General features: G+C 73.5%; 52 protein-coding genes and 2 pseudogenes. 28 read left to right on the top strand and 26 right to left on the bottom strand.

Translation table 11 applies throughout. The features are described from left to right. Positions 1–207 precede the first annotated feature (207 nt). The 4 genes from FF36_RS38585 to FF36_RS20830 all read right to left on the bottom strand — a co-directional run. Positions 208–1,544 (bottom strand): beta-ketoacyl synthase N-terminal-like domain-containing protein (locus FF36_RS38585; protein WP_277912958.1); only part of this gene is annotated, 1,337 nt, incomplete at its 3' end. A gap of 117 nt (positions 1,545–1,661) precedes the next feature. Continuing rightward, complete coding sequence (locus FF36_RS20840) at positions 1,662–3,263, bottom strand: PfaD family polyunsaturated fatty acid/polyketide biosynthesis protein (protein ID WP_044886813.1); 1,602 nt, start codon at positions 3,261–3,263, stop codon at positions 1,662–1,664. Between the two features lie 119 nt (positions 3,264–3,382). Next, positions 3,383–4,726 (bottom strand): SDR family oxidoreductase, encoded by a 1,344-nt coding sequence (locus tag FF36_RS20835; protein WP_236705663.1) that lies wholly within the window; start codon positions 4,724–4,726, stop codon positions 3,383–3,385. Between the two features lie 503 nt (positions 4,727–5,229). Beyond that, positions 5,230–5,652, bottom strand: a complete 423-nt coding sequence (locus FF36_RS20830) for a TOBE domain-containing protein (RefSeq protein ID WP_044886812.1) — start codon at positions 5,650–5,652, stop codon at positions 5,230–5,232. A 563-nt stretch (positions 5,653–6,215) separates the two neighbouring features. On the opposite strand from FF36_RS20830, the gene FF36_RS20825 reads away from it, so the two are divergent. Next, positions 6,216–7,532, top strand: a complete 1,317-nt coding sequence (locus FF36_RS20825) for an acyl-CoA dehydrogenase family protein (protein ID WP_044886811.1) — start codon at positions 6,216–6,218, stop codon at positions 7,530–7,532. A 315-nt stretch (positions 7,533–7,847) separates the two neighbouring features. On the opposite strand, the gene FF36_RS20820 is transcribed toward FF36_RS20825, so the two are convergent. Both FF36_RS20820 and FF36_RS20815 read right to left on the bottom strand, forming a co-directional pair. Continuing rightward, positions 7,848–8,327 (bottom strand): winged helix-turn-helix transcriptional regulator, encoded by a 480-nt coding sequence (locus FF36_RS20820; RefSeq protein ID WP_044886810.1) that lies wholly within the window; start codon positions 8,325–8,327, stop codon positions 7,848–7,850. Positions 8,328–8,389: 62 nt separating this feature from the next. After that, positions 8,390–9,594: pseudogene (locus FF36_RS20815) on the bottom strand (RNA-guided endonuclease InsQ/TnpB family protein). A gap of 141 nt (positions 9,595–9,735) precedes the next feature. On the opposite strand from FF36_RS20815, the gene FF36_RS20810 reads away from it, so the two are divergent. The 5 genes and pseudogenes from FF36_RS20810 to FF36_RS41520 all read left to right on the top strand — a co-directional run bounded on the left by FF36_RS20810 (position 9,736) and on the right by FF36_RS41520 (position 13,809). Further along, positions 9,736–10,269 carry a nuclear transport factor 2 family protein gene (locus FF36_RS20810; RefSeq protein ID WP_044886809.1) on the top strand — a complete coding sequence of 178 codons (534 nt, stop codon included), beginning with the start codon at positions 9,736–9,738 and terminating at the stop codon, positions 10,267–10,269. Positions 10,270–10,343: 74 nt separating this feature from the next. Then, positions 10,344–11,795 carry a cytochrome P450 gene (locus tag FF36_RS20805; protein ID WP_044886808.1) on the top strand — a complete coding sequence of 484 codons (1,452 nt, stop codon included), beginning with the start codon at positions 10,344–10,346 and terminating at the stop codon, positions 11,793–11,795. A gap of 65 nt (positions 11,796–11,860) precedes the next feature. Then, a pseudogene (locus FF36_RS20800) lies at positions 11,861–12,461 on the top strand (HAD-IIA family hydrolase); the annotation flags it as partial. A gap of 1 nt (position 12,462) precedes the next feature. After that, on the top strand, positions 12,463–12,646 hold a 184-nt coding region (locus FF36_RS38580; protein WP_242422677.1), incomplete at its 5' end, for an HAD hydrolase-like protein. A gap of 296 nt (positions 12,647–12,942) precedes the next feature. Then, positions 12,943–13,809 (top strand): arsenate reductase ArsC, encoded by an 867-nt coding sequence (locus tag FF36_RS41520; RefSeq protein WP_313954298.1) that lies wholly within the window; start codon positions 12,943–12,945, stop codon positions 13,807–13,809. Here FF36_RS41520 and FF36_RS20785 read toward each other — a convergent pair. The 3 genes from FF36_RS20785 to FF36_RS20775 form a co-directional block, all read right to left on the bottom strand. Continuing rightward, positions 13,727–14,209 carry an SRPBCC family protein gene (locus FF36_RS20785; protein ID WP_044886805.1) on the bottom strand — a complete coding sequence of 161 codons (483 nt, stop codon included), beginning with the start codon at positions 14,207–14,209 and terminating at the stop codon, positions 13,727–13,729. The two genes, FF36_RS41520 and FF36_RS20785, sit on opposite strands and share 83 nt — an antisense overlap. 159 nt (positions 14,210–14,368) lie before the next feature. After that, a complete protein-coding gene (locus FF36_RS20780) occupies positions 14,369–14,716 on the bottom strand; it encodes a hypothetical protein (protein WP_044886804.1) in 348 nt (115 codons plus the stop codon). A 228-nt stretch (positions 14,717–14,944) separates the two neighbouring features. Further along, positions 14,945–15,424: an MOSC domain-containing protein gene (locus FF36_RS20775; protein ID WP_044886803.1), complete on the bottom strand. Its 480-nt coding sequence runs from the start codon at positions 15,422–15,424 to the stop codon at positions 14,945–14,947. Positions 15,425–15,548: 124 nt separating this feature from the next. Here FF36_RS20775 and FF36_RS20770 point away from each other — a divergent pair, with 124 nt between their 5' ends. Beyond that, positions 15,549–16,328: an enoyl-CoA hydratase gene (locus FF36_RS20770; RefSeq protein WP_044886802.1), complete on the top strand. Its 780-nt coding sequence runs from the start codon at positions 15,549–15,551 to the stop codon at positions 16,326–16,328. 10 nt (positions 16,329–16,338) lie between these two features. On the opposite strand, the gene FF36_RS20765 is transcribed toward FF36_RS20770, so the two are convergent. The 8 genes from FF36_RS20765 to FF36_RS20735 form a co-directional block, all read right to left on the bottom strand. After that, entirely contained in the window at positions 16,339–17,886 is a 1,548-nt protein-coding gene (locus FF36_RS20765) for an acyl-CoA synthetase (protein ID WP_082122097.1), read from the bottom strand. A gap of 105 nt (positions 17,887–17,991) precedes the next feature. Continuing rightward, positions 17,992–20,205 carry a putative bifunctional diguanylate cyclase/phosphodiesterase gene (locus tag FF36_RS20760; protein ID WP_242422675.1) on the bottom strand — a complete coding sequence of 738 codons (2,214 nt, stop codon included), beginning with the start codon at positions 20,203–20,205 and terminating at the stop codon, positions 17,992–17,994. Positions 20,206–20,261: 56 nt separating this feature from the next. Further along, positions 20,262–21,083 carry an SAM-dependent methyltransferase gene (locus FF36_RS20755; RefSeq protein ID WP_236705660.1) on the bottom strand — a complete coding sequence of 274 codons (822 nt, stop codon included), beginning with the start codon at positions 21,081–21,083 and terminating at the stop codon, positions 20,262–20,264. Between the two features lie 723 nt (positions 21,084–21,806). Further along, positions 21,807–21,932 (bottom strand): hypothetical protein, encoded by a 126-nt coding sequence (locus FF36_RS40075; protein ID WP_255355687.1) that lies wholly within the window; start codon positions 21,930–21,932, stop codon positions 21,807–21,809. A gap of 995 nt (positions 21,933–22,927) precedes the next feature. Next, a complete protein-coding gene (locus FF36_RS20750) occupies positions 22,928–23,974 on the bottom strand; it encodes an NAD(P)-dependent alcohol dehydrogenase (protein WP_044886799.1) in 1,047 nt (348 codons plus the stop codon). A gap of 170 nt (positions 23,975–24,144) precedes the next feature. Continuing rightward, positions 24,145–24,945 carry a DUF1918 domain-containing protein gene (locus tag FF36_RS40070; RefSeq protein ID WP_044886798.1) on the bottom strand — a complete coding sequence of 267 codons (801 nt, stop codon included), beginning with the start codon at positions 24,943–24,945 and terminating at the stop codon, positions 24,145–24,147. A gap of 84 nt (positions 24,946–25,029) precedes the next feature. Next, positions 25,030–25,746 (bottom strand): TetR/AcrR family transcriptional regulator, encoded by a 717-nt coding sequence (locus tag FF36_RS20740; RefSeq protein WP_044886797.1) that lies wholly within the window; start codon positions 25,744–25,746, stop codon positions 25,030–25,032. 9 nt (positions 25,747–25,755) lie between these two features. Next, positions 25,756–27,270: a glycosyltransferase 87 family protein gene (locus FF36_RS20735; protein WP_044886796.1), complete on the bottom strand. Its 1,515-nt coding sequence runs from the start codon at positions 27,268–27,270 to the stop codon at positions 25,756–25,758. Between the two features lie 147 nt (positions 27,271–27,417). Here FF36_RS20735 and FF36_RS20730 point away from each other — a divergent pair, with 147 nt between their 5' ends. Both FF36_RS20730 and FF36_RS33085 read left to right on the top strand, forming a co-directional pair. Beyond that, a complete protein-coding gene (locus FF36_RS20730; protein ID WP_199865454.1) occupies positions 27,418–28,626 on the top strand; it encodes a molybdopterin-dependent oxidoreductase in 1,209 nt (402 codons plus the stop codon). Further along, on the top strand, positions 28,623–29,189 hold the full coding sequence (locus FF36_RS33085; protein ID WP_095211974.1) for a hypothetical protein: 567 nt from the start codon (positions 28,623–28,625) through the stop codon (positions 29,187–29,189). The genes FF36_RS20730 and FF36_RS33085 overlap by 4 nt, the downstream gene beginning before the upstream one ends. Before the next feature lie 684 nt (positions 29,190–29,873). Here FF36_RS33085 and FF36_RS20720 read toward each other — a convergent pair. Further along, positions 29,874–30,563, bottom strand: a complete 690-nt coding sequence (locus FF36_RS20720) for a TIGR04282 family arsenosugar biosynthesis glycosyltransferase (protein ID WP_044886825.1) — start codon at positions 30,561–30,563, stop codon at positions 29,874–29,876. 11 nt (positions 30,564–30,574) lie between these two features. Beyond that, on the bottom strand, positions 30,575–31,276 hold the full coding sequence (locus tag FF36_RS20715; RefSeq protein WP_044886795.1) for a glycosyltransferase family 2 protein: 702 nt from the start codon (positions 31,274–31,276) through the stop codon (positions 30,575–30,577). A 244-nt stretch (positions 31,277–31,520) separates the two neighbouring features. On the opposite strand from FF36_RS20715, the gene FF36_RS20710 reads away from it, so the two are divergent. From FF36_RS20710 to FF36_RS20700, 3 genes are all read left to right on the top strand, one after another. Then, complete coding sequence (locus FF36_RS20710) at positions 31,521–32,282, top strand: response regulator transcription factor (protein ID WP_044886794.1); 762 nt, start codon at positions 31,521–31,523, stop codon at positions 32,280–32,282. Between the two features lie 31 nt (positions 32,283–32,313). Continuing rightward, entirely contained in the window at positions 32,314–33,453 is a 1,140-nt protein-coding gene (locus FF36_RS20705) for a sensor histidine kinase (RefSeq protein ID WP_044886793.1), read from the top strand. Between the two features lie 75 nt (positions 33,454–33,528). Then, positions 33,529–34,572, top strand: a complete 1,044-nt coding sequence (locus tag FF36_RS20700; protein ID WP_044886792.1) for an NAD-dependent epimerase/dehydratase family protein — start codon at positions 33,529–33,531, stop codon at positions 34,570–34,572. Here the strand turns inward: FF36_RS20700 and FF36_RS20695 are convergent. Both FF36_RS20695 and FF36_RS20690 read right to left on the bottom strand, forming a co-directional pair. Further along, positions 34,477–35,643 (bottom strand): sulfite exporter TauE/SafE family protein, encoded by a 1,167-nt coding sequence (locus FF36_RS20695; RefSeq protein ID WP_044886791.1) that lies wholly within the window; start codon positions 35,641–35,643, stop codon positions 34,477–34,479. The two genes, FF36_RS20700 and FF36_RS20695, sit on opposite strands and share 96 nt — an antisense overlap. A 149-nt stretch (positions 35,644–35,792) precedes the next feature. Beyond that, the gene (locus tag FF36_RS20690) at positions 35,793–36,458 is read right to left on the bottom strand and encodes a pentapeptide repeat-containing protein (protein ID WP_242422674.1); all 666 of its coding nucleotides are present in this window, start codon (positions 36,456–36,458) and stop codon (positions 35,793–35,795) included. Positions 36,459–36,672: 214 nt separating this feature from the next. On the opposite strand from FF36_RS20690, the gene FF36_RS20685 reads away from it, so the two are divergent. Then, on the top strand, positions 36,673–38,151 hold the full coding sequence (locus tag FF36_RS20685) for an NAD(P)/FAD-dependent oxidoreductase (protein ID WP_044886789.1): 1,479 nt from the start codon (positions 36,673–36,675) through the stop codon (positions 38,149–38,151). A gap of 158 nt (positions 38,152–38,309) precedes the next feature. Here FF36_RS20685 and FF36_RS20680 read toward each other — a convergent pair whose 3' ends face one another. Continuing rightward, positions 38,310–38,771 (bottom strand): MarR family winged helix-turn-helix transcriptional regulator, encoded by a 462-nt coding sequence (locus FF36_RS20680; protein WP_063870330.1) that lies wholly within the window; start codon positions 38,769–38,771, stop codon positions 38,310–38,312. A 97-nt stretch (positions 38,772–38,868) separates the two neighbouring features. Between FF36_RS20680 and FF36_RS33080 the strand changes: the two genes are divergently transcribed. Both FF36_RS33080 and FF36_RS20670 read left to right on the top strand, forming a co-directional pair. Beyond that, a complete protein-coding gene (locus tag FF36_RS33080; protein WP_082122095.1) occupies positions 38,869–39,672 on the top strand; it encodes a protein-tyrosine phosphatase family protein in 804 nt (267 codons plus the stop codon). 444 nt (positions 39,673–40,116) lie between these two features. Then, positions 40,117–40,506, top strand: a complete 390-nt coding sequence (locus FF36_RS20670; RefSeq protein WP_044886787.1) for a PPOX class F420-dependent oxidoreductase — start codon at positions 40,117–40,119, stop codon at positions 40,504–40,506. Positions 40,507–40,568: 62 nt separating this feature from the next. Here the strand turns inward: FF36_RS20670 and FF36_RS20665 are convergent, their stop codons facing one another. Continuing rightward, positions 40,569–41,639, bottom strand: a complete 1,071-nt coding sequence (locus tag FF36_RS20665) for an aldo/keto reductase (protein WP_044886786.1) — start codon at positions 41,637–41,639, stop codon at positions 40,569–40,571. Between the two features lie 169 nt (positions 41,640–41,808). On the opposite strand from FF36_RS20665, the gene FF36_RS20660 reads away from it, so the two are divergent. The 5 genes from FF36_RS20660 (at position 41,809) to FF36_RS20640 (ending at position 46,661) form a co-directional block, all read left to right on the top strand. Continuing rightward, positions 41,809–42,729, top strand: coding sequence for a helix-turn-helix domain-containing protein (locus FF36_RS20660; RefSeq protein WP_199865647.1), 921 nt, complete (start codon positions 41,809–41,811; stop codon positions 42,727–42,729). A 163-nt stretch (positions 42,730–42,892) separates the two neighbouring features. Beyond that, positions 42,893–43,405, top strand: coding sequence for a hypothetical protein (locus FF36_RS20655; protein ID WP_044886784.1), 513 nt, complete (start codon positions 42,893–42,895; stop codon positions 43,403–43,405). A 969-nt stretch (positions 43,406–44,374) separates the two neighbouring features. Beyond that, positions 44,375–45,214, top strand: coding sequence for a class I SAM-dependent methyltransferase (locus tag FF36_RS20650; RefSeq protein ID WP_044886783.1), 840 nt, complete (start codon positions 44,375–44,377; stop codon positions 45,212–45,214). Beyond that, complete coding sequence (locus FF36_RS35525; protein WP_157866926.1) at positions 45,181–46,272, top strand: phosphotransferase family protein; 1,092 nt, start codon at positions 45,181–45,183, stop codon at positions 46,270–46,272. The genes FF36_RS20650 and FF36_RS35525 overlap by 34 nt, the downstream gene beginning before the upstream one ends. 68 nt (positions 46,273–46,340) lie before the next feature. Beyond that, positions 46,341–46,661, top strand: a complete 321-nt coding sequence (locus FF36_RS20640) for a TFIIB-type zinc ribbon-containing protein (RefSeq protein ID WP_199865451.1) — start codon at positions 46,341–46,343, stop codon at positions 46,659–46,661. Positions 46,662–46,708: 47 nt separating this feature from the next. On the opposite strand, the gene FF36_RS20635 is transcribed toward FF36_RS20640, so the two are convergent. Continuing rightward, positions 46,709–47,779, bottom strand: coding sequence for a winged helix DNA-binding domain-containing protein (locus tag FF36_RS20635; protein ID WP_044886781.1), 1,071 nt, complete (start codon positions 47,777–47,779; stop codon positions 46,709–46,711). A gap of 66 nt (positions 47,780–47,845) precedes the next feature. On the opposite strand from FF36_RS20635, the gene FF36_RS20630 reads away from it, so the two are divergent. After that, complete coding sequence (locus FF36_RS20630; RefSeq protein WP_044886780.1) at positions 47,846–48,286, top strand: nitroreductase family deazaflavin-dependent oxidoreductase; 441 nt, start codon at positions 47,846–47,848, stop codon at positions 48,284–48,286. Positions 48,287–48,313: 27 nt separating this feature from the next. Here the strand turns inward: FF36_RS20630 and FF36_RS20625 are convergent, their stop codons facing one another. Both FF36_RS20625 and FF36_RS20620 read right to left on the bottom strand, forming a co-directional pair. Beyond that, positions 48,314–49,159: an ABC transporter permease gene (locus FF36_RS20625; protein WP_044886779.1), complete on the bottom strand. Its 846-nt coding sequence runs from the start codon at positions 49,157–49,159 to the stop codon at positions 48,314–48,316. A 95-nt stretch (positions 49,160–49,254) separates the two neighbouring features. Beyond that, on the bottom strand, positions 49,255–50,190 hold the full coding sequence (locus FF36_RS20620; RefSeq protein ID WP_044886778.1) for an LLM class F420-dependent oxidoreductase: 936 nt from the start codon (positions 50,188–50,190) through the stop codon (positions 49,255–49,257). 58 nt (positions 50,191–50,248) lie between these two features. On the opposite strand from FF36_RS20620, the gene FF36_RS32060 reads away from it, so the two are divergent. The 7 genes from FF36_RS32060 to FF36_RS20585 form a co-directional block, all read left to right on the top strand. Beyond that, the gene (locus FF36_RS32060; RefSeq protein WP_063925320.1) at positions 50,249–51,004 is read left to right on the top strand and encodes an ArsR/SmtB family transcription factor; all 756 of its coding nucleotides are present in this window, start codon (positions 50,249–50,251) and stop codon (positions 51,002–51,004) included. Between the two features lie 311 nt (positions 51,005–51,315). Then, on the top strand, positions 51,316–51,693 hold the full coding sequence (locus FF36_RS20610; RefSeq protein WP_052681264.1) for a hypothetical protein: 378 nt from the start codon (positions 51,316–51,318) through the stop codon (positions 51,691–51,693). Between the two features lie 10 nt (positions 51,694–51,703). Then, entirely contained in the window at positions 51,704–52,180 is a 477-nt protein-coding gene (locus FF36_RS20605) for a hypothetical protein (protein ID WP_044886777.1), read from the top strand. 56 nt (positions 52,181–52,236) lie between these two features. Beyond that, a complete protein-coding gene (gene pepN / locus FF36_RS20600; protein WP_044886776.1) occupies positions 52,237–54,885 on the top strand; it encodes an aminopeptidase N in 2,649 nt (882 codons plus the stop codon). 130 nt (positions 54,886–55,015) lie between these two features. Further along, positions 55,016–55,588, top strand: coding sequence for a DUF6529 family protein (locus FF36_RS20595; RefSeq protein ID WP_044886775.1), 573 nt, complete (start codon positions 55,016–55,018; stop codon positions 55,586–55,588). 36 nt (positions 55,589–55,624) lie between these two features. After that, positions 55,625–56,182: a Rieske (2Fe-2S) protein gene (locus FF36_RS20590; protein ID WP_052681262.1), complete on the top strand. Its 558-nt coding sequence runs from the start codon at positions 55,625–55,627 to the stop codon at positions 56,180–56,182. Between the two features lie 147 nt (positions 56,183–56,329). Then, positions 56,330–56,633: FHA domain-containing protein (locus tag FF36_RS20585; RefSeq protein WP_044886774.1), on the top strand; the 304-nt coding region annotated here is incomplete at its 3' end.

Below are 56,633 nucleotides of genomic sequence, written 5' to 3'. Positions count from 1 at the left end.
AACTCGCGCCGGCTCGCCCGCGCGATCCCCGCGGTGGGTCGGGAGGTGTCGATCGCCCGCAGCGCGGCGACGATCTGCTCGGGCGTGTCGGCGCCGAACAGGACCAGCTCGCTGCCGGCGGCCCGCGGCAGGCGATGCCGCCGGACGAGGCCGTCGCCGGACTCGCCGGACTCGCCGGCCGCTCGGGACCCGCCGGCGGGGGCGGGNGCCTCCTCCAACGCGATGTGGAAGTTGATGCCACCGAAGCCGAAGCTGGACACCGAGGCCCGCCGCGGGTGGTCCGCCGGGCGCACCCAGGGGCGGCAGACGGTGTTGAGGTAGAAGGGGCTGGAATCGAGCGAGAGATCGGCGTTCGGCTCCGTCACCTTGATCGTCGGTGGCAGGGTGTGGTGGTGCAGGGCGAGCACGGCCTTGAGTAGCCCGGCCGCGCCGGCCGCCGACTTCGTGTGCCCGATCTGCGACTTGACCGAACCCAGCGCGCACCAGCGGTCGCCGGTGCGCTCGGCGTCGCCGAACACCTCGGTCAGCGCGGTGACCTCGGTGCGGTCCCCGACGACGGTGCCGGTGCCGTGCGCCTCGACGAGCCCGACCGTCTCCGGGCCGTAGCCGGCGTCGGCGTAGGCGGCCCGCACCGCCCTGACCTGCCCGCCCGGCGCCGGGGCGTAGATCGCCGCGCCCCGGCCGTCCGACGACGAGCCGATCCCGCGGATCACGGCGTAGATCTTGTTGCCGTCCCGGCGGGCGTCGTCGAGGCGCTTGAGCGCGACCATCGCGACGCCCTCGCCGAGCAGCGTGCCGTCGGCCTGCGCGGAGAAGGGCCGGCAGTCCTCTGTCGGCGACAGCGCCGGCGTCTTGCAGAAACTCACGAACGTGCACGGGTTGTTCAGGGCGTCGACACCACCACTGATGATCATGTCGGCGCGGCCGAGGACGAGTTCGTTCACGCCGGCCGACACCGCCGCCAGGGAGCTCGCGCAGGCGGCGTCCACGGTGTAGTTCACCGCGTGCAGGTTGAGCCGGTTCGCGACCCGGCCGGCGACGATGTTGCCCAGGCCGCCGGGCAGCGTGGCCTCCTGCCACTGCGGATAGTCCTTGAGGACGTGGTCGCAGGTCCGCCGGGCATCGGCGTCGGAGTAGCCGAGTTCACGCAGCGCCTTCAACCACATCGGACGACCCAGGCGCAGGTCGATCTCGCTGAGCAGCTCCAGGTTGCCGCTGCCGAGGATGCAGCCGATGCCGCCGCGGTCGGCGGTGTCGTACTCGTCGCCCAGGGCGTCGCGCAGCGTCTGGTCGGCGACCTGCAGCGCGAACAACTGCGCGGTGTCGGTGGCCGGGACGGTGCTCGGCGGGATGCCGAACTCGGCCGGGTCGAAGTCGATCGTCGGCAGGAACGAGCCGCGCCGCACGTAGGTCTTGTCGATCGCGGCCGGGTCCGGGTCGTAGTAGTCCTCGACCAGCCAGTGGGAACGCGGCACCTCGGTGATCAGATCCTCGCCGCGGACGATGGAGTTCCAGAACCCGGCGGCATCGATCGAGCCCGGCATGATGGCGCCCACTCCGACGACCGCGATCGGCGGTTGGGGCGGGGAGTCGGTTCGTCGCATTGTGTCCGTGTCTCCTTCCGGACCGGCCGGCCCTTTCGAGACCGACCGGCCGCGAGGTCAGCCGTCGGCGCCGAGCACCAGCCGGCGCGGCGGGAACTGAGCGACACCCACCGGCACCCCGAAGCTGCGCACCTGATGAGCGCGGGTGACCACCGCCGCTCCTTCGAGGAGGTTCAGGGCGATCTGGACGACGCTGCGCTCCGCCGCCTGTGCGAGGAAGCTGCCGCTGATCCACCGGTTGAACGCGCCCATCGCCGGACCGCACCAGATCTGGTAGTCGGTGCGCCGGCTCTGCTCGCCGGCGAGCGCCCACCGGCCGGAGTTCCCCAGATACCACCGGAACACCAGCGCCATCCGGTGCTTGGCATCGTGCAACGCCCGCTCCACCTGGCCGGGGTCGCGTTCGACCCAGTACGCGGCGGTGCGGGTCCACACGTCGTCCAGGGACATGCCGAACAGGTCGCGCTCCAGCTTCGCGCGCAGTTCGGGGGCGAGCTGTTCCAGGCTGTCGTGCCGGCGGTACGCCTCGAACAGCAGCCCGGCACGCGGCGCGAACATCGATCCGCGGCGCAGCACCTGCACCTTGGCGCCGAGTTCGAACATGTCCGCGGCCGGCGCCAGCGCCACGTCGGCCAGGTCGGCACCGGCGAGCATCGCCTTGGCGTCCTCGGACTGGCCGGACTCGACGCTGACCTGGTTCACCGAACCGGTGAGCACGTAGGCCGCGCCGAGCGCGAAGGCCGCCGCGACCGCCTGCGGCGTGCCCAGGCCGCCGGCGGCGCCCACCCGCACTGGCCGCGGGTAGTCGAAGCGGGCGACGACCCGGTCCCGCACGGCCTGCACGGCCGGGACCACGATGGCCATCGGCCGCCCGTCGGTATGCCCGGCGCTGTCGGCCTCGACCGTGATGTCCTCGGCGATCGGCAGGCCCGCCGCGAGCTCCGCCTCCGCCGCGGTGATCTGCCCGGCGTCGACCAGGGCACGCAGGATCTCCCCCGGCGGCGGCGACATGAACTGCTCGGCGACCTCGGGCCGGGAGATCTTCGCGAACACCCGGGTTCGGCGCTCCACCCGGCCGTCGGGCGTGCGGCGCAACCCCGCCGCCGCGCAGCGGACCACCGCCGGCGTGATCGACATGAACGCCGACGCCGAGACGCACGGAACCCCGTGGCGCAGCAGCAGGGCGGCGGTGGTGTTCTCCAGCGCCGGGTCGCCCGGCGAGTGCAGCAGGTTGACCCCCCAGTTCGGCTGGCCGGCGAGCGCGTCGGCCAGGGTGACGACGGCCTTCTCGATCCGGTCGAGTCCCAGCCCGCCCGAGCCGAAGAAGCCGAGCATCCGGGCGCGGGCCATCGCGGTCACCATCGCGGTCGTCGCGATGCCGGTCGCCATCTCCCCGGCGATGTAGGGGAAACGCACCCCGTGCGCCGCCGCGAACGAGCGGTCGCCAAGCCACTCCGGGTACAGGGCGGGCAGGATGCCCACCACCACCGGGGCGGCGGGGTCCCCGGCGCCGACGTCGCCGCCGAGACCGAGGCCGACGCCCCGGCCGGGCACGGCCAGCAGGTGCACCGGCTCCCGCACCGCGCGCACGCAGGCGGCAAGCTCCGGTCCGGTGAAGGCCGCCGGGTGCGGGCCCGGCCGCCAGGTCGGTGCCGTCACCGGCCGGCTGTCGGATCCATCCGGGTGGGGCCGACGCGCAGGCGGCCGGCGCAGCGCCGGCGCAGGACGGCTCCGGCGCTCCGGCGGGCCCGCGATGCGGGGCGGTCGAGGGGTGACGGTCATCGGCTGCTCCCACCCGGGGCGGATTTGATCTGGGCGGATTCGACCCGCGGCGCCGGGTCTGTCCGTGCGGCCGGGTAGGTCCGCGCGGCGGGGTCGAGAGGCGCGGCGGGATCGGCTCGTGCGGCGGGATCGGCCCTGGTCGTCGGGTCGTAGGCGGACAGGGCGCGGGCCAGCAGGTCGGAGGCGAGCAGGTCGCCCGGAGCCAGGTCCATCTCCGCGACGCCCAGGCCGGAGAGCAGGTAGTCCCGGTCCACCAGCGTCTCGGCGAGCCGCTCGCCCAGCGCCGTGCGGGTGCGGGTGTCGTCGAAGACGTGGCGATGGCGCAGGTACATGAGGAACCCGGGCACCATGCCGATGATCCGTTCCAGCGGCGTCGGGTCGGTCGGGGGCTGCTCGACGAGCTCCACGCGGACCGGCAGGAGGCTCTCCAGCAGGTCGATGGGCAGCGACACGGGCAGGTCGCGGCTGCTGACGATGTGATAGGTGGTCGTCGCGCCGGCCGGTGGGCGCCCGGCGAGGCGCACCATGTCCCGCACGGCGTCATCGACGGCCATCATGTTCCAGCGTGCCTGCGGGTCGCCGACGACCCGCACGGTCTGCACGGCCGGCTCCTCGGCGTCGACCAGGCCGCCTTCCACCGCCATCGAGGCGATCGTGAGCATGAAGCGGGCGACCGCCTCCAGGGTGTCCGACGGCAGGTCCGGATGCGGCGGGCGGTGGCTGACCAGGACGCTCGGCCGGAACACCACGACCGGCCGGCCGCTGTCGGCCGACCAGTCCCGGACCACGACCTCCGCCTCGTACTTCGATTGCTCGTACGGGCTGGCAAATCCCCACGAGGCGTCGAGCTGGTCCTCGTAGACGACCGGGTCGGGCCGCAGGCCGGCCACGAACGCCGTGCTCACGTGGTAGAAACGCGGCCGTCGCCCGCCCGCCGCCGCCAGCGCCAGCATGTTCCGGGTGCCGCCGACGTTGACGTGCTGCAGCTCGGTGAGGTCGCCGGCGAGCTTCGTCTGGGCGGCGCTGTGCCAGATGGCGTCGACGCCGTCCGCCACCCGCCGAAAATCGGCACGAGCGAGGCCGAGGAACGGCTCGGCCACGTCCACGTCGACCACCGAGACCCGGTGCGGGAGCTCGTCGACCAGCCGCGGGCTGGCCCCGGTGACCTGCAGGAACCTGGCGAGCCGGGCCGCGGCGTCCCCGGAGCCCGCATGGGCCAGAACCGTCAGCGACGCATTCCGCTCGAGAAGTTCCCGCACCAGATGCACACCCAGAAATCCGGTTGCCCCGGTGATTGCGATCTCCACGAGAATTCCCGCCTCCTGGTCGACGGCGGCCATCCGGCTTGTCCGCGGAAGCACTGCGGCCGAGCCGGGAAACCGCGCATTCTCCGCATACGTCGGGCCACTGATGGAATATGGGATGCGAAAGCGGTCACCCGGATTCGGTGACAGTACGTCGACGTCAGGGACGCGTATCGCGACCGCCGGGGGGGCATGCCGGTGCGATCCCCCGCACAGCGGGTGGTCAGGCCCTGCGTTACGGGGTACCCACCCTGGGTCGCAATAACAGTGCGTCCTTTTCCGAACCGCACCCGGACACCCGGATCGGGTGACTTCGCCAGGCGGCCAGGCGGCCAGGCGGCCAGGCGCGGGCCGCGGGCGGGCACCGCAGCCGAGCTGGCGGCAAGCGGCGGCGCGAGGGCAAGGGCTGCGGCGGCAGGCGGCAGGCGGCAGGCGGCAGGCGGCAGGCGGCAGGCGGCAGGCGGCAGGCGGACGCTACGGGCTGCCGAGGAGGCGCCGCGCGCCGACCGGCGGATGCGCCGGTCGGCGCGGAGGGCGCGTCAGACTGCGGAGAAGGAGACCTCGGTGGACTTGATCAGTGCGGTGACCGGCGTACCGGGCTCGAGCTTGAGCTCCTCGGCCGCCGCCCGGGTGATCGCCGCCGTGAGCTCCACATCCTTGCCGACCTTGATCCTCGCGACTGACATCGCACCGCCGGAGTCGAGTCCGACGAGCGTGCCCGCCAGCTTGTTCCGGATACTCAGTCCGGACACCTCGGTGGTCGCCACCGCGATGTCGGTCGACTTGATGAGCGCCTCCACGGCGGTGCCGATGCCGATACCGAGATCCTTGATCGCGTCCATCGTGACCGTGGCCGCGAGTGACTGGCCGCCGGGAATCTCCATGGTGACGGTTCCCATGACCGAGCCGCTAACTATCTCGGTAATAATTCCGGTGAATCGGTTACGAATACTAAGGATCATGAATCGACCTTATCTAGCTCATGTATCGGACGAGTTGCATGACGACGGTGTTACCCGAGTCACGCGGCCGTCTTCCGGCCGTTCGAGCAACGCTGCGACCGGCGAATACCCCCGGGCAGTCGGGTCACACTGGGGCCTATCGGACCGTCCGACCCGGCCAACTGGACCGCACCCACGGACCCTTCTTCCTACATCAGACCGCATCTGCGTTTAAATTGCTAGGATCTAACCGTAGATGCGGCTGAACGCCGGGCCGCAAGGTGGCCGCAACCCGCGGTCGCCTGCCCCGATGAGGAAGGGGCGGCGGATGTCCGCGCAGCTCAGCGCCACTACGACCGCGGCGCACCGCCTCGTCGCGCGTCCCGCTCCGGTGGGCGGCCCCTGGCATCCACCACCTACGGGCCACCCGGCGCCGGCGCGTATCGAGCTGTCAACAACAATGGCAACCGGCCGCCCGTCCCCGCAAAGAGCCGGAAACCTGCCGGTCAAGAGCCTACCGGCACTTCCGTTCCGGCCTTTGCCTGCAGACCCGACGCGAATTCCGAGCAGAGTAGGTATCTGACGTGTCCTGGAGCGGCTCCGCACACTCCCACGAAGAGACGACCGAGTGGCTCTCGCGAGTCGAGAAGGTCACTCCCGTCCTGGTCCGCCATCGCGAGCAGGCCGAACGGGAAAGGGTGACGCCGCCCGCCGTCATCGCCGCGCTGCGGGATCAGAATATTCACCGCATGTGGGTGTCCCCGTCCTTCGGTGGCGGCGGAGTCAGCGTCCGGACCGGTTCCGCCGTCCTGCAGGCCCTCGCCCGCGTCGACGCCTCGGTCGCCTGGCAGATGGGGGTGCAGGGAGTTATCTCCCGGATGTCGGACTACCTGCCGGAGCAGGTCGCCTGCCAGCTCTTCCAGGACAGCGACGGGCTCGTGGTCGGTGGGATCAACCCGTCTGGTCAGGCCGAGCCGGTGCCCGGCGGCTACCGACTACGGGGCCGCTGGTCGTTCGCGAGCGGATCCACGCACGCCGACTGGCTCGTCTGTGCCTCCCTGGTCACGGAGGTCGACCCCGCCGCGGAGGAAGGCCTCGTCCTGGCGCCCGACAGTGCGGGAGGCGGCCCCGCGGGAGGCGGCCCCTCGGGAGGCAGCCCCTCGGGAGGCAGCCCCGCAGCGGGCGGCCCCCCGGGCGGCGATCCCGCGGGTGGCGATCCCGCGACGGCGGCGACCGCGCGGACCCGGATGCTGTTCGTCCCCGCCGACGCGGTCCGCTTCGACGACGACTGGTTCACGACGGGCCTGCGGGGGACGGGAAGTGTCAGCTTCACCGTCGACGACCAGTTCGTGCCCGAGGAGTTCACCGTCGACGGCGGCCTGCTGCGCCGCCCACCGGCCGCCCGTCCCTCCCGCGGCTATCCCATCGCCTACTACGACTTCGGGCCGTTCACCACGGCGTCGACGATCCTCGGCATCGCCCAGGATGCGTTGAGCGCCTTCCCGGGCATCGCCGTGGGCACGGTCCCCGCCCGGGGGACGCAGACCCTGGGCTCCAGCCACACCGTCCAGGCCGGCCTCGCCCGCGCCGCCGCGCTGGTCCGCTCCGCCGAGCTGCTGCTGGAAGACGCCGCCAACCATGCCAGCCTGCGCTGCCTGATCGGCGGCGAGGAGCTGTCCGCGCTGATCAGGCTGGCCGCCGCCACCGTCGGCGAGAACACGGTCAAGGCCGTGGACAGCCTGCACAGCATGGCCGGCACCCGCGCGCTGGGCTCGGGCGGGCGGCTCGACCGCTGCCTGCGCGACGTCCACAGCGCGGCCGCGCACATCACCCTGTCGCCGATGAACTTCGAGATGGTCGGCGCCTACCTGCTGGGCGGCTCGCTGCTGATGCGGCGTTGACCGCGAGCCCGCCGGCCGGCGCGGCCTCCGGGTCGGGACGCGGCCGGCACCGGTTCCCGTGGCCGCCGTCCGTCCCGGGGCGCTCCGCCGGCCGGAACCGGCGAGCCGCGCCGAGGCGGCGCCGGCCGTACCCCCGGCGTCCGTCCACTGCGCCGCGGCCACCGTCCCGGCCGGGAGCCTCGCCGCGCCGGCCGGCCCGCGCCCGCGTGGCGCGGGCGGCTCAACCCGGCAGGAGCCTGGCCGGCACGTCGACAAGCCGCGAGCGGACGTCCTCGCCGGGCCCCTTCGCCTGCGGGTCCGACCGGGTCAGCCGGGTCAGTCGGGACGATCGGCGAGGAGGTCGGGGAGCACCATCGTCCCCGGCGCGCGCCGGCCGCCGAGGCCGGGCCGGGGGCGCACAGCGTCGGCGGTGACGGGCTCGCCGCAGGCGGAGCAGTGCACCGTGGGGATGAACTCCCGGCCGCAGCGGTCGTGCTCGAACCGGATCGGCGGGCCGCCTTCGGGCGTCGCCCAGCGATCCCCCCAGGCGGTCATCCCGAGGAGCACCGGGACGAGGTCGCGACCGGCGTCGGTCAGTTCGTACTCGAACCGCGGTGGACGATCGGCATACCGGACCCGCCGGACCACTCCGCCGGCGACCAGGTCGGCCAGCCTGGAGGTCAGCAGGTTGCGGGAGATCCCCAGGTCCGTGACCAGCTCGTCGAAGCGGCGGATGCCCAGGTAGAGGTCGCGCAGCACCAGTGGCGACCACCAGTCGCCCACCACCTCCAGAGTCCGGGCGAGGGAGCAGTGCATAGCCGCGAAGCTCGTCTGGCGCTTGGCATCCTCCCTCGCGTGAACACGGGGGATTCCAACTTCTACACATCCACCGGAGGGGGCGCGCAGTGTTGAGGTTCGCGGTTCACAGGCCGCCCATTGGCGTCGCCTCCCCGCGCAGTCACCCACGTGGTTGCCCACTGATGCCCCAGGGCGATGTTCCGTGCCGCGTTCACGTCGGCGTTCGCCTGACATCCGCAGGCCCGACAGCGGAAGACGGCTTGGTTCTCACGCGCCTCCCGATCCCGGGTCCCGCAGGTGTTACAGGTCTGCGACGTGTACGCAGGATTGATTTTCTCGACCCGGCCGGGGGCTTTCTGTTCCAACCGCCGGACCAGCAGCCCCCAGCCGTGGGCGAGAATGCTCCGGTTCAGCCCGGCTTTCTGCCGCACGTTCCGCCCCGGCGCGGCGACGGTGCCCCGCGCCGAGCGGGTCATGGTCCCGACCGGCAGAGCCTCGACCCGGATCAGGTCGTACCGGCGGGCAAGACCGGTGCTGGTCTTCTCGACCCAGTCCTTGCGCCGGTCGACCTCCCGGGCCTTCACCCGGGCGATCCGCGCGCGGAGCCGGGCCCGCCGGTTCGATCCACGTTTCGCTTTCACGAGCCGGCGTTGCAGGCGGACCAGCCGAGCCTGTTCCCCGGGCCGCAACCCGGGACAGTGCAGCGACTCCCCGCTGCTCAGCGCGGCCGACACGGTCACGCCCCGGTCCGCCCCGACAATCGTGCCGGTACCCGGCGCCGGGATCGGATCGGGCACGACCGCGAACGCGACATGCCAGCGGCCCGCCCGGTCCCGCGTCACCCGGTAGGAACGTGCATCCGGGACCGTCCGGGACCGGCGGAACCGCACCCAGCCCACCTTCGGGATCCGGACCTCGGACCAGCGGCGGTTCAGGGTACGCACATCCGCGGGTTTCACCGCGACAATCCGGAAACCCTCCGACCGGCCACGTTTCCGCCACGACGGCCTACGATGCGAACCCCGGAAAAATTCGCCATGGCCGTGGCGAAATCCCGCAACGCCTACTGCTGGACAATATGCGAACCAGCCGCCAGCCACGGATTCTCCCGACGCGCCTCGGTCAACTGGCGCGACTGCTCATTGTAGCCGGGGGCCGGGCCGCGGCGCAGATTCCACGACGACTGTTGCTCCGCGGCGAGGTTCCACACGTACCGCGCATGCCCGCAATGGTCCTCCAGCACAGCCGCCTGTTCGACAGTCGGACAAAGTCGGTAGCGGGACATGCCTCCATTCTACGACAAGGATATCGACCAATGACCCGAGCCTAGCGGGTTGCACTATTGAACTTACTGCCGCTAGCGTGGATCTCGCCGCGGCCGGCGCCACCGCCGGGACCCGCAGGTCCAGCGAAAGCAGGAGGGCCGATGTACCACCGCATCGTGGCGGGCAGGGTGCGCGCCGCCTTCGCCGCCATCAGCGCCGGCGACTGGGAGTCGATGATCGCCGGAATGGCGCCGACGTTCACCTACCGCTTCTACGGGGAACACGCGCTGTCCGGCGAGCGCCACACCGCGGCCGCGCTACGGCTGTGGTGGCAACGCACCGAGCGGCTGCTGCCCGGCACGACCTTCCAGGTCGACGACGTGCTCGTCGCCGGATGGCCCTGGTCGACCCGCATCGCCACCCGCGTCACGGTCGACGCCGGCCTGCCGGACGGCTCCCGCTACGACAACGTCGTTATGCAGTTCATGCGGATGCGCTGGGGGAAGATCACCGAGGTCAGGACCCTGGAGGACACCGCGGTCCTGGCCCGGACCCTCGACCGGCTCGCCGCCGCCGGCATCGCCGAGGCACATGCGGCCCCGATCACCGACGCGGCAATCACCGACGCGGCCGCCGCCACCCCGGCGGTGGCGACGCCGGCTGTGGCCACGCCGGCCCGCCCCCGGCCGAGGTGACGTCCCGCTCACATCTGCCTCGCATCCCGGCGGGCCACCCTGACGAGGGTCGGGACGTCCGAGGAGGTAGCGAAGTGACCGTGTCAACTGAGCATCCGGCTGTGCGGGTGGCACCACGCCCGGCGGCGGAGGTGCCCGGGCCGGCCGGCAATGGGCTGGCGGCCCTGCGCCGGATGCGGTCCGATCCCCTCACCCGGTTCCTCGACCTGCGCCGCGCCTACGGCCCGGTGGTGCATCTCGCCGCCTGGCCCGTGTCGGCCTACCTGGTCAGCGACCCGGAGGCGATCGCCGACGCCCTGGTCGGCGGCCACCGTGCCTACGCCAAGGGGGCGGCGCGGCGCGGTCGCGGCGGGCGCCTGACGGTCGTCCAACCGCTGTCGCTCCTGCTTGGCCGGGGGCTGTTGACCAGCTCCGGGCAGACCCACCGCACGAACCGGCGGCTCATGCAGCCGCTGTTCCACCGCCAGCGGATCGCCGGCTACGGCGCGGCGTTCGCCGCGATCGCCGACTCCACCGCCCGCCGTTGGCGCGACGGCCAGCGCCTCGACGTCCACGCCGAGATGTCCGAGATGACGCTGGAGATCGTCGCGCGCACCCTGTTCGACGTGCCGCTCGACGACGCCCTGATCGAGGTCGTCCGCACCGCGCTGCACGAGAACATGCCGGCGGCGGGTCGCCGCGTCCTGCCCGGCTTCACCGCCGCCGAGCGGCTGCCGCTGCCCGCCTCCCGCCGCCGGCGGGCCTCCCGCGACGCCCTCGACCGCATGGTCTACGGCCTGATCGCCCGGCGGCGGGCGGCCGGCGCCACCGGCGACGACCTGCTCTCCCTGCTGCTGTTCACCCAGGACGCCGAGACCGGTGCGCGGATGGACGACACCCAGGTCCGCGACGAGGCGTTGACGCTGCTGCTCGCTGGGCACGAGACCACGGCAAACGCGCTGTCCTGGACGTTCCATCTCCTCGGCGCCGACCCACAGGCCGAGCGGGCGTTGCAGGCCGAGCTCGACACGGTGCTGGGCGGGCGGCCCCCGACGATCGACGATCTGCCCCGGTTGGAGTACACCCAGGCGGTGCTGCAGGAAGCCATGCGGCTCTACCCGCCGGTCTGGGCGATGGGCCGGCACCTCACCGAGGACCGCGAGGTCGGCGGGCACCTGCTGCCGGCCGGTTCCACGCTGCTGTTCAGCCAGTGGGTGGTGCACCGCGACGAGCGCTGGTGGCCGGACCCGGACCGGTTCGATCCGACCCGCTGGCTGCGCCCCTGCGCGGCGACAACCGACACCGACACCGACACCGAGGCGGTGCCCGAGCGTCCACGGTTCGCCTACTTCCCGTTCGGTGGCGGTCCCCGCCAGTGCATCGGCAACACGTTCGCGCTGGCCGAGGGGGCGCTGGCGCTCGCCGCGATCGCCCGGCACCGGTCGCTGCGGCCCGTGCCCGGCCTCGATGTCGTCCCCCATCCGCTGGTCACGCTGCGCCCGCGGGACGGGCTGCCGATGACCGCACATTCCCGGCGGCCGAGCTGACCGGACCGGTGCGCGCCGCCCCCGCCGGCCGGCGGGGGCGGCGGACTCGGTAGCGTCTCGGCGGCATGGAGCGCATCCGGACCGTGCTCATCGACATCGACGGCGTGCTGACGGTGTCCTGGCAGGCGCTGCCCGGCGCGCCCCAGGCGCTGGACCGGCTGCGGGCGGTGGGGCTCGGCGTCGCGTTCGTCACGAACACCACCTCCCGCGACCGGGCGTCGATCGCGGCGACGCTCGCGGCCGCGGGCTTCACGGTCGACCCCGGCGAGGTGTTCACCGCGCCCGCCATGGCCGCGTCCTACCTGCGCCAGCACCACCCGGCCGCCCGCTGCCACGTGCTCACCAGCGGGGACATCCGCGCCGATCTCGAGGGGGTGGCGCTCAGCGTGCCCGGCGAACGGCCGGATGTCATCGTGCTGGGCGGTGCCGGGCCGGAGTTCAGCTACGAGGCGATCAACCAGGTCTTCGCCTGGGCGACGGACGGCGTGCCCCTTGTCGCGCTGCACCGCAACCTGTTCTGGCGCACCAGCGGCGGCCTCCAGCTTGACACCGGCGCCTACCTGCACGGTCTGGAGCAGGCGCTCGGCCGGCCGGCGGTCGTCGTCGGCAAGCCGGCGGCGGAGTTCTTCGCCACCGCGCTGCGCGCGCTCGGTTCGCGGCCCGCGGNGGCGGTCATGATCGGCGATGACGTCGAGCACGACGTGCTCGCGGCCGCCCGCCATGGACTGACCGGGGTGCTGGTCCGCACCGGCAAGTTCCGGTCCGACACCCTCGCGGCGGCCTCCGGGCGTCCCGACCACGTCATCGACTCGTTCGCCGATCTCCCCGCGCTGCTCGACGGTCTCGGCTGAGACCGGCCGGCGCGGTCGTCGGCCGGTCTCCGCCGCTGCTGCGGGTTTCACCCATGACAGCCCGGCACGTCCCTGTAAGATGGGATGAATGCCTGAAATTCATGCGTGGACACCACGGACCGGCGACAGCGCGCGGACGCCTTCGGGCAGCGCGGGTCAGCACCGGGCGAGACACCCGTCCATGCGGCCGGCGGCAGGGGCGCCGTCACCGTCGGGTCAGCCTGCGGGGGGTTCCGCTGGTCCGATCGGCGGCGCCGTTCCTGGCGCGCCCCGCATCTTCTGACGCCGTGGCCCCGATGACCGGGCGCTCGCCGTCCGACTCGATGTCCATCAATTCGACGTCCATCAATTCGACGCCCGTCGACTCGTTGTCCGTCGACTCGTTGTCCGTCGACTCGTTGTCCGTCGACACCGCCCCGCTGCGACCCGCCCAGCCCATGGTGCCCATGCAGCGCCCGCCCGAGGTGCTGTTCGTGTGCGTGCACAACGCGGGACGCTCACAGATGGGTGCCGCGCTGCTCGACCAGCACGGCCGCGGCCGGGTTCAGGCCCGCTCCGCCGGCCCCGCGCCCGCGGCGACCCTGCATCTGCCGGTGGTCGCGGCCATGGCCGAGGTCGGCATCGACCTGTCCGGAGCCTGCCCGACCCGGCTCACCGACGACGCCGTGCGCGCCGCGTCGGTCGTCATCACCATGGGCTGTGGCGACACCGTCCCGATCTACCCGCACACCCGGTACCTCACCTGGGAGCTCGACGACCCGGCGGAGAAGCCCCTCGAGGACGTCCGGCCGATCCGGGACGAGATCGACTCCCGGGTGCGCTCCCTGCTGTACAGCCTCGGGGTCGCCGCCCGGGTCGGCCTGCTGCGCGACCGGCCCGACCTTGACCAGCCGGGCAGTGATCGGCTCGACCTTGACCAGCCGGGCCGCGACCAGCCGGGTCGGGGTGCGTACCAGCCGTCCGGCGGCCCGACCGGCCCACGCCGCCTGCCCGCCGCCCCGCCCCGGCCGCGCCCGCACCGGACCGCCTCGACCACCGGTCAGCCGACATCGCCCGGTCCTGACCGCGCGGCGCCGGGGGTCAGCCGGCCGACGCCGCGACGACGCGGGCCAGGTTCTCCAGCGACTTCTCCAGGGACGCCACCGGGACGACCGGCCAGGTGATCCGGGCCTTCCACCGCTCGGGCGACCCACTCCAGTCGCAGTAGGACGTCACGTCGGTGGTGGTCGCGTCGACGGGGTCGAGCAGGTAGCCGTAGACGTGACCGACGTTCGGCATGCCGACCCCCGCGACGCCCCATTCGAGCTGCGCGTCCCGGCTGAACCTGGTGACCGTGTTGATCACCTTGTAGCGGCCGAGGGGGACGTCGCCGAGCGGCTCGCGGTCCATGTCCATCTCGAAGGTGTCGCCGACCTGCTCGAGGCGCTTAGCGTCGACCGGGGCGACGAGCATCCCGGAGCCGTCGATGCGCACATGGCCGTGCGGATCCGTGATGAGCGCGAAGATCTCGCTCGCGGCGGCCGGCACCCGCCGCTGGACGGACACACGCTCGGAGTCGGACATCGGCATCCTCCACGGATCACCCGGGCCAGCGACTGCTCGCTGCTGGTGACGCTGGTCCAGCGCCGATCCCTGTGTATGCCGCCTTGGTACCCGGGGACAAGCGATTGCCGGCGCCCCGGCTCGGCCCTTCGGCCCGCGCCACCGCGGCCCGTCCGGCCGCTATTCGGCGGCGATCCGCCCGACGTGGGCGACGGTGCAGGTCAGCTTGGTGTCGCTGGGGACGTCCGCGCCCACCGGCCGGACCGTGAACGTCTTGCGGGCGCCGGAGTCCACCTTGAACAGCGACGCCAACCCGCTTTCGATCTTGCTGTCGTTGGCCTTGACGTCGACCTGGATGACGTAGTTCGACCGCTTGGACGAGCCGTTGTTCACCTCGCCCGTCACCACCGCCCGGTGGTTGTCGGGGTCGCGCTCGCAGCCGGTGATCCGGACGTCCGCCGCCGCGCCGGACCCGTCGGAGGAGCACCCCGCCGCAACCGCCCCGAACCCGACGGCACACCCGAGCACAAGGCCACCCGCGAGGAGCCGCCCGGGCCGCCCGGCGGGCCGCGCACGGCCGGACGGCGGGACGGCCCGCGATCTCAAAGCGCCGGAAGCACGCGAAGACGACACCGCCTCAGCCTACGGTCTCGCTCCGCGACGAACACGACGCTGTAGGTTTCGGTCCTGTCGCCTCCCCGACTGCCCGGCACCGACTTCCCGGCGTCCCCGGCATCGACGACTGATCCGGGCTGTTCAGCCGGTGAACAGCGGGACGATGGCGGCGCCGAGCTCGACCGTGCCTCCGCGCATGACGTCCGCCCGCAGGCCGCCCCGCTCGGCGAGGGCCCGCCACAGGCCCGGGCGGTCGAGCAGGCGTTCGAGATAGCCGCACGGCGGGCACGGCCGCGCGCCGTACAGCACCACATCCCCGACGCGGAACGCCCTGCCGATCAGATCCGGCAGGTCGATCCCCTCGGTCACCAGGTTGCGCCGCGTCTCGTGTTCGGCGAGCGTGACCCGACCGTCGTCGACCACGGCACGGATCGCCTCCCGGGCGATCAGCGTCACCGCCCGCCCGGAACCGCCCCACGCGGAGTAGGTCCCGGTGCCCGCCGCGTAGCGGTCACCGTCCAGGCCCTGGCCCTCGATCACCCGCACCCGGGAGCGGGCCCGCATCGCCGCGCCGCGGCCGGCCGCGGTGTAGATGCCGACCAGGCGACCGCCACGGTCCATGCGGGCGACGCTACCCTCCCACGGACACCCGCGCGGTCGCCTGTCGCGGCGGCCACCGCCGCCACCGGCAGCACCGCAGGTGGGAAGGGTCGCGGCTGCGACACCGCTGGGAAATACTCCTCGAATGAGTGAGATCCTGATCGCCGAGACGCTCGGCACCACGCGCCTGATCACCCTGAACCGGCCCCAGGCCCGCAACGCGCTCGGCGGCGGGCTCGTCACCGCGCTGTATTCGGCGTTAGTCGCCGCGGACGAGGACCCGGACGTGCACGTGGTCGTCCTGACCGGCGCGGACCCGGCGTTCTGCGCCGGCGTCGACCTCAAGGAGGCCGCGCGGGATGGCAAGAAGTACTTCGACCAGTTCGAGGGCACCAACTGCGTCGGCCAGGTCGCGCGGATGCGGACCCCGGTCATCGGCGCCGTCAACGGGCCGGCGTTCACCGGCGGCCTGGAGATCGCGCTGGGCTGCGACTTCCTCATCGCCTCCGAGCGCGCCGTGTTCGCCGACACGCACGTGCGCGTCGGGGTGCTGCCCGGCGGCGGGCTGACCGCGCACCTGCCGTTGTTCGTCGGCGTCGGCAACGCCCGGCGGATGTCGATGACCGGCGCGCTCGTCGACGCCGCCGAAGCGCTGCGCATGGGGCTGGTCACCGAGGTCGTGCCGCACGGGGAGCTGCGCGATCGGGCGCTGGCGGTGGCCGCGTCCGTGGGCGAGGTCGACCCGCGGATGATGCGCGGGCTGAAGAAGGTCTACGCCGACGGCATCGCCACCTACACCGGCCCGGCGAGCGCCGCCGAGGCGCGCGGCACGATCGAGACCCCGCCGGCGTTCGGCGAGATCGAGCAGCGCCGGGTCGAGGTGATGGCCGGCAACCGGGCGCGCCTGGGCGCCGACCACGGCTGAGGGGCGCCCCTCAGCCGGCGTAGCGCTCGCGCAGCCGGATGCGCTGCAGCTTGCCGGTGGGCAGCCGCGGCAGCTCCTCGACGAACTCGACCGTGCGCGGCACCTTGAAGCCGGCGAGCCGCTCGCGGCCGAACGCCTGCAGCTCGGCCGCGAGCTCCGCCCCGACGACCGCCTCGGCGGTCGGTTGGACCACGGCGAGCAGCCGCTGCCCCATCTCCGCGTCCGGCACGCCGATCACCGCGACGTCGGCGACGGCGGGGTGCAGGATCAGCACGTTCTCGATCTCCTGCGGATAGAGGTTGACCCCACCGGAGATGACCAGGTCGGTTCGGCGATCGGCCAGGTAGAGGTAGCCGTCGGCGTCGAGGTGGCCGAGGTCGCCGAGGGTGAGCCAGCCACGGTCGTTGTAGGCGGCGGCGGTCTTCTCCGGGTCGTTGTGGTACTCCATCCGGGTCGGGCTGTCGAAGTAGACCCGGCCGATCTCGCCCACGGGCAGCTCCGCGCCGTCCTCGCCGACGATGTGCACGACCCCGATGACGGGCCGCCCCACCGAGCCGCGGTGGGTGAGCCACTCCTGCGAGGTCAGCGCGCACATGCCGCCGCCCTCGCTACCGGCGTAGTACTCGAAGACGATCGGCCCGAGCCAGTCGATCACCTGCTGCTTGACCTCCGGCGGGCAGGGCGCGGCGGCGTGCACGACCAGGCGCAGGCTGGACAGGTCGAAGGCGGTGCGCTGCGCGGCGGGCAGCTTGAGCAGGCGGACGAACATCGTCGGCACGACCTGGACGTGGGTGACCCGGTAGCGCTCGATCGCCCGCAACGCCTCGACCGGATCGAAGCGCTCCATGAGGACGACCGTGCCGCCGAGGCGCTGGGTCGCGGTGCTCCAGCCCGTCGGCGCCGCATGGTAGAGCGGCGCCGGGCACAGGTAGACGCTGTCGGGGCCGAATCCGAACGAGCCGACCATCGCGCGGTCGATGGCCAGGCCGGTGCCGAACGGGTCGAGCGGCAACGCCGGCTCGATGCCCTTGGGGCGGCCCGTCGTGCCCGACGAGTAGAACATGTAGATGCCCTCGACCTGGCCGGCGGGCTCGCCATCCGGCTGGCCGGCGAGGGCGGTGCGGTGGTCGAGGATGCCCTCGGCGAGCTCGGCCGGCCCGGCATCGATCATGACGATGTGCTCCAGCCGGGCGGCGGACTCCCGGACCCGCTTGACGATCGGGGCCAGCTCGGCGGAGGTGAACAGCACCCGTGCCCCGCAGTCGTCGACGATGTGGGCGGTCTCCTCGGCGGTGAGGTGCCAGTTGACCGGCGTCCAGTACAGGCCGCTGCGCTGCGCGCCCCAGGAGACCTCGAAGTACTCGGGCCGGTTCGGCAGCAGGATCGCCACGTGGTCGCCGGGGCGCAGACCGTAGCCCGCGAGCAGGTGCGCGACCTGCCGGCTGCGACGTTCCAGCTCACCGAAGGTGAGCTGCGCGCTGCCGTCAGCCATCACGACGGCCAGCCGGTCCGCCGGATGCTGGGACGGCTCGCCGAGCATCGCCGCGACCTGGGGCATATGACCCTCCCTGTCGGGCCGCACCCGCCGGCATCGGCCCCGCAATGCGCCGTTTACGTAGTAAACGATGTTAGGGCGGCCACATGCCACGTCAAGAGCATGTGCTCACGAGACAAAACGGGAGGTGGGGGCCCCGATCGCCCGAGGCGTGGGCAGCATCGAGACGGTCGAGGACCCGGCACGCAGCCGGCGGGTGATCTCATCGGGCGGTAGCGGCGGCGCGAACAGGTAGCCCTGGGCGCTGTCGCACTCGACCTGACACAACCGCTCCGCCTGGGCGGCGGTCTCGACACCCTCGGCCGTCACCGTCAGGCGCAGCGAATGGGCGAGCTCGACGAGCATCCGCACGATCTTCTCGCCATCCGGATCGTGCTGGCGAGCGGAGCCGAAGCCGTCGACGAACGGCCCGGCGAGCTTGAGGGTGTGCACCGGCAGCCGGCGCAGGTAGGCGAGGTTGGAGAAACCGGTGCCGAAGTCGTCGATGGCGATCCGCACACCCATCGCGGCGAGGCTGTCCAGGGCCCGCATCGGCTCGCCGGCCGTGCCCATCATCGCACTCTCCGTGAGTTCGAGCTGAAGCAGCTCCGCCGGCAGTCCGGTCTCGTCGAGGATCCGCGCGACCTGGTCGACCAGGTCGGCCTCGCGGGTCTGGCGGGCGGCGAGGTTCACGCTGACGTACGGCGCGCCCGGGCCGTCCGAGCGCAGCTCGCGCCAGCGGGCCGCCTGCCGGCAGGCCAGCTCGAGCACCCGGCGACCCAGCGGAACGATCTGGCCCGTCTCCTCGGCCAGGCCGATGAACGCCTCCGGGCTGAGCAGCCCGAACCGGGGATGCCGCCAGCGGACCAGCGCCTCCACCCCGATCATCAACCCATCAGCCCCATCAGCCCCGTCAGACCCATCAGCCCCGGACTGCTCGCCGAGGGTGACGATCGGCTGATAGACGACGATGAACTGATCCCGCTCGACGGCGCCGGGCAGCATGGTCGACAGGGTGTGCCGGGTCACCTGGCGGGCGTTGCGCTCCGCGTCGAAGACGGCCCACCGCCCCCTTCCGGCGTCCTTGGCCTGATAGAGGGTGATGTCGGCGGCGCGCAGCAGGTCGGCGAGGTCGCCGTCGGCCACGGGTCGCTCGACCAGACCCATGCTGGCGCCGATCGACAACGCCTGGTCGCCGACCCGGACGGGCTCCGCCAGCGCCGCGAGCACGGCCCGGGCGGTGGCGGTGACGTCGTCGATGCCGGACGTGTCGGCGAGGAGGATGACGAACTCATCCCCGCCCATCCGGACCAGGAGTTGACCCGCGGGCAGCGCGCCGGTGATCCGCCCGGCGACCGCGACGAGCAGCCGGTCACCGGCGTCGTGCCCGAGGCTGTCGTTGACCGCCTTGAATCCGTCGAGGTCGATGAAGCACAGCCCGAGGCGCCGGTCCGGCTCCGCGGCCATCAGCTCGGTGACTCGTTCGACGAGCACCGTCCGGTTGGGCAGCCCGGTCAGCGGGTCGTGGCGGGCCTGCTGGCGCAACTGGCTCTGTAACCGGTGGCGCTCGGTGACATTCACGATCATCGAGAGCTGGACCTCGCCGCGCCCGTCGGCCCGGCGCAGGCAGGACGTGGTCAGCTCCGCCCGCACCGGGTCGCCGGCAGACCCGGCGAAGCGCAGCTCCGTGCGCAGGTGCGCCGGTCCGGTGAGGCGCTGAGCGGCGTGGGCGTCGCGCAGGCCGGCGGCGTCCTCGGGATGGGCGAACTCGTGCAGCCCCCGGCCGCGCACGCGGTGCGGGGCGACGTCGAGCATCCGCAGGAAGGCATCGTTGGCATCGACGATCCGTCCGGCGGCGTCGGCGAGCACGATCCCGATCGCCGCCCCGTTGAAGATCATCTGGAACCGGGCATCGGTGGCCTGGTGGGCGGCGCGGTGGATCGAGTCCTGACCGGCGAGGATCCGCTCGCGCAGGGCGCGGGTGTATCCGTGGGCCAGGGCTCCCTGCAGGGCGGCGACGCGGCCGGTGAGCTCGTCGTCCGCGTCGAGGCCCAGCTCGGCGAGCAGCTGGGCGCCGCAGACACGGATCGTGGCGGCCAGTGCGTCCGCGGCGCCGTAGGTGTAGTCCGCGACGGCGGCCCCGACCGCGGCCGGTTCCCCGGCGAGCGGCTCCACGCCGAAGGGCTCGTCAGCCAACGGCTCGTCAGCCAACGGCTCGTCGAGCAGGGCGTCGACGAGCCGTTCGGTCAGGCCGAGCAGCCGCTCCTCGACGGCGAGCAGACCGGTGGCCGGGTAGCTCGCACCGACGATGGCACGCGCCCAGACCTGCGCGAAACGCGCCACCCCGCGCCTGCGGGCAGCCGGGGACAGGTACCTGTTCTCCACGCCTGTCGGATGGACTATCGACGGCCGACGGCGGCCAGCGCCACGGCCCGGCTCGGGTCGGCCGCCAGCGGGTCGAGCCCGCCGTGCGCCTCGTCCGGCCGCCAGGACGGCAGGTAGACCAGCCCCGGCTCGACCAGGTCGTAGCCGGCGAGCAGGCCGGCGATCGTGGCCCGGGATCGCGGGGTGACCCCGGTCGGCGTCGACTCGTACACCTTGCCCGCGCCGTGCACCTGCTCGGCCCGCTCGTCGGCGGTCACGTGGGACACCGCCAGGTAGCTGCCGGGCACCGTCGCCGCCCGGAAGGCCCCGATGATCCCGGCCGGGTCGTCCCCGTCGGCGACGAAGTGCAGCACGGTGACCATCAGCACCGCGACCGGCCGAGAGAGGTCGAGCAACCTCGTGACCTCGCTCGATCCGAGGATGGAGGCCGGCTCACGGATGTCCGCCTGCAGCACCGCGGCCAGCGGGTTGTCGGCGAGCAGCATCCGTGAGTGGACGACGGCCACCGGGTCGATGTCCACGTAGACGACCCGCGCCTGCGGGTTGACCCCCTGGGCGACCTCGTGCACGTTGCCGACGGTCGGCACGCCCGAGCCGAGGTCGAGGAACTGGGTGATCCCCGCCTCGGCGGCGAGGAAGCGGACCGCCCGGTGCAGGAACAGCCGGTTCGACCGCGCCACCAGCGGCCCGTCCGGGAACGCCGCGATCACCGCCTGGGTGGCCTCGCGGTCCGCGGCGAAGTTGTGCGAGCCACCGAGCGCGTAGTCGTACATCCGCGCGGCGCTCGGCCGATCGACGTCGACACCCGCGGCCCACCCGGGCATTTCATCCATCATCCACTCATCCCCTGCGCGGTCCGATCGACGACCTACCGTGAGTGGATTGTCCACCCCCGCAACCTTCGTCACCGCACGGGGTACCCATGACTACGCAGAACGGACGCCCCGCGTCCGGATCGCCCGGCCCGTCACCCCACCCACAGGTGCACTCACCTGCGCCGGACCGAGCGGGAGCCCGTCAGGGCCTGTCTTTACTTGTGAAGCGTCAGGGGTTGGTGTGTGGGCGCTCCGTGGTGGCCCGTTCCTGTCGCGCAGGACGGTGATCGCGGTGAGGCCACCGCGGCCGCATTGCGGTGCGTTCTGCACGGCCTGGGCCCGCAGACCGTACATTCCGTACAGCACTGCGCCCCGTCTCCGACCTGGATGATCTTCGCGCCTGTGGAACCCTGCCCCACGGCACGACCTGCCACCGCGAGAGCCTGGCCCGGTCCCGACGGTTCCGCGGAACCGCGCCAGCGCCGTCGGTGGCCAGCCCGACGTCACCGACGACCCTGACGCCCACGATGTGCGCACTCGTTCCGAGCATCGAGGGTTCGGCTTCGGTCAGCCGGACGTCGCGGAAGCCGGCGAGGTCGAGCTCCACGCGCAGCTCGTCGGGACGGTGGAAGTACGCCCAGAATCCGCCATCGAACCTGCGGGCCGGGTCCTGGCTGAGGCCGGTGCTGAGGTGGCGGTCGAAGTCGGACCAGGCTTCACCACTTCCCAGCAGGCGCTCAATGGTCATTTCTCAAGGAGTTCGATACGCCAGGCGACGACGCGTTCGCGTAGATCAGCGACGTAGGTGGGGGTCACCCCGTAGGGGGCGAAGTCGTCGGCATCGTCGAGCCGGGCGATCTGCCCGAGCATGGCGGCGAAATGGCCGCGGTCGAAGCCCGGATCCGCCAGTTGGCGACCAGTTCCACCCGGTGGACCTCGTCAGGCTTGCTCGGGTCGGTCACGTGGAGCCGCGCGATCAGCTCGGTCCGGAGTTCGGTCGCGACCTCGAGACCGTCTGCCCGCTAGGCCACGATGACCGCGTCGACGGCGGCTGGGAAGTCCGCGCGTCGGTCCCAGCCAGCGGGACAGATCCGCAGTCCTGGACGCCTCCCGGAGCACCGTCTCGTACATCCGTGCGAGACGGCCGGGGTTCGTCAGGTCGTACCGAGCTGAGCCCGACCAGTCCAGCCACCGGTCCAGAACCACCACTCCCGATGTCGGACCCTCCAGTTCGTCCAAAGAGTTCGCGACCGCGTAGGGACGCACGTCGTCGTACCGCGAGCCCGGGGGCGGCCCGCCGGATGGCATACCACTCATCCTCGACACCAACCTCCCAGACAGGTCCTCGCGTCGAAGAGTGCTCTTCCCCTCTCCACAGTAGACCAGGCCCAGGCTTACCCTCATCGGCGCCGCCGGGTAGATCACCGCGTGGTACGAGAGGGGCCCTTCGCATCCCATCCAGGCGCGCGATGAGGTTGTTGCCCCCACGGACTCGGAGGAGGCTCGAGCGGCCTGCCAGGGTCGACCTCGCTCCGCTGGTTGACCGACGTGAGGGAACGCCTGGTCAGGCTTGATAGGTCAACTGGGATTGACGTCGACCAGAAGAACGTCATAACCCTGCTCGGCAAGGTGCGCGGCGTGCGTTCCCGGCCCGCCGCCGACATCGACGAGATTGCCGCGCCCAGGCAGGAACCGGGCGAAGATGTCCCAGGTCCGAAGCCGGACGAGGTCACCGATGCCCGGCTTCCACAGCCGCGGTCCTCGTCGGCCACCTCGTACCGGGCCACCACGCGACCATCAATCTGCACCCGGCAGAGTTTAGGAAGACCCGCGCTGTCCTTCGATTCCTTTTGTCGTCGCCCGCATCAGGTCGTGGGGACCATGACGACGCGGCCGGAGATCTCGCCCGCGCGCAGGCGGTCATAGGCGGCCGGCATGTCGGCCAGCGGGACGGTCTCGACGTGGGCCCGGATCAGACCGGCGCGGGCGAGGTCGAGGACCTCGAACAGTTCGCCGCGGGTGCCCCAGTACGGCAGCGAGACGTCAACGTCGAACGGCACCGTCCCGAACCGGAACGGCAGAGCCCCGCCGGCCAGGCCCACGACGGTGACCCGTCCCTCGGCCCCGACGGCAGCCGCGGCGGTGGCCATCGTCGCGTCACTGCCGACCATGTCGAACACGGCCTGCGCGCCCAGGCCGCCGGCGGTCTGCGCCCGGATCGCGGCGGCCGCGTCCTCGCCCGCCGGCACCGCCGCGTGCGCGCCGAGCTCCAGCGCCTGGACGAGCTTGCCCGGGGCGACGTCGACGGCCACGACGCGGGCCGGGGTGATCGCCCGAAGGATCTGGATGCCAAGGTGGCCGAGGCCGCCGGCCCCGATCACCACCGCGGTCGAGCCCGGCCCGAGCAGCGGCAGGGCCTTGCGGATCGCGTGATACGGGGTGAGCCCGGCGTCGGTGAGCGGCGCGGCGGCCACCGGGTCGAGGTCGCCGAGCGGGACGAGGTGGCGCACGTCGTCGACGAGCAGGTACTCGGCCATACCGCCGTCCCCACCGAGGCCCGGGCCACCCATCCCGTGGGTGACCTCGCAGTACTGTTCGGCGCCGCGGGCACACGCTCGGCAGTGCCCGCAGCCCCAGGGCCCGTAGACGGCGCAGGCGTCACCCACCCGTACCGCGCTGACCCCGGGGCCCACGGCGTCGACCCAGCCGGCGGACTCGTGGCCGAGGGTGAACGGCAGGCGCAGGCCCTGCCCGACCATCTGCTCCGCCGGCCATTCCATCAGGTGCAGGTCACTGTGGCAGGCGCCGGCGGCGGCCACCCGCAGCCGCACCTGGCCTGGCCCCGGAACGGGGTCGGGCAGCTCGACGAGTTCGGGCGCCGACTGGTACTTGGTGATCTGAAGCGCGCGCATGATCTCTCCCCCTCGTCGTAGCCCGTGCTCCTGCGCGGACCAGGCCCATCCTCGTTCCCCGCCGCCTGGCGGATCACCGCGGGTCGATCGCGGGTCGGTGGCCCACCGTCACCAGCCCCGCGACCACCGTCACCGGCCAACCGGCCAGCCGCGGCCGACGACCGCGGCCATCAGACCGGCGCCACCGGGCCGGTGCTGCTGCGCCGGTGTTCCACCTCGGCGTCCGGACCCGGGTAGACGAAGGTGGCATGACCGCCGTCGCCCCATCGGACCAGGTAGGGCGGGTCGCCGGCGGGCGAGTGGACCTCCAGGATCTCCCCGCCGCACGGCGGCCGGTCGGGGTTCGGCGGCGCCACGACCAGCCGATCGCCGACGGATGCTCGCCAGCGGCCGAGCCGGGGCTCGGGTAGCCAGGTGACGGTCTTCGGGCCGGGCAGCCCGCCCTCGTGCGAGGAACGCGGGGTCTCGGCGGCCACCGCCGCGGCGAGATCGGCCAGCCCCGGCAGGTCGGCGAGCTCGGCGGTGGACCCCCGGCCGGCCGGGGCGGCTGCCGCGGCCGCGTCCGCCCCGGAGCCACCGGTGGCCCGACCGGCCGGCACCGCGGCCGACGCCGGGGCCGCGACGACGTCGTCGAGCGCGATCAGGCCGACCACCCGGCCGTTGTCGGTGAGCGGCAGCCGCCGGACGGTGTGCTCGCGGAACATGCGGACCACGTCGGCGGGGTCGGCGTCCACGTCCAGGGTGACGACGCCGCGGGTCATCACGGCTTCGACCCGGCCGTCGAAGGGGATGCGCCGCCGCAGCGACCGCAGCGCCAGGTCCCGATCGGTGACGATCCCGACGAGGTCCTCGCCGTCCATGACCAGCAGTGATCCCACTCCCTGCACGTCCATCCACCGGGCCGCCTCGACGATGGTCATCTCGCGGGGCACCGTGACGGGCTTGTGACGGGGAAACCGCACACCGGCCATTGCTCCTCCTCCGCCCTGCGCGCCTATGCGCAGTCGTGTTCGGCTGTTGGCGGTTTCCAGCCTCCGGCATGAACAACGCCCAGGTCAGTGCCGTTCGACCCGAACCGGGACGCCGGAGGTCACCACGACCGAGGCCGACCCGACCGGATACGGACGGACGACGTCGGAAACGAGGGAGCGGATGTGGTCCAGCACGGTGTCGAGGGCGATCCGCAGCGGCGCCACCTCGCGGCGGGTCTGGGCGAGCAGCAGGCCACCCTGCACCGCGGCGAGCAGGGTGAGGGCGAGGCGCTCCGGGTCCGCCTCGCTGCGCAGCTCGCCCCGGGCATGCATGGCCGCCAGTCCCTGGCGGATGGCCGCCTCCCAGCGGGCGAACGCCGCCGCCAGGGCCTCGCGGGCGACCGGATCCACATCGGCGAGCTCGCTGGCGAGCGACCCCAGCGGGCAGCCGCCGCGCAGGTGCCGACCGAGGTGGAAGTCGACGAGCGTGTCCGCCCAGGCCGCCAGCCCCGCCAGGCTGTCCAGCCGGCTGAACAGGGGCTGCTGGAAGGCCAGCACGGCCTCGGTCTGGTAGGCGACCACGGCGCGGACCAGCGCGTTCTTGTCCGCGAAGTAGTGATAGAGCTGCGAGCTGCTCACCGAGGCGGCGACGCGGACATCCTCGGTGCTGGTGCCGGCGACGCCCTGCGCGTACATCAGCCCGGCGGCGGCCTCGACGATCCGCGCCCGGGTGGCCTGGCCCTTGCGGGTGATCCGGCGACCGTCCTGGCCGCCGGCGCCGCCGGGGACGGGTGGGCTCATCGACGAACCCTACCTCTTTGGAGCCGTCACTCCAGAATCCAGCGGCAGCGCGGGCCAGTTCGGTTCCGCGTCCCGGTGCACCCGCGGGCCGGCGCCGGCGAGCCGGTGGCGCAGGCCGGTCACGGCGAGGACGACGGCGGCGGCCACCGCGTAGGAGGCCACCCGCAGGGTCCAGGCATCGCCGGGTAGATCGGTGAACAGGGAGACATAGACGGGATGGGCGGCGGCCGCCACGGCGAGCCACTCCAGCCGCCCGGCGACGACGGCGAGCGCCGCCAGCAGCACGCCGTACCAGGGCTGCACCGGCGTGGCGACGAGGAACGCCGCGCCCACCAGCCACAGCGCCGCCCGTTCGGGGGGTACCCGGCCGGGGTCGGTCCGCCACACGGCCACCGTCACCGCCGCGAGCACCGCCACCGCGACCGCCTTCGCCGCCGACCCGCCGAGGTGCAGCACGCCGGCGAGCAGCAGGAACCGCGCGCCCTGGCCGTAACCCTCGACGTCGAGGTACTGCGGGAGGAACCCGAGCACGCCGGTGCCGACGGCGAGCAGGTGCGGCAGGTACGCCAGCCCGACGACCCCGGCCGCGGCACCGACCAGCGCCGCCGGGCGACGCCGGGCGGCGGCCGGCAGCAGCAGCGCCGGGTACAGCTTCACCGCCACCGCGGCGCCGAGCAGCGCCCCGGCCGCCGCCGCCCGCCGCCGTGACGGCGACGCCGGCTGCGACGGGGTCGGCTGCGACGGGGTCGACGGTGCCGCCGACGGGCGGACGGAGCGGCGGGTGAGCACGGCGAGGCCGGCCATCGCGAGCAGGGCCCCGAGGACGTCGACGTGCGCGTCCGAGCCGACCTCCAGGCCGGCGAGAGGCGACAGCGCGTAGAACGCCGCGTACCGGGGGTCCCGCCCGCGGGTGGTGAGCATCCGCATCAGCAGGCCGGTCAGCGCCAGCGACAGCAGCGAGCCGTAGAGCTGGAGCTTGTGCTCCCGCGGCGGGCCGGGCAGGTAGTGCACGGCGGTGAAGTACGCCTGCGCCACCGGCGGGTAGATGGTGTGCGCCCGCGGGTAGTTGAGGCGGATGCAGTGCGGGCCCCGCTCGATCGCCGCGCAGCCGGCGGCATCGGGGAACAGCCACTGGTCGCGCAGCCCGGTCAGGTGCGGGTCCAGCGGGCCGTAGCGGTAGGGGTCGATGCCGGCGGCCTGCACCCGGCCGTCCCAGGCGTAGCGGTACAGGTCGTCGGAGAGCTGGGGCGGTCCGGTCGCCGCGACCGCGTGCACGGCGAGGATCCCGGCCAGCAGCATGCCGGCGGCGGCCCGCCGGTTCGCCGACCGCACCAGTGACGCGGCCGTCGCGACCCCGAGGACCCACCACACCAGCACCCCGGGCAACACGCCGGCCCGGCCGGGCAGGTAGCCGGGGGCCGCGCGGACGGCGAGCTGCGTGGCGAGCACCCCCGCCAGCCCGATGCCCGCACCGATCAGGGCGCGGTCCGGACGGCTGCGCGGCACGGCGGCGGCTGACGGCATGCGCCAAGCCTCGCAGGACAGCGGCGGGACGCCCGGGTATCGAGGCCCGACTTCCTCGTTCCGTAAGGCGACGATCAGGCCGGATTCCGGTTGCGGCGGCCTACGTTTCCTCTCGTGCAACGGTTTCCCCGCGTGTTCACCGGCCGGCTGACCAAGGGGGCCCGCCTGCTTTCCGCAAGACTGCCTGAACCACCGGCGGCGGCGCGCCGCGGTCCGCTGCGGGCTGGGGCTTTCCCGAGCACGCTGCATGATCCGCGAGTGGCGTCGCTGCTGGGCATCGCGCTCGGGATCGCCTTCGGAACCTGTTTCCTGACCGGGCTCGTGTCACATTTCATGCAACACCCGCCGGACTGGCTGCAATGGCCCTCCCGGCCGGTCTGGCTGTACCGGGTCACGCAGGGTCTGCACGTCATGACCGGTCTGGCCAGCGTCCCGCTGCTGCTGGTGAAGCTGTGGACGGTGTATCCACGGCTGTGGGGATGGCCGCCGCTGCGATCCGTCGGGCATGCCCTTGAACGGCTCACGATCGTGCCGCTGATCGCCGGTTCTCTCTTCCAGCTCGCGACCGGAATCGCGAACATCGCACAGTGGTACCGGTTCCGTTTCTTCTTCACCGTGACCCATTACTGGATCGCCTGGATCACCATCGGCGCCCTGGTCGTGCATATAGCCGCGAAACTGACCGTCGTGCGCGCGAACGTGGGCCGAAATCGATACGAAGACCTTTCCCGCACAGACCCGCAGGACGCCGGCCCGCCGACCGGCGGGCTCACCCGCCGCGGGCTGGCGGTGGCGACCGGCACCGCGGCCGCCGTCATCGTCGTGACGACGGCCGGCCAGTCGGTTCCGGCGCTGGCACCGCTCGACCTGCTCGCGCCCCGCCGGCCCGACCTCGGCCCGCAGGGGCTCCCGGTGAACCGGACCGCGCGGGCCGCCCGGGTCGCCGCCGCGGCCCGCGATCCGGAGTACCGGCTGGAGGTCATCGGCGCCCGGCGGGTCGTCTACCGCCTCGCCGAGGTGCACGCGCTGCCCCGCCACACCGTGCGGCTGCCGATCACCTGTGTCGAGGGCTGGTCGGCGGACGCTACCTGGCACGGTCCCCGGCTGCGCGACCTGCTCGACGCGGCGCTCATCCCCGCCGACGCCACCGTCCGGGTCGAGTCGCTGGAGGCGCGCGGCGGCTACCGGGCCAGCGAGGTGCGCCCCGCCCATGCCCGGGATCCACTGACCCTGCTGGCCACCGGTCTCGACGGTGCCGATCTCGACCTCGACCACGGCTACCCGGTCCGGCTCATCGCACCCGACCGGCCCGGCGTCCTGCAGACGAAGTGGGTGCACCGGGTGGTGATGCTGTGACGAACGGCGGTGTGGGCAGGAGCGGGCCGAGCGTCGGCGGGCTCGCCCTACGGGTAGTGCTGGCGGCGGCGGGGCTCGCGGCCCTGGGCTACGGCGTCGACGGCCTGCTGTCGATGTCCCGGGCGACGCGCCCGACGAACGCCGGCGCCTGGCTGATCGGCGGGATCGTCGTCCACGACGCGCTGCTGGTGCCAGCGACGATGATCGTGGGCTTCGCGCTCAGCCGCCTCGTCCCGGCGCCCTACCGTGCCGTCGTGCAGGGCGCGCTTCTCGTCAGCGGGTCGGTGGCGCTGGCGTCGCTACCGCTGTGGCGCGGCTACGGCGGGTCCGCGGACAACCCCTCGGTGAACCCGCTGGCCTACGGCCGCAACCTCGCCATCGTCCTCGGCGCGGTCTGGGCCGGCGCCGCGCTCATCATGGCAGGCCGGGCGGTGGCGGCGCGGCGCGGGCGTCCGGGCGCCGGTCGCGGCCCAGGGCGGCAAAGTGGCGGCCGGCGCTTTGCCAGGACCCGGCGACGAGCAGGCCGGCGGCCGGCGCGAGAACAGCCAGCTCGTTCAGGCTGACCAGACACCAGGCGAACGGCTTGGAGATGCGGCCGGTGGCGTCCTCCAGCCGGAGCCGGACGGGCCCGGTCGGAGTCCCCGGCGGCTCGACCTCGACGAGCACCTGGCCGGTCGGGGCGAGCAACTGCCCGGCGCGGCGCAGCAGGCGCACCGGATCCCCGCCGATGCCGATGTTTCCGTCGGCCAGCAGCAGCGCGACCCAGCGACCCTCGGCCGGCAGCCGGCCGAACACGTCACGCCGCAGCGCGACGGCCCCGGCCTGCCGGCTCAGCCGCACGGCGAGCGGCGCGACGTCGATGCCGAGCGCCGGCACCCCGCGGGCGGCGAGCGCCGCAGCCAGCCGCCCGGGCCCGCAGCCCACGTCGAGGGTCGGCCCCGCGCAGTGCCACAGCAGAGACAGATCCCCGGCCGCCAGCGCCCCACCACCAGCGGCGCCGGCGTCGGCACCCGCACCGGCAGCACCCTCGACAGTGACACCGCTCAGGGCGGCCGCTGCCTCGGGCTCGGAATGCGGCGGGGNGGNTCCCCGCCACCGGTGCACCGGCAGCGGGATGCGCCGCCCGTCCGGATGGTGCGCCCACAGGCGGCCGGCGGTGGAGCGCAGTCCCGCCTCGTAGATGTCAGTCGGTTCCCATCCGTCGCCCGCCGCCGCGATCGCCTGTCCCGCGGTCGCCTGTCCCGCGGTCACCGCGTCGCGGCAGCGGTCGCGGACGCACCGGGCGCGCGCCGAGCGTCCAGGCCGGCGCGGGTGTCCGCCGCGCGCCACGCTGCGGCGAACCGGCCGCCGGGGACGAGCCGGGCGACCGCCGTCGCGTCGGCCGCGGTGTCGACGTCCCGCAGCGTCGGCAGCACCGTCACGTCGAGTCCGGCGGCGCCGAGTCGGGCACGCTGGCGGGCGCCGGTGTCGGGGCGGGACGTGGGCACGCCGCGCAGAAGGTCGCCGTCGGGTCGGGCGAGGCCCAGGGCCCACCAGCCGCCGTCGGTCGCGGGGCCGAACACCGCGTCGGCCGAACGCAGTGCCTGGCAGGAGGCGGCCAGCAGGTCGGCGGTGAGCTGCGGCGTGTCCATGCCGATGAGCAGCGCCGGACCGGTCTCGGCAGCGAAGGCGGCGGCCAGGCGGGCATCGAACGGGCCGGCCGTCTGGGCCGCCACCGCCAGCCCGCCGAAGCCGCCGGCCGTGGCCAGCCACGGGCCGGCGGCGCCATCGAGGACGAGCACGGGACGCAGGTCGGCGAATCCGGGCCGGGCGGTGAGGGCCGCGACGGCGGCGAGGGTGTCGGCGAGCGCCGCCGCCGCGACGGCCGCGGCCTGCTCCGGGCGCAGCGGCGGGGTGAGCCGGGTCTTCACCCGGCCGGGCACCGGCTCCTTCGCCATCACGAGCAGCCTCACGGCAGGCGCGCCAGCAGCGTCGACATGTCCCGGACGGCGCGGGCGGCACCGAGCGGCGTCCCGGTGACCTTGGACCGGCCGATCCGGGGGGTGTAGGCGACGTCCGTCTCGGCGATGCGCCAGCCCGCCTGGGCGGCGCGCAGCAGCAGCTCCAGCGGGTAGCCGAAGCGGCGGTCCGCGATCGACAGGGCGAGCAGGTCGGCGCGCCGGGCGGCCCGCATCGGCCCCAGGTCGCGCACCGGCACGCCGCGTCGGCGCAGGCGGCGGGCGACGGCGGCATTGCCGAGCCGGGCGGGCGGCGGCCAGGCCCGCAGCGAGGTCGGGCGGCGCCGGCCGAGGACCAGGTCGGCGCGGCCGGCGGTGGGGTCGACCAGGTCGGTGGCGAGCAGGGCCACGAGGTCGGGCAGCCGCGCCGGGTCGAGCGAGGCGTCGGCGTCGCACACGCAGACGACGTCGGCGTCCGCGGCCAGCAGGCCGGCGTGCACGGCCGCCCCGTAGCCGCGCTCGGGCACGGCGACGACCGTCGCGCCCCGGCCACGGGCAACCTCGGCGGATCCGTCGCGCGACCCGTTGTCGGCCACGATCGCCCGGTAGCCCGCCGGGATCCGGTCGAGCACCCAGGGCAGCGCCCCGGCCTCGTCCAGGCAGGGCAGGACGACGTCCACCGGCGTCCGGCCGTCATCACTTTCCGTCAACATGATCGGGACTGTAGTGCCGGGCAACCATGATCGATCATTACGGAACGAGGACGGCCCTCGCCGAGTATCGGCCCGCTGACCTGGCTCGTCGGTGCGGCGGAGGCGGTCGGGCGCGCCGCCGACCGCGACCGGTCGGCCCCCGGGCGGGCACCCGGCGATCCCCGCCGTCCGCAGGACATTACGAAGCGGGGAACATCCGCGCCGGGCGGGGCGCAGGCGGGCCGGGGGTGCCTATCGTGGCCGTATGGCCCGCGTCCTCGTCGTCGACGACGACGCCCTCGTCGCCGAGGTCGTCGACCGCTACCTGCGCAACGCCGGTTTCGACGTCGACCGCGCCGCGGACGGTCCGGCCGCCCTGCGCGCCGCCGAGGCCCGCCCGCCCGACCTCGTCGTCCTCGACCTGATGCTGCCCGGTATCGACGGCCTCGAGGTTTTCCGCCGGCTCACGGCGCGCCAACCCGTTCCCGTCATCATGCTGACCGCGCGGGCCGACGAGGCGGACCGGATCACCGGCCTGGAGGTCGGTGCCGACGACTACGTGACGAAGCCGTTCTCCCCGCGGGAGCTGACCCTGCGGGTGCGGTCGGTGCTGCGGCGGGCGGCCGAGTCCGCCGCCGCCCCGGAGCCCGGCGTCCTGCGGGCCGGCCCCCTGGTCATCGACCCGGCGGCGCGGACCGCGACCCGCCACGGGGTGCCACTCGGCCTCACCGTGCGCGAGTTCGACCTGCTGGCCTTCCTGCTACGCCGGCCCGGCCACGCCTTCACCCGCGTCGAGCTGCTCGAGCAGGTGTGGGGCTGGAGCTACGGCGACCCGTCGACGGTGACCGTGCACATCCGCCGGCTACGGGAGAAGATCGAGGACGATCCGACCGCCCCCCGCCTGCTCGTCACCGTGTGGGGCGTCGGCTACCGCTACGACGCCCCACCGGCGGTGCCCGGCGCGGAGACGTCGCCGGCGGTGGCCGGCGCAGAGGCGTCGCCGGGCGACCCGCGGCAGGCGGGATGAGCGGCGGCGGGCCAGGGAGCGCGGGGATGCGATGATCGCCGAGTTGGAGGTCGCCGGGATCGCGCTGGGCTGCTCGACGGCCGGCGCCATCAGCGGCGTACCGCTGCTGCTCGCGCTGCGCCGCCGGCCGCTGTGGGCGATGGCCGCGGCGCTGTGCGTATGGCCGATCGTCGCGGTCGTCGTGGGCGTCGCCGTCACGGCGCGGATGATGTTCCTTTCCGCGCACGACCTGCGACTGGTAATGATCATCGTCACGGTCTCGGCGACGGTCGCCTCCGCCTTCGCGCTGCGCGTCGGGCGTCCGGTCGTGGCCGGGACCGGTGCCCTCACCCGGGCGGCGGCGACCCTCGGTGACCCCGGCTACCGGGGCGCCGGGCGCGTCCCGACGACGGAGCTCGCCACGCTCGCCGCCACGCTGGACGCGACGAACACCCGGCTGGTCGAGTCGTTCGCCCGCGAACGGGCCCTGGAGGCAAGCCGGCGGGAGCTGGTCGCGTGGATCAGCCACGATCTGCGGACCCCGCTGGCGGGGATCCGGGCGATGGCCGAGGCGTTCGAGGACGGCCTGATCACCGATGCCGAGACGACCGACCGCTACCACCGCCGGATGCTCACCGAGACCGAGCGACTCACCGGGATGGTCGACGACCTGTTCGAGCTGGCCCGGTTGCAGGCCGGGGCGCTGCGGCTGAGCCTGGCGAAGGTGCGCGTCGCGGACGTGGTGTCGGATGCGGTCGCGGCCGTCGATCCGATCGCGCGGGCGCGCGGCGTCGTCGTCCGCGGCGAGGCCGACGATCTCGGCTTCGTCGACGCCGATGCCGCCGAGGTCGGACGGGCCCTGACGAACCTTCTGGTCAACGCCATCCGGCACACCCCGGACGACGGGACGGTGGAGGTCACCGCCACCATGGCCGCGGATCAGGCGCTGTTCTCGGTGGCGGACCGCTGCGGCGGCATCCCGCCGCAGGACCTCCTCCGGGTGTTCGACCTGGGTTTCCGCGGGGAGCCCGCGCGGACCCCGGCCGGCGACGACGGCCCGGGGCAGCCGCGGACGCGCTCGGGCATCGGCCTGGCGATCGTGCGTGGGATCATCGAGGCGCACGGCGGCGCCGTCAGCGTGCACAACCAGCCGGGAGGTTGCCGCTTCGTCGTGGCCCTCCCGACGTCCTGACGCCGGGGCGGGCGGCGCGCCACCGTCCGCGGTTCGTAAGATCCGGCGGCGCTCGGCGCGGATAGCGTCGGCGACATGCGGGTTCTTGTCACCGGCGGCGCCGGTTTCATCGGTTCCCATGTCGTGGACGCGCTGGTCGCGGCCGGCGACGAGGTCAGGATCCTCGACGCCCTGCTGCCGGCGGTGCACCGGAACGTCCCCGCGGTGAACGACCGCGCCGAACTCGTCGTCGGCGACGTCACCGACCGCGGCCAGGTCGAGGCCGCGCTCGACGGGGTCGACGTCGTGTGCCACCAGGCCGCCATGGTGGGCCTGGGGGTGGACCTCGACGACCTGCCGGCGTACGCCACGAACAACGATCTCGGCACGGCCGTGCTGCTCGCCGCGATGGCCCGCGTCGGGATCGGGCGCCTCGTGCTGGCCAGCTCCATGGTCGTCTACGGCGAGGGCGGCTACCGCTGCGCCGAGCACGGGGCGCTGCGCCCCGGCCCGCGGGTGCGCGCCGACCTGGACGCCGGGCGGTTCGAGCCACCCTGCCCGCGCTGCCACCGGCAGCTCGCGTCCATCCCCGTCCGCGAGGACGCCCCGATCGATCCCCGCAACGTCTACGCGGCGACCAAGGTGGCCCAGGAGCACCTGGCCGCCGCCTGGGCCGCCGCGACCGGGAGCACCGTCATGGCCCTGCGCTACCACAATGTGTACGGTCCGCGGATGCCGCGGGACACCCCGTACGCCGGGGTCGCGTCGATCTTCCGCAGCGCCCTGGCGGCCGGGCGCGCACCCCAGGTGTTCGAGGACGGCGGCCAACTGCGGGACTTCGTTCACGTCCACGACGTCGCGCGCGCCAACCTGCTGGCGGCACGCGGCCCGGACCTGCCCGGCCGGCTCACGCCCCTGAACGTCGGCTCGGGAGCACCGCACACCGTCGGGGACATGGCGGACGCGCTGGCCCACGCCGTCGGCGGACCGCCACCCGTCGTGACCGGTGGATACCGGATCGGTGACGTGCGGCACATCGTCGCCTCATCGGTCGGCGCCGCCGAGCTGCTCGGCTACCGGGCGCAGGTCGGCTTCGCCGCGGGGATGGCGGCGTTCGCCCGCGACCCGCTGCGCGGCTGAGATCCCCACCGCCACCCCGGCCGGAATCCCCGCCGTGGACGCGGTGAGCACCCGCACGTCGGCGATTTCCCACCGATCCCGGGCGACGCCCACGGCCGTAGGCGGCCCGACCGACCGCGCGCCGAGCCCGACCGACCGCGCGCCGAGCCCGATCGTCGCGACCGCGGCCCTCCCGGTCGGGTCTTCGGCCAGGCCGGCCCCGGCAGCGGCCCGGCGGCGATGCTGCATCGCTACGACGACCACCGCCGTACCGAGCATCGCGAACAGGATCCCGCCGAGCCAGACCGTCGGCACGCCGACCAGCCTCAGACCGCTGAGCGAGATCACGACGACGAGCGCGGGGCGGATGATCCGGCTCGTCGCCGGGCCGGCGGAGACCCGCGCCCCCAGGTAGACCCCGGGCAGGGAGCCGAGCAGCAGCGAACCGGTCAGGCCGAGCTGGAAGTCGCCGAACAGCAGGTGCCCCAGCGAGGCGGCGGCCACCAGGGGCACCGCCTGGGCGAGGTCGGTGCCGACGAGCTGAGAGGACCGGATGCGCGGGTAGAGACCGAGCAGCATCACGACGATGAGCGAGCCGGAACCCACCGAGGTCAGCCCGACGACCAGCCCGCCGATGGCGCCGATCAGGACGGTCGGCAGCGGGCGTGGCCGGATGCCGACCTCGCCCGCAGGCGCCGGCGGCCGGCCGCGGTCGACCAGGGACTTCGCGAGCATCCCCGCCGCCGCGAGGACGAGCAGCGCCCCCATGGTGACCTTGATCCGTTCCTGGACGGCGTCCCCGTCGCCGAGCGCCCGCAGGATGAGCACGCCGCAGAAGCCGGCCGGCACGGAGCCCAGGCACAGCCAGCCGACCAGGCGCCGGTGGACCGTGCCGCGGCGCAGGTGCACGGTGGCACCGACCGGCTTCATCACCGCCGAGGCGACCAGATCGCTGGACACGGCGGCGAGCGGCTGGACGCCGAACAGCAACACCAGCACCGGCGTCATCAGCGCGCCGCCGCCCATGCCGGTCATCCCGACGACGGTTCCGACGACGAACCCCGCGAGCGTGACCAGGGGATCGAGATCCATACACCGCCCACCTTCCCTATCCGCACGATAGGCATCGTGAGCAATTCCCGCGAGGGGGGACGACGGCTGCCAGCAGGCCGCCGACCTGCGCAGACCTGCACAGACCTGCGCCGACGGCGCGCGACCAGGCGCTCGGGGCGACGCGCTGGTCAGTCCACCGCGAGGCCGAGCGCGGTCGCGACGACGATGGCCTGCCAGGGATCGATGCGGGCGCCCCGCAGCGTGACGGCCAGTGGATCCAGCGCGGACAGGTCACTGCCGCGCAGGTCGGCGCCGGACAGGTCGGCCCCGTCCCACAACGCACCGGAGAGATCGTTGTCACGCAGCGTGGCGCCATCACAGCGCGAACCGGTCAGGTCGGCCTCCCGCATCCGGACCCCGACGAAGGACGTACGACTCAGTTTTGCCCGCGACAGACCAACAAAGGACCAATCCCCGCCGCTGACCTTCATGAGGTCGTGCGTGCATCCGTCGAACAGGCTGCCGGTGAACTTGCACGCGTCGAAGCTCGTGTCGAAGAAGGAGCACCGGACGAACACGCAGTTGATGAAAGCGGTATCTGAATAACCCGATGCGTTGAACCGGACCCCGCGGAAGGTGCACGAGTCCAGAACCGCGCCCGTGGTCGGCACCTCGGTCAGGTCGAGGTCGACGAAGGCGACGTGATCATGCGCCTGCCCCGACAGATCCCCGTCGACCTCGGCCAGGCTGCGGACGGTATGGTCGACTGCGGGCGCCGTCGGGCCGTATTTCCGAGCCGGCACGCGGCGCCTCCCCAGCGACCGGTAGTGGGACCGGCCGCACTCGTCGATCAAGGTCCGGGCTAAGCCTACCGCCCGCCGCCGGAAGTGTGTTCCACGCCACATAGTCCGTAGTCGATGTTTCGGACTCGGGGGTGACGATGAACACGATCCGGCAGCCGGTATACGGCGGAAAATAGTTAGTGGAGACCGACGTGCTATCGGGGATAAGGTCTCCGCGGCGCCAACGGGCACCGCTGGGAGTCAAGAGGTTGAGCGGAGAAGGATCGTGAGCACGGACAGCGCCCGCACAGGGCATGCCGACGAACCGGAACGGCTCGAGGGGCGGCAGAGCTCCCCGCACCGCGTAGTGATCATTGGCTCGGGCTTCGGGGGCCTGTTCACCGCGCAGGCTCTTCGCAAGGCGCCCGTCGAGATCACCCTCGTCGCAAAGACCACCCATCACCTGTTCCAGCCGCTGCTCTACCAGGTGGCGACCGGCATCCTGTCGGAGGGCGAGATCGCCCCGACCACCCGCGAGGTGCTCAGCCGCCAGGAGAACGCCCACGTCGTCCTGGGCGACGTGACCACCATCGACGTGCAGGCGAAGACCGTCACGTCGCAGTTGCTCGGCCGGACGACGGTCCACCCCTACGACAGCCTCGTCGTCGCTGCCGGCGCCGGGCAGTCGTACTTCGGCAACGACCAGTTCGCCACCCACGCCCCGGGCATGAAGAGCATCGACGACGCCCTCGAGCTGCGCGGCCGGATCTTCGGCATGTTCGAGCTCGCCGAGGGCTCGACCGACCCGGCCGACATCGAGCGGCTACTGACCTTTGTCGTCGTCGGCGCCGGCCCCACCGGCGTGGAGATGGCCGGCCAGATCGCCGAGCTGTCGCGACGCACGCTGCGGCGCGACTTCCGCAGCATCGACCCCACCAAGGCCCGGGTGATCCTGCTCGACGCCGCGCCCGCCGTGCTCCCGCCCTTCGGGGAGCGGCTCGGCGCGAAGGCCGCCGACAAGCTGGAGAAGATCGGCGTCGAGGTGCAGCTCGGCGCCAAGGTCATCGACGTCGACGCCACCGGCATCGAGGTCGAGGACAGCGACGGCACCCGCCGGCGGATCGACTCGGTCTGCAAGGTCTGGGCCGCCGGCGTCGCCGCAAGCCCGCTCGGCAAGCAGCTCGCCGAGCAGACCGGCGCCGGCATCGACCGCGCCGGCCGCGTCGAGGTGCTCCCCGACCTCACTCTCCCGGGCCACCCGGAGATCTACGTCATCGGCGACATGATGAGCCTCAACCGGCTGCCGGGTGTCGCCCAGGTCGCGATCCAGGGCGGCCGGCACGCGGCCAAGGAGATCCAGGCCTGGGTCGCCGGCAAGCAGACCGGACACCCGTTCAAGTACAACGACAAGGGCAGCATGGCCACCATCTCGCGGTTCAGCGCGGTGGCCAAGATCGGCAACATCCAGTTCAGCGGCTTCTTCGCCTGGCTGGTCTGGCTGGCCGTGCACCTCGTCTACATCATCGGCTTCAAGCACCGCCTGACCACCCTGCTGCACTGGACGGTGAGCTTCATCGGCCGGGGCCGGTCGGAGCGCACGGTCACCCAGCAGCAGATCTTCGCCCGCGCGGCGTTGGAGCGGCTCGGGGAGAACTTCGCCCCGTCGCTGCCGCCACAGGCCGGCGAGGCACCGTCCTGGACGGGCGCGGCCCGCACCCAGGTACCGCCGCAGGGCACGGAGAGCCGGGAACCCACCCGGGTCTAGACCACGCCGTCGCACGGCACAGGCCGCGTAGGCCGCAGCCGCCCGCACCACCACACGACCGCCCGGTCGGGACGAGCTCCCGCCGGGCGGTCGTCGGCTGTGCCGCGAGGCGGATGTCCGTGCCGCGAGGCGGGATGCCGGCGCCGCGAGGCGGGATGTCAGCCGGCTGCGGCCGGGGCCGGGATCGCCTCGGCCGCCCGGACGAGCAGCTCCCGCAGAGTAACGAGCTCGGCGTCGCTGAACGCGGCGGCGAGCCGTTCCTCGACCGCGAGTGCCGCCGCGTCGGCGCGCCGGAACAGCGCATGGCCGACCCGGGTCAGGCGGGTGACGAGGACCTGCGCGTGGTCGTCGGACGGCTGCCGCTCGATCAGCCCCTTCGCCTCCAGAGCGGCCAGCACGACGGCCATCGTCTGCGGCGTGACGTGGCATTGCCGGGCGGCCCTCGCGCCGGAGATGCCCGGAGTGGCGGCGATCGCGACCATCGCCGCGTACTGCGGCACGGTGAGGCCGAACGGCCGCAGCACCCTGGTCTTCTCCGCGATCAGCACCTGTTCGGCCCGCTTGATCGCCAGGCCGAGCCGCTCGGCTCCCGCGTCGACCGGGCGGGATCTGGCTGCCACGGTCCTCACTGCGCCCGCTCGACTCGGCTGGGGTGGGCGACCCACGGATGGCCGGGAGGGCCACACTGATCCGAGGCTACCGCGGATCGGAGGACCCATGACCGGCATCGTGCCCGGTGGCACCCCCAACGCCCTCGGCACTCCCAGCGCCCCAGACACATCCGGCACTCCAGGCGCCGACCCGATCGGCGTGGATGCGGCGCCGGGCACCGTCGGGCCGGCCACCATCCGGCGGCCCGAACCCCCGGCCACCACCTCCAGGGGAGCCGGCGCACCCCCCGGCGGTGCCAATGTTCCGCCGGCCCATCCAACCGACGCCGGCCCGGAGTCCTCCGCAGCGGCCTCGCCCGCACGCGCGTCGTCCGGACCGATCCGATCCGCCGATGCATCCGCCCGCCCCGACGAGGGCAGCGCCGAGCCACCCGGCGCCATCGCACTGCCCGGGGCGAGCGGGTCGTCGAGGGCGAGCGAGCTGCCCGGGGCGATCCGGCTGCCGGACGGTGGCTGGATCCGGCCCCGCGGGCTGCGTCACCCCCCACCACCGGGACCACTCCCCGATCGCGGCCTCTATCTGGGCGGCGCCCGCCTGCGACGGCGGCATGACGGTCAGCTGACCTGGCAGCACGAGTGGATCGACTGGCCGGACTTCCTCCTCCCGCGCCATCCCGCGACGGCCGCCGCCCGCATCCGCGCGCTGCACGCGCACACGCGGACGTCCGACCGGACCGAGCTCGCCTGCGGCGGTGGGGTCGGCCGCACCGGGACCGCCCTCGCCTGTCTCGCCGTGCTGGCCGGCCTGTCCCCCACCGACGCCGTCGCCTGGACCCGCGCGCACCATCACCCGCGTGCTGTCGAGACCCCCTGGCAGCGCCGCTGGATCGAGCGGTTCCCCAACCTCTGACGGATCCCGCAGTCACGCCCCCACCCCCGCGCGTCACGATCCCTCCAGGAATGATCACGGGCGGCCCGCTCACCCCGGGGCGCTACTCACCATCGGCACGCGGCCAGCCAGCGCGAGACGCCGGGGTTGCGATCCCTCCAGGGATGATCACGGACCCCATGGTAAAGCTGCAGGTCAGTGGTGCCGCCTGAGCGGTGTGCACCTTGATCATTGCAGCGGTCCGGCGGTGATGCAACTGCGCAGGTCAGGGCGTTGATCATTGCGTGGCGGGCGGCACCCTCTCCCGGCCCGCGTCTTTGGCTGGGAGTGCGGCGGCGATGGACCCGTTCGGCCAGCACGGGCCCAGGATGACTCACCTCCCGAGAGGTTTCCGCGTCCGATTCCTCTCTTCGGGCGGGCGGGGGCCACGGACAGACCATCAGAGTACTGATATATCTTCGAGTCATGACAGTCATCCCCGCGAGCCATCGCGATCTGCTGGAGCGCCCGCTGTTCGGCCACCTCGCCACGATCCGGCCGGATGGCACCCCTCAGGTGAACCCGATGTGGGTGCTCTGGGACGGCACGTTCCTGTGGTTCACGAACACCACGACCCGGCAGAAGTACCGCAACGTCACGGCGACGCCGCAAGTGGCGGTGTCCGTCAACGATCCGGAGGCGCCCTACCGGTACCTGGAGATCCGCGGTGTCGTCGAGCGGATCGACCCCGATCCGAACGCCGAGTTCTTCATGCGGCTCGCCGACCGCTATGCGATGAAGCTCGACGGGCCGCCCGCGGACGCGCCGCACCGGGTGGCCTACGCGGTCCGGCCGACCGCGGTCAGTTTCCAGTAACCCGTCCATCGGGAAGGCCGGCGCAGGGTCTGCGGCCTCCCGACGGACGGCTCGGCGCGCAGTCAGGCGGTGACGCCCTCGATCTGGATCCCGTCGAACATGACGGCTCTGGTCATCGGGAGCGTCAGGAAGGCGTGCGGGAAACCGAGCTCGACCGCGCTGGCCTGGTCGAGGCGGGTGAGCTGATCGTCGGTGAACACAACGTCGAGCGCACCCAGGTTGTCGGTGAGCTGGTCGAGGGTGCGGGCACCGATGATCGGCGCGGTCACCGCCGGCCGCCGCAGCGCCCAGGCCAGGGCCACCTGCGACGACGTCACGCCCAGCTCACCGGCGACCCCCGCGACGACGTCGGCGATGCCGAGAGAGCGTTCGGTCAGCGCGCCGCTCGCGGCGGCGACGTTACGGCGTGTTCCTGCCGCGGACGCCTCCCCGGCGCCCACCTCCAGGTCGGCCCGGGAGTACTTGCCGGTGAGCACTCCGCTGGCCAGCGGCGACCACGGGACGACTCCCAGGCCCATCTCCGCGGCCATCGGGATGAGATCGCGTTCTCCGGTCCGCTCGACCAAGCTGTACTCGATCTGCAGGGCGATCAGCGGCGACCAACCGCGTAGATCGGCGATCGCCTGCATCCGGGCCACCTGCCAGGCGGGGGTGTCCGAGATCCCGACGTAGAGCACCTTGCCGGCGCGAACGAGGTCGTCCATCGCCCGCAACACCTCCTCGACGGGAGTGGAACCGTCCCACGCGTGCAGGTAGAGCAGGTCCAGATGATCGGTACGCAGCCGGCGCAGGCTCGCCTCGACCGAGCCGACCATGCTCTTGCGGTGGTTCCCGCCGGAGTTCGGGTCGCCGGGACGCCGGGTGACCGTGTACTTGGTGGCCAGGACGAGTTGTTCTCGCCGGCCGGCCGCGAACTCGCCGAGCAGGTGCTCCGCGGTGCCGTCGGTGTACTGGTTCGCGGTGTCGACGAAGTTGCCGCCGCGGTCGACGTAGGCGTCGAAGATCCGGCGTGCCTCGTCGGTGTCCGCCCCCCAGCCCCAGTCGGCGCCGAAGGTCATCGTGCCGAGGGCCAGCGGCGAGACGCGCAGGCCGGAGCGGCCGAGTAGGCGATAGTGATCGAGAGCCAGGGGCACAGTGAATTCCTCCGTCTGGGCGGGTTCACGGCCACGGACGTCATCGTTCGCGGCCGCTGTCCACGTTGCGCCCGAGCGGGGACGGCGGGAAGGGAAGATGTTTCCTGGGAAGGTCTCTCCCAGGAAACCGGCGGCCTGGATCCCGGAGATCGCGGAGGTCACGACGAGGATGGACGCTGCACGCGACACGACGAGGATGGACGCTGCACGCGAACTGGCCGTCTTCCTGCGCGACCGCCGCGAGCGGACGTCGCCCGTCGAGGCGGCCGGGCCCGCCGGCCGGCGCCGCTCGCGGCGCACCCCCGGGCTGCGTCGCGAGGAGCTCGCCGAACTGGCCGGCGTCAGCGTCGACTACGTCACCCGCGTGGAGCAGGGCCGCCTGCACCCCTCCCCCGAGGTGCTCGACGCGCTGGCCCTCGCCCTGCGGCTCAGCCCGGACGAGCGGGCCTACCTGTTCGATCTGGCCCGGCTGCGCCCGACTGCGGCGGCGGCCCGAGCACGGGTCGACCACGGTTCCGTCGACGGCACAGGCAACGCGCATCCACTGGCCCGCCTCGTGCACGACCTGTCCCCGCTGCCGGCCATGCTGTTCGACCACCGTTTCGACATCCTCGCCTGGAACCCCGAGATGGCCGGGCTGATGCAGCTCGACTTCGGCGCGCTGCCGGACCGGCAGCGCAACACCCTGTGGCTGTGCGTGCTGCATCCCGCCCTGCTGGAGTTCTACCGGGACCGGGAGCAGATCCTGCGCGAGGGGATCGCGGACCTGCGCGCCGCGTGGGGTGCTCATCCCGATGATCCATCGCTGATCCGTCTGGTCGACGACCTGACGACGGGCAGCGCCGAGTTCGCCCGGCTGTGGGCCATGCGTGACGTCCGGGTCAACGGACGCGGGCGCAAGCGGCTGCGGCACGGCCGGTTGGGACCCGTCTGCGTCGAGTTCGAGGTCCTCTGTCCGATGCAGGATCCCGACCAGCGCCTGGTCATCTACCGGGCGGGCGATGCGCCGTCCCGGTCCGCCCTGGAGACGATCGCCCGCGAGGCCGCCCTGGAGCGGGAGGCCTCCCCGGCGCTGGTTCCCGCCGACTGAGATTCGTTCCCGACCGCGTTCGCATCCCGCTCACATGCGGCCGTCGCATCGTGGGTCTGCCAGCGCGCCGCAGCGGCGCGCGACGCCGGATCGGTCGGCGACCGAGTGCTGGTCGCCAGGTCCGAGCACGGCGTGCGGGCGCCACCGGGAAAGGACGGCAGAGATGGGCAAATTCCTGACGGGACGGCGGGGTGCGGGTGTGGCGGCGGCGGGGCTACTCGGGCTCGGCCTGGGGGTTGGTCTCGGGTTCAGCGGTACGGCCGCGTCCGCCGCGCCGGTGCCGGTAGCGCAGACCGCCGCGGCGGCACCGACCTCCGCGGCGGTGCCGCCGTCCACCGAGGACCGCCCGAAGCCGGCCGAGGCACGCCGGCTGCGGCGCGAGCACCGCCTGGCCGAGCGCGGCCTGCACGGCGAGGCGACCATCAAGACGGCCAAGGGCTTCCAGGTCGTCGACGGGCAGCGTGGCAAGGTGACCGCGATCAGCGCGACCTCGATCAGTGTGACCAGCGAGGACGGTTACGCGGCCAGCTACGTCATCGACGGCGACACGAGGTTCCGCGCCGACGGGAAGTCCGCGAAGGTCACCGACATCCACCAGGGCGCGACCGTCACCGTCCGCGCCACGGTCGCCGGCAACACGCGCACCGCGACAGCCGTCGCCGACCCCAAGGGCTGACACTCGGGCGGCCCGCTCCGCCCGCTCACGCCGACGGGGCCGGGCCGCCGTCCGCCGGGTGTCCGGGCTTGCCCGGCCGGTCGCCCGAGCCGGGCGGGTCCGGCGCTCGCACCATGCGGCACCGCGGACATTCCGCACCGGGCCGCAGCATCGTCTTCAGGCCCTGGCGAGGCTGACGACCCCGGTGTTCCGGGCACCGAAGGTAGATGAAATCCGCCTGTACCGGCACCGACCTTTTCATCGCGGCGGGACCTTTCCGCTACCCCCGCATTCCCGACATTTAATGTTGGCATCACCGTCGAAAAGTCCGTCCTCGTCGACCTCGGCCTGCGGACGGGTCTGGTACCGGGTCCCGTTGCAGGACGGGCAGGTCATGAGGCCCAGGACGAGCTGCTCATCAGGCGGCCGGAAGTACCGGCTGGATCTCTTGCGCTCTCTCGCCACGCGATCGAGCGTGCCCGACGCACCGAATTCCGTCCAGGCTGTCCGGATACCGGCAGACGCATGAGACAACACGCCTTCCGACCGTCCGACGCCGATCATGCGATGCCGGATCGGCGCGGTTTGAACCATTCCCGAAGGGGCCGGTCCGCGGTTTCTCGGCACGGGGCGGCCACGGCCCGCGGGCCTCAAACCGCCATCCGGGCAGCGAAGGATGGACCGCAGCCACGGCGGCGAGGCACGCCACGGCGGGCAGATCGACTCCTTCGCCGCCATCCCCGGATCACCAGTCGGACTGGCGGCCAGAAGGGCCCCGCTCGGGCGCGGCGGGACACCGGACGTCCGCGTTCGTCCCGGTCTCATACGATGACCGATCGAGCGATCTGATCCATCACGACAGCCGCCGATCGGGATGATCCCCGCCCGGCGACCCGGCATCCCGGTCCGCCCCGTCCTGACCCGAGCCCGCCCTGCGGCGGCGCGGGTGGAACGCCGAGCCGCGTCCGCCGGGAGAAGGACGAGGCCAGGATGATCGACGGCAACGCCCATGTACGCACCAACCGGGCTCGGTGGAACGAAATCTCCGACGACTACCAGCGCCTGAACGCCCCGCAGATCCGCCGGCAGGCGTTCACCGGCGACATCTCCTGGGGGTTGTGGGCGATCCCGGAGTCCAGCCTGGGCGTGCTGGGCGAGGTCGCCGGGCGGGACGTGCTGGAGATGGGGTGTGGCGGGGGGCAGTGGTCGACGGCGCTGGTCCGCCGGGGCGCCCGCGCGGTCGGGCTCGACCTGTCGGAGCGGCAGCTCCTGCACAGCCGCAAGCTCGCCGCGGACACCGGGCTGACCTTCCCGCTGGTACAGGCGAGCGCGGAGTCGGTGCCCTTCGCCGACGAGTCGTTCGACATCGTCTTCGCCGATCACGGCGCGTTCTGCTTCGCCGACCCGCTGCGGGCGATGCCGGAGGCGGCGCGGGTGCTGCGCCCGGGTGGCCTGCTGGCCTTCAGCCACGTCAGCCCGATCTACGAGATCACCGTGCGGCCGGGCCGGGACACCCCCGGCACCCGCCTGATCCGGGACTACTTCGCGCTTCGCCTGCTGCCCGAGGCGGACGGCCTGGTCAGCGCGAACCTGCCCTACGGCGCGTGGATCAGGCTGTTCCGGGACTGCGGTCTCGTCATCGAGGACCTGCTGGAGCCGCGCCCGTCGGCGCCGGCCCACGACGGCCGCGACGGGCAGCAGGTGTACGACGTGGAGGCTGCGGGCGGGTCGACCCGGGAGCGGGCCGAGCAACCCGAGCGGGGTGACGAGGCGTGGGCCCGGCGGTGGCCGTCCGAGTGCATCTGGCGCCTGCGCAAGCCAGCCCGCTGAGCCCGACCGAGGTGAACGGCCCGACCGAGGTGAGCGGCCCGGACGTCGCGGAGGCCGCGCTGCTGGCGGGCATGGCGCGGCTCGCCGACCGGCTGCGCCCGGACCAGGCCGGCGGCCCGCCCGCCGTGGTGTCGCGGCGCGACGACCGGCTGATCGTGCGCTGCGGCGAGGTGGTTCTCAAGGCACACGCCGACACCGCCGATCCGGACCATCTCGCGGCCCGGTTGCGCTTCGCCGCCCGGCCAGCCCTGCGCCCCGTGCTGCTCACCCCGCTGGAGCTGGCGCCCGCGCCGGGAACGTACGCGGTTCGCCTCGGCGCGCACCAGGTCAGCGCCTGGCCGGCCGGGGCGAACCTGGGGACCGAAGACGCCGACGACGCTCCCTGGGAGCAGGCCGCGGCGTTGCTGGCCCGGCTGCACCGCGTCCCGGTGAGCCCGACGGACCTGACCGAGCTGCCGCCGGCCACGGTGCTGCGCCGACTCACCGACCGGGTGACCCGGTTACGCCGCCATGTCGGCCACCCGCTCGTCGATCCCGTCCTCGCCGCCTGGGCCACACTGACCGAGCCCTCGCCGTCGACGCCCCCGCCCGCGCTCGCCTCGACGACGCCGCCGTCCCCGCCCGCGATCCGGGCCGGGCGGCCCACCACTGTGATCCACGGCGACTGGCACTTCGGGCAGCTCGTCGCCCTGCCCGCGGCCGGTTGGCGGATCATCGACGTGGACGACCTCGGACTCGGGGATCCGGCCTGGGACCTGGCCCGGCCCGCGGCCTGGTTCGCGACCGGCCTGTTGCCGGTGGAGATGTGGGCGCGCTTCCTTGATGCCTACGCGGCGTGCGACGGCCCGGCGGTGGCGGACCCGGACGATCCCTGGGCGGCGCTCGACCTGCCCGCGCGGGCTCTCACGGTCGAGTACGCCGCCACCGCCGTCGCCGCCCACCTCGCCGCCGACCCGGAGACCGGGCCGGACGAGGTCGGTCTGGCCTTCGTCGACGCCTGCGCGCGCATCGCGGGGACGGTCGGCGACGCGTCGCGATCCCGACTGCGCAACGGATGATCTGACGGCGGTCGGTACGCTACCGGCGACGTCGGATGTCTCCCGCATCGAACGGCAGGTTGTGCCCCGTGAGCTACACGCTTCAGTGTCCCAAGTGCCACGCGATGATGCGGACCTACAACCGCAACGGCATCCAGATCGAGCAGTGCGACGGCTGCCGCGGCATCTTCCTGGACTACGGCGAGCTGGAGGCCCTCACCCGGCTCGAGGCGCAGTGGTCCCAGCCCGCGCCTCCCCCGCCGCCCGCGCCGGCGCCGTACGCACAGCCGGGGCACTACGCACAGCCCGGCTACGCCCAGCCCGCGTGGGGCCACGGCGGCCATGGCGGCCACGGCCACGGCGGCCATTACAAGCATGGCGGCTTCGCCCGGATGCTGTTCTCCTCCTGAACGTCTCCGCCTGAGCGCCGGCCTCCCCAGCGCCGGCCCGCCTGGGCTCAGCCGGGGCGGGGCGCCAGGAAGCGCCGGACGTCCGCGGCCTCGGCGCGCAGCGCCTCCGCCACCGCCGGCCCCCAGTCCGGCGGGTCGGTGAACGGCGCGAGCTCGACGCGGCCGGCGGGCATCGACCAGGTTCCCGCCGCCCGCCCGTCGACGAGGATCACCGGTCGGAAGATGCCGTTGACCGTGACGGCCCGCCCGGCCGCGCCCAACCAGTCCCGCCCGTCCCAGCCGTGCAGGACCGGGTCGAACGGGCCGAGCAGGCGCGGCGCCGGCAGGCCCGGCGCCGGCCCGTCGCCACGGGGCAGGTCGAGCCGGCCGTCGGCGCGCGTCACCAGGTCGGCGGCGACGGCGGCGAGGCCGCGGCGGGCGTCCCGCAGCGGCAGGCCCACCCAGCGCGCCAGGTCGCGCTCGTCGGCCGGGCCGTGTCCGGCGAGGTAGCGGCGGGCCAGCTCGGCGAGGGCGGCGTCCCGGTCGAACTCCCGCAGCGGCGCGCCGAGCCAGTCGCGGACCAGCACGTAGTTCTGCTCGGTGCCGACGACGGGTCCGCGCACCACGAGGCCGCGCGTCGCGGCGACGATGAGCAGATAGATCATGGCCTGCCCGGCAGTCGGAACCCCGGCCGCCTCGACCCGTTCCCGCAGCTCGCCGCGCGACAGGGGGCCGTCGTCGGTCAGCGCACGTTCGATCCGGGCCACGCCCCGCTCCGCGGCGTCCGGCGAGACGCCCTCCTGCGCCAGCCGGCGCCGGATCTGCGCGGCCATGGCCGGCGCGGTCAGCTCCCGCAGCCACCAGTGATCCTCGGCCCGCACGAGGTGCAGGGTGCCGCGGTTGAGCCAGGTCACGACGAGCGACCGGTCGTCGGACAGCGCCCGGTCGACGTCGGCGGCATGCAACCCGCGGGTCCGGGACCGGATCGCCAGCCGCAGGCCGCGGGGATCCTGGCCCTGCACGGCGAGCAGGCGTCCGACGACGTCGACGGGGTCCCGGGCCGGTGTCCCCGTCAATCCCTGAGCCGCCAGCCGGGCCGCGGCGAGGGCGCCCCCGTCCGTCGCCTGCGCACCCGTCATCCATCCAGCCTGCCAGCCGGCCTGTCCACCCGACCGCGCGGTACCCGGTGGTGTTGACTGGTACGCATGCCACTCACCGGAGAGTATGAGCCGAGTCCCGCGCAGTGGGTCCGTGACCAGGTCGAGGAGTACGAGAGCTCCGGCGGTACCCGGGGCACCGTCCTGCAGGGCCTGCCCGTCATCGTCCTGACCACCCGCGGGGCGAAGTCCGGCAAGATCCGCAAGACGCCGCTGATGCGGGTCGAGCACGACGGCGCCTACGCGGCGGTCGCCTCCCTCGGCGGCGCGCCCAAGCACCCCGTCTGGTACTTCAACATCCTCGGCGACCCGCACGTCGAGCTCCAGGACGGCCCGGTCCGGCGCGACTACGTCGCCCGCGAGGTCACCGGCGACGAGAAGGCGCAGTGGTGGGAGCGCGCCGTCGCCGCCTTCCCGAACTACGCCGAGTACCAGCGCAAGACCGAGCGCGAGATCCCGGTCTTCGTGCTCGAGCCCACCGCGGACTGACCCGCGCCGGCCGGCGCACCCGGCGGCTCACGGCGGCTCACGCCGCGGCGCACCTGGCCGGCGGGGCCATCGGGGTAGGTACGTGCCCAGGCCGCCGCGGCCCCCGGCCGGGGGCCGCGGCGGCGGTTCCGCCGCCACCGGCGGGAGCTGCGCCGGCGCGCCGAGCAAGTAGGACAACGACACCGCCGCGATGCTCTGCGCGGTCAGCATGGCGACCAGGATGATCACCTGGAACCGGGCCGCGGCGGCCGGGGAGGCGCCGCCGAGCAGCGCGCCGACGAACGTCCCGGGCAGCGAGACGAGCCCGACGGTGCGGGTCTGGTCGAGCGGCGGGACGAGCGCCTCGGCGACGCTCTCGCGGGCGATGTCGACGACGGCCCGCCGCGGCGTCGCGCCGAGCGCCAGCCACGCCTCCACCTCGTCGCGGCGGCGGCGCAGCCCGTCGGCGAGCCGGCGGCCGGTCAGCGTGCAGGCCGTCATCGTCCCGCCGACCACGCTGCCGGCGAGAGCGACGAGGTTGCGCACGGTCGCCTCCACCGCGCCGGCGGCGAAGACCAGGCCCAGGGCGACCGTCGCGCCCAGCAGGCAGGACACGCCGACCCGGCGGACGACCGCCGGGAAGCCGGCCAGCCGGCGCGACGCGGTCCCCACGGCCGCCGCCAGCATGACGGCGAGCACGGCAGCCGCGGCCGGCGGCGCGGCGAACACCCCTCGCAGCGCGAGGCCGATCACGGCGAGCTGGACCACCGCGCGGGCCGACGCGGTCAGCACGTCCCGGCGCCGCGGCACCCGCGCCCAGGTCAGGCAGGCGACGGCCGCGGCGAGCAGCAACCCGAGGCCCACGACGAGCCGCAGGTTCGCCTCGACATCCACGCCGGCCCCCTCGCGCCGACGCTACCGCACCGGCCGGCCCGTTTCCGCGTCCCGGGCGTCGTTCGAGGTCGTCCGGGGAAGGCTGCGAGTCGGCCTCATCCGGCACTCGGGGACAGCGCGCCGAGTAGCTCGACCGTGCGGGCCCGCTCCGCCACGCCGGCGATCTGCAGGTTGGCCAGGACGTGGGTCGCACCCGCGGCGGCGAGGCGGCCGAGTTCCCGCTCGACCTGCCGTTCGTCGCCGATGATCGCGACCTCGGCCGCGGAGGCGACCCCTTCCCGGTCCAGCATCGCCCGGTAGGAGGGGATGGACTCGAACAGCGCCAGCGACCCGGCCGCGCGCTCGCGCACCTCGTCCGGCTGGTCGGTGACGCAGACGGGCAGGCCGACGGCGACCTCGGGAGCGGCTCGCCCCGCGGCGGCGTCGATGATCGCCGGGACGATGTGCTCGCCGATGGTCCGCACGCCCGCCAGCCAGGTCACCGTGCCATCCGCCACCTCGCCGGCGACGCGCAGCATGGCGGGGCCGAGCGCGGCGACCAGGACCGGCGGTGGCGGCACGGCCCCGGCCACCCGCGCGCCCACGCCGCCGATGACCGCGGTGGCGGTCTCGCCGCGGACGTCGGCGGCGCCGTCGCGCAGCAGCGGGAGCAGCGCGGCCAGGTACTCCCGCATCCGCAGCGCCGGCCGGTCGAAGGGCAGCCCGAAGCGCTGCTCGACGGACGCGCGATGCCCGACGCCGAGGCCGAGCCGCAGCCGGCCGCCGGTCGCCGCCTGCGTCGTCTGGGCCTGGCTGGACATCGCGATCGGATGCCGCCCCGGAATGATTGTCACCGCGGTGCCCAGCGTGATCGCCGGGATCTCCCGGCCGAGCAGGGCGAGCGCGGTCAACGCGTCGAGGCCGTAGCCCTGCCCCAGCCAGAGCGACGCCAGGCCGGTGCCGGCCGCCCACCGGGCCCGTGCGACGAGGTCGTCGACGGCATTGGGGACGTCGAGAGCGGGGGGCTCGAGGACCAGACCGATAGGGATCATGACAGAAAGATAGTTCGAGATTTCCGAACTATCAAACCGTCTGCCGTATGCTGACGCCGTGCGACGCCTGCCCCATCCGGCCACCGCGGATCTCGACCTGGCGGTGATCCTGCATGCGCTGGGCGACCCGGTCCGGCTCGAGATCGTCCGCCGCCTGCGCGCCCAGCCCGACGTCACCTGCGCCCCGGCGGGCCTGGACATCCCGAAGTCGACGCTGTCGAACCACTGGCGGGTCCTGCGCGAGGCCGGCCTGACCTCGACGACCGTGGATGGCCGGCAGCGGCGGATGCGCCTGCGCGCCGCCGACGTCGACAGCCGCTTCCCCGGCCTGCTCGACGCCCTCACCGACCGCGCGGCCCTCACCGACCGCGACGCCCCCACCGACCGCGCGGCCCTCGCCGACCGCGTGGTCCACGGCACCGCCCTGACCTGCCAGGAGGTGATGAATCAGTTGCTGGCCGGTGCCGGCGACGGCCGTTGGCTCGAGCTCACGGCGTTGTTCGACCCGGATGCGGTCGCGGCCTTCCCCTTCGCCGACCCGGCCGGCCCGCTGCCGCGCCTGCTGCGCGGGCGCGACGAGATCGCCGACCGGCTGCGGAGTCTCAGCGAGCTGGGGTTGCAGGTCGTCGCCGGCGACGCTCGGATGCATGCCGCCGGAGCCGGGTGCGTCGTCACCGAATGCACGCTGCTGGGCCGTCTCCCGGGCGGGTCGACCTGGCCTGCCCTGCCGGCCGCGCTCGTCACCGACGTGCGGGACGGGTTCATCGCCGCCATCCGCGGCTATTTTCTGGATCACCCCCGCTACCCAGACTGACTCTCTGATTCTCACCTCTCACCGAAAGAGAGCTCGGTCGCCGCTCCTCGTGACCGCCGTTCCCTGCATCGCCGAGGCCGGAGGCGACAAGCATGGCGCGGTTCCGCGGTTCCGCGGAACCGCAACGATCGCCGGGGCTCAGGCCGCGCCGGCGTGGCAACCTGCCGCGCGAGGTGTCCCGTCTGACGGGTTCGGCCGCAACCTTCTACCATCCGTCGTAGACAGGGGCACGGACGACCGCGCGGCGGGACGCGCGGCGAACCCGGAAGGGGCGGACGGATGCGGGCGGACGGCGGGTCGGGGCACGGCCGATGATCGACGGACTGGCGGCCGCGTCCATCGCCTGCGCGCTCGTGGCCGGGGTGGCCTGTCTGCTGCAGACCTGGCGGGACCGGGCCGTCGGGGTGGGGCTGCTGGCCGCGGCCGGGGTGGTCGAGGCCGTCCTGCTCGCCCAGGTGATCGCCGCGATCGTCGTCGTGGCCCGGGGGTCGCACGCCGACCAGCCGGTGAACTTCGTGCTGTACCTGATCGCCTCGGTCGTGGCGCTGCCCGTGGGCGTGTGGTGGTCCCTGGGTGATCGGTCCCGGTGGGGCAGCGGGGTGCTGGGCATCGCGTGCCTCGCCGTCGCCATCATCGTCGTCCGGCTGGGTCAGGTCTGGGAGAGCACAGGTGGAAGCACAGGTGGATGAGACAAGGTCGGTGGATGAGACAAGGCCGGCAGGCCCGGCGGAGCGCGGCCGCGGCGGCTCGCGGACGGCGGGCGGGCCCGGGCGGATCCTCGTCACGGTCTACGCGATCTTCGCGGTGGCCGCCTGCTCGCGGTCGGCTGTGCAGATCTCCACCGAGTTCGACCACGCCCGGCTGGCCTACCTGCTCTCGGCGTTCGCGGCCGTGGTCTACGTCGTCGCGACGGTGGCGCTGGCCCGTCCCGGCGCGGCCTGGCATCGGGTCGCCGTCGCCGCCTGCGCGACCGAGCTGGCCGGGGTGCTCGCCGTGGGGACCGCGAGCGTCGTGGACTCGGCGGCGTTCCCCGACCAGGCGGTCTGGTCGAACTACGGCAGCGGCTACCTGTTCATCCCGGTCATCCTGCCCGTTCTGGGCCTGACCTGGCTGCGCAGGTCCGCGGCGCGGGAGCGGGTCGCGGATCGACCGGCCCGGGAGTCGGCCAACCCCTGACCGGACGTCCGGCGGGACCACCATCCCCGGGGCCGGCCATCTCGTAGGTTCGCGGTATGCACACCCTTACCCGGGACGAGGCCGTGACCCGCGCGAATCTGGTGCGCGTCGACGGCTACGACATCGAGCTGGACCTGACGGCGGCCCGCGCGTCGACGGAGTTCGGCTCGACGACCAGGGTGCGCTTCAGCCTGCGCGACCCGGCGATCGGTGCCGGGACGGCGACGTTCGCCGAGCTCAAGCCGGTCACCGCGCACCTCCTGCGGCTCAACGGCCGGCTCCTGGACCCGGCGGCGCTCGACGGCAACCGGCTGCCACTCACCGACCTCGTCTCGTCGAACGAGCTCACGGTGACGGCGACGATGCGCTACTCGAACACGGGTGAGGGGCTGCACCGGTTCACCGATCCCGAGGACGGCGAGGTGTACCTGTACGCCCAGACGTTCCTCGACGACGCCCAGCGGATGTTCGCCTGCTTCGACCAGCCCGATCTCAAGGCGCCGGTGCGGCTGACGGTCCTGGCGCCCCCCGACTGGGTGGTGCGGGCCAACGGGGCGGGCCGGCAGACCGCCCCGGGCCGCTGGGAGTTCACCGAGACCCCGCCGCTGGCCACCTACTTCGTGACGGTGGTCGCCGGGCCGTACCACGTCGTCGAGGACAGCCACGACGGCATCCCGCTCGGCCTGGTCTGCCGCCGCTCGCTCGCGCCCTACCTGGACGCCGACGCGGCGGAGATCTTCGACGTCACCCGGGCGTGCCTCGACCGCTACCACGAGTTGTTCGCCGACCGCTACCCGTTCGGCACCTACGACCAGGCGTTCGTGCCGGAGTTCAACGCCGGCGCGATGGAGAACCCGGGCTGCGTGACGTTCCGCGACGAGTTCGTCTACCGCTCGGCGGTGACCGACACCGAGCGCGAGCTGCGCGCCGTCGTGATCGCCCACGAGATGGCGCACATGTGGTTCGGCGACCTGGTCACCATGCGCTGGTGGGACGACCTGTGGCTGAACGAGTCGTTCGCCGAGTACATGGGCTACCGGGTGACCGCCGAGGCGACCCGGTTCACCGAGGCGTGGACCAGCTTCGCCGTCGGCCGCAAGGGCTGGGGCTACGCCGCCGACCAGCGGCCCTCCACCCATCCGGTCGCGCCGGCGAACGTCGACGACACCGCGCTGGCACTGCTGAACTTCGACGGGATCTCCTACGCCAAGGGCGCCTCCGTGCTGCGCCAGCTCGTCGCCTGGGTGGGTGACGAGGCGTTCCTGACGGGACTGCGTGCCTACTTCACCCGCAACGCCTACGGCAACGCCACCCTGGCCGACCTGCTGGCCGCGCTGACCGAGGCGAGCGGGCGCGACCTCACCGGCTGGGCGGAGCTGTGGCTACGCCGAGAGCAGGTCAACACCCTGCGCCCGCAGGTCACCGTCGACGCCCAGGGCCGCTACCAGCAGGTCACGGTCGTCCAGACGGCGCCGGAGGCGTACCCGACGCTGCGCCCGCACCGCCTCGGCATCGGCGTCTACGGCCCAGCGGACGGCGCCGGCCGTGACGGCGGCAGTGTCGTCGGCAGCGGCAACGCCCTCGACGGCACCGGCACCGGCACGGGCAACGGCGACGGCGGCGAGACCGACGAGGGCGACGCCGCGCCGATCGAGCTGCTGCGCCGGGTCGAGGTCGACATCGACCCGGCCGCGGCGGACGGGCGGACCACGGTCACCGCGCTGGCCGGCACCGCGGCCGGCCGGCTGCTGCTGGTCAACGACGGCGACCTGACCTACGCGAAGGTGCGGTTCACCCCGGCGGACCTGGCGGCCCTGCCGGCCGTGCTGCCTCGGGTGGCCGATCCGCTGGCCCGCGCGATGATCTGGGCGGCGACGGCCGACGCGACCCGCGACGCGCAGTGGCCCGCGGCCGACTACCTGGCGCTCGCCGCCTCCGCGCTGCCCTCGGAGACCCAGCTCGCCGTCTTCGAGGACGCCCTGCGCTTCGCCCGCGCCACCGCGCTCACCCGCTACCTCGCCCCGTCCGCCCGGCCGGCCGCGGCCGCGCGACTGCACGCCGCGTGTCTGCGGGCGCTGGCGGACGCCGCCCCCGGCAGCGGCCGGCAGCTCTCGGCCGCGCGCGGCGTCATCGGCTGCAGCGGACCCGGCGAGGTCGACGGACTCGCCGCCTGGCTCGCCGGGCAGGACGTGCCCGCCGGGCTGCTCATCGACCCGGAGCTGCGCTGGACGCTGCTGCACCGCCTGGTCGTGCTCGGCCGCGCCGGCGAGACCGAGATCGCAGCGGAGGGCCGGCGCGACCGCAGCGCCCGCGCCGCCGAACACGCGGCGCGAGCCCGCGCGGCCATCGCGGACGCCGCGGCCAAGGCGCGCGCCTGGGAGCTGATCGTGGCCGACGACAGCGCGTCCGCGCGGCTGATCGGGGCGACCGCCGAGGGCTTCTGGCAGCCCGAGCAGGACGACCTCACCGCCGACTACGTCGCCCGCTACTTCGAGCAGATGCCGGCGATGAGCGCGCGGCGCACCCCGCACGCCGCCCGCCAGATCGCCACCTTCGCCTACCCGCAGTACGCCGTGTCTGCCGGGACGCTGCGGGACGCCGACGCCCTGCTCGACCGGGGCGGCCTCGACCCGGTGCTGCGCCGGGTCGTCATCGACGCGACCGACGAACTCCGCCGCGCCGTCCGCGCCCGCGCCCGCACCTGAGCCGATCGGCGCCATAAGCGGACCCGAAAGGTCCGCAACAAATTTGTCATCCCGCCGACGATCGCCTGCGCGAACCGAATCCTTCGGGCATAGTTGCCGCAGAAACAATCGTTGGCGGGATGGGGGCGGCATGGCAGTCGGCGCACAGGCGCCCAAACAATCGACCGGCCATGGCGTGACGGCGGCCGGTGTTCTTCTGCTCGGCGCCGCCGTCGCCGTGTCGCTGGGCGTGTATGCGAAAGTCCATGACCCGGTCGGCCGGCCCGTGTTCACCCTCGGCTTTTCCGGAATGCTGCCGATGAAGGCGTGGCTGACGACGGCGGCCGCGCTTCTGCTGATCGTCCAGCTCATCACGGCGCTGTGGATGTGGGGCCGGCTGCCCGGCGCGGGACCGGCCCCTTCCTGGGCCGGTGGGCTGCACCGATGGAGCGGCACGGCCGCGTTCGTCCTGACCCTGCCGGTCGCCTTCCACTGCATCTGGGCGCTCGGTTTCGCCGACACCGATGCCCGCGTTCTGGTGCACAGTGTGGTCGGCTGCCTCTTCTACGGCGCCTATGCGGCGAAAATGCTCGGCCTGCGGGTGCGCGGCCTGCCCGGGTGGGCGCTGCCGGTGCTCGGTTCCACGGTGCTGGCGTCGCTCGTCGTGCTCTGGCTGAGCGCTTCGCTGTGGTTCTTCACCCAGTCCGGAATTCCCCATGTCTGAGCCGATGCTCCCGGGCCCGATATCGAGGAAGCGACGATGACCCAGGAAGCACCGAGCCGGCGAACCATTGTTCCGGGAATCGCGGTGACCGTGGCCGCCGGGGCAGTCGGCTACGTCGTGGCAGATCACAGTGACGCGGCGAAATCGTCGTCCGGCCGGTCCGGCGACCACGGCCGGACGTCGGCCGCCGCCGGCAGTTCCGGAAGCTCAGGCGGCTCAGGCGGCTCAGGCGGCTCAGGCGGCTCAGGCGGCTCGGGAAGCTCCGACGCTTCGGGCGGTTCGGGCGCGGGCGGTTCGGGGGGCAAGGGGGCGCCGCTGGCCCGGGTCGGCGACGTGCCGGCGGACGGCGGGCTCATCCTCGACGACGCCGGCATCGTCCTGACCAGGGACGCCGCCGGCAAGGTCCAGGGCTTCTCGAACGTCTGCACCCACCAGGGCTGCTCGGTGAACGCGGTGTCGAAGGGCCGGATCCGCTGCCCCTGCCACGGCAGCGCCTTCGACACCCGCACCGGCCAACCCGTCGCCGGCCCGGCCAAGGCACCCCTGCCCCCCGTCGCGGTGACCGTCCGCGGCGACGAGATCTTCCCCGCCTGACAGTGAGGATGTAAGCGAACCCCGCACCAGCCGACCAACCGCACCAATGCGCCCGGCCAACCTGTCCCGGCCCGGCCTGTCCCGGCCGACACCCGCCCAGCCGACCCCAGCCCCGCCACCGGCCGGGCCGCTTCGAGAGGACCAGCAGTGGACCCGACAGGGCTGCGGATCGTCACCCCGGCCGGCGAGACCGTCCTACCGCCCGACCGCGAGCACGTCGTCGGCCGCGGCCGGGACTGCGACGTCGTCCTCGCCGACGGCCGGGTCTCCCGCCGCCACCTGCGGCTCGAACCCGGCGGCGACGGCTGGCTCGCCCGCGACATCAGCTCCAACGGCATCTGGGTCAACGGCACCCGCAGGGTCAGCGTCCCCCTCACCGGCGGCGAGGTCCGGGTGCACCTCGGCGCCGCGAACGGCCCACTCGTCGTTCTGATCCCCCCACCCCCAGCGC

It is taken from the genome of Frankia torreyi, assembly GCF_000948395.1.
Taxonomy (GTDB): Bacteria; Actinomycetota; Actinomycetes; order Frankiales; family Frankiaceae; genus Frankia; species Frankia torreyi.
Note: the sequence above shows the minus strand (reverse complement) of the source record. Positions and strands in the feature narration are given on the sequence as shown.

Excerpts from the sequence above, each read along its gene's own strand:
- FF36_RS20655 (WP_044886784.1), top strand. The coding sequence starts at position 42,893 with ATGGGCAAATTCCTGACGGGACGGCGGGGTGCGGGTGTGGCGGCGGCG.
- FF36_RS41520 (WP_313954298.1), top strand. The coding sequence starts at position 12,943 with ATGACCGGGCGCTCGCCGTCCGACTCGATGTCCATCAATTCGACGTCC.
- FF36_RS20700 (WP_044886792.1), top strand. The coding sequence starts at position 33,529 with ATGCGGGTTCTTGTCACCGGCGGCGCCGGTTTCATCGGTTCCCATGTC.
- FF36_RS20810 (WP_044886809.1), top strand. The coding sequence starts at position 9,736 with ATGTACCACCGCATCGTGGCGGGCAGGGTGCGCGCCGCCTTCGCCGCC.
- FF36_RS40070 (WP_044886798.1), bottom strand. The coding sequence starts at position 24,945 with ATGGCCGGTGTGCGGTTTCCCCGTCACAAGCCCGTCACGGTGCCCCGC.
- FF36_RS20670 (WP_044886787.1), top strand. The coding sequence starts at position 40,117 with ATGACAGTCATCCCCGCGAGCCATCGCGATCTGCTGGAGCGCCCGCTG.
- FF36_RS20695 (WP_044886791.1), bottom strand. The coding sequence starts at position 35,643 with ATGGATCTCGATCCCCTGGTCACGCTCGCGGGGTTCGTCGTCGGAACC.
- FF36_RS20830 (WP_044886812.1), bottom strand. The coding sequence starts at position 5,652 with ATGATCCTTAGTATTCGTAACCGATTCACCGGAATTATTACCGAGATA.
- FF36_RS20660 (WP_199865647.1), top strand. The coding sequence starts at position 41,809 with ATGGACGCTGCACGCGACACGACGAGGATGGACGCTGCACGCGAACTG.
- FF36_RS20630 (WP_044886780.1), top strand. The coding sequence starts at position 47,846 with ATGCCACTCACCGGAGAGTATGAGCCGAGTCCCGCGCAGTGGGTCCGT.
- FF36_RS20705 (WP_044886793.1), top strand. The coding sequence starts at position 32,314 with ATGATCGCCGAGTTGGAGGTCGCCGGGATCGCGCTGGGCTGCTCGACG.
- FF36_RS20770 (WP_044886802.1), top strand. The coding sequence starts at position 15,549 with ATGAGTGAGATCCTGATCGCCGAGACGCTCGGCACCACGCGCCTGATC.
- pepN (WP_044886776.1), top strand. The coding sequence starts at position 52,237 with ATGCACACCCTTACCCGGGACGAGGCCGTGACCCGCGCGAATCTGGTG.
- FF36_RS20650 (WP_044886783.1), top strand. The coding sequence starts at position 44,375 with ATGATCGACGGCAACGCCCATGTACGCACCAACCGGGCTCGGTGGAAC.
- FF36_RS20750 (WP_044886799.1), bottom strand. The coding sequence starts at position 23,974 with ATGCGCGCGCTTCAGATCACCAAGTACCAGTCGGCGCCCGAACTCGTC.
- FF36_RS20620 (WP_044886778.1), bottom strand. The coding sequence starts at position 50,190 with ATGATCCCTATCGGTCTGGTCCTCGAGCCCCCCGCTCTCGACGTCCCC.
- FF36_RS20775 (WP_044886803.1), bottom strand. The coding sequence starts at position 15,424 with ATGGACCGTGGCGGTCGCCTGGTCGGCATCTACACCGCGGCCGGCCGC.
- FF36_RS33080 (WP_082122095.1), top strand. The coding sequence starts at position 38,869 with ATGACCGGCATCGTGCCCGGTGGCACCCCCAACGCCCTCGGCACTCCC.
- FF36_RS20610 (WP_052681264.1), top strand. The coding sequence starts at position 51,316 with ATGATCGACGGACTGGCGGCCGCGTCCATCGCCTGCGCGCTCGTGGCC.
- FF36_RS20715 (WP_044886795.1), bottom strand. The coding sequence starts at position 31,276 with ATGTTGACGGAAAGTGATGACGGCCGGACGCCGGTGGACGTCGTCCTG.
- FF36_RS20820 (WP_044886810.1), bottom strand. The coding sequence starts at position 8,327 with ATGCACTGCTCCCTCGCCCGGACTCTGGAGGTGGTGGGCGACTGGTGG.
- FF36_RS20595 (WP_044886775.1), top strand. The coding sequence starts at position 55,016 with ATGGCAGTCGGCGCACAGGCGCCCAAACAATCGACCGGCCATGGCGTG.
- FF36_RS20785 (WP_044886805.1), bottom strand. The coding sequence starts at position 14,209 with ATGTCCGACTCCGAGCGTGTGTCCGTCCAGCGGCGGGTGCCGGCCGCC.
- FF36_RS40075 (WP_255355687.1), bottom strand. The coding sequence starts at position 21,932 with ATGCTCGGGCAGATCGCCCGGCTCGACGATGCCGACGACTTCGCCCCC.
- FF36_RS20710 (WP_044886794.1), top strand. The coding sequence starts at position 31,521 with ATGGCCCGCGTCCTCGTCGTCGACGACGACGCCCTCGTCGCCGAGGTC.
- FF36_RS20720 (WP_044886825.1), bottom strand. The coding sequence starts at position 30,563 with ATGGCGAAGGAGCCGGTGCCCGGCCGGGTGAAGACCCGGCTCACCCCG.
- FF36_RS20590 (WP_052681262.1), top strand. The coding sequence starts at position 55,625 with ATGACCCAGGAAGCACCGAGCCGGCGAACCATTGTTCCGGGAATCGCG.
- FF36_RS20740 (WP_044886797.1), bottom strand. The coding sequence starts at position 25,746 with ATGAGCCCACCCGTCCCCGGCGGCGCCGGCGGCCAGGACGGTCGCCGG.
- FF36_RS20755 (WP_236705660.1), bottom strand. The coding sequence starts at position 21,083 with ATGATGGATGAAATGCCCGGGTGGGCCGCGGGTGTCGACGTCGATCGG.
- FF36_RS20635 (WP_044886781.1), bottom strand. The coding sequence starts at position 47,779 with ATGACGGGTGCGCAGGCGACGGACGGGGGCGCCCTCGCCGCGGCCCGG.
- FF36_RS20765 (WP_082122097.1), bottom strand. The coding sequence starts at position 17,886 with ATGCCCCAGGTCGCGGCGATGCTCGGCGAGCCGTCCCAGCATCCGGCG.
- FF36_RS20735 (WP_044886796.1), bottom strand. The coding sequence starts at position 27,270 with ATGCCGTCAGCCGCCGCCGTGCCGCGCAGCCGTCCGGACCGCGCCCTG.
- FF36_RS20835 (WP_236705663.1), bottom strand. The coding sequence starts at position 4,726 with ATGGCCGCCGTCGACCAGGAGGCGGGAATTCTCGTGGAGATCGCAATC.